The sequence below is a fragment of the Candidatus Poribacteria bacterium genome (assembly GCA_009839745.1).
GTDB lineage: Bacteria > Poribacteria > WGA-4E > WGA-4E > WGA-3G > WGA-3G.
The window spans coordinates 1-41,265 of sequence record VXPE01000009.1; the positions used below are offsets into that span (position 1 = coordinate 1).

The window sequence follows — 41,265 nt, forward strand, 5'->3', positions numbered from 1 at the left end:
ACGACACATGCTAACACAACTTCAAAAAAATAGCACTTACTTTTTACATGAGCCGGTTATACTTAGGAATTGTCTTTAGGTTCGCTGAAGACCTCCATTCCAGCGGAACCCTCTGCAATCCGTCGAATCTGCTTCTCAAAACCGGGGGGTGAGAGCGTCCATGTAATCCAGAGCGGTTCATCGCCTGTGTTGACAAAACGGTGTTCAACATTCGGTGGGAGATAGATGACTGTCCCGGGTTTCAGATCAGCAACTTCATCACCGACATACGCTTTTCCCTGTCCGCCGTAGACAAAAATAATTTCTTCGGATTCGCTGTGTGAGTGGAGGGGAATTTCGCTATTCGGATCGACCTCTTCCAATCCCATAGAGAAATGTTCAGTGCCAACGGTGTTTGGCTCGACGAGTGTGTATAGTGTTCGGGGTGCCTCGCCTTCAATTCGGACGACTTCGGCATCCTCTTTGTGATAGATATGTTTCACCTTTTTCCTCCAAGATTAAATTTTACATCCGATTTTTATATGTGAACATGAAAACTTTCAAAACGTATACACCAGGGCGGAAATGCCTTTGATATTCAAAGCAATCGTCCCTGTTTCTGTGCGATAAGCCTTCTGATACCGTGTTTTGAGAGGCGACACATTGAAGTGATACGTCTCTGTTACCCACGCCTCGCAGCTCTCTCCGTTAGCGTCATGGGCGAGAACCGCCTGGAGTTGGACGGGATTCGACTCCAGAAACCCACCCGATGTGATAAGGGTGAAATTGTGCGCCTCGCATCCGCCGCTGTAGGAGACACTCAGCGTCAACACATCGCCGGTGATAGAGGGTGGATCGTTGACGACATACGTATCAGTGCCCCAGGCGTTGCGTGTTGGGTCTGCGACTGTTACTTTGCCCCAGAGTTGTTTGTCATCGGGCAGCGCATCGGTAGATGAAACGAAGACCTTGCTGCTATCTATATCGGGGTCTGTGGCACAGCCGAGAAACACCAATAGGCAGAACAGGGCAAAACAGACAGTGTAAAATTGCGTCATCCAGAACTCCTGCATGAAAGTTGTGTCTTTAAGCAAACCAATAGGAATACAGACTTGCGTTCCTGAGTTGAAACTGGAGTCGGACCTCTTTTCCTTTAAGTGTTTCCAACGAACGATTAAATTTAACTTTTGCACCCAATTGATCTCCGACAATCTGCTGAGAGGTGTAATTTTCCAGAGAGGCACCGGTATCATCCGTGACGGAGACGATAACATAACCTCCACTTGCATCGACGTTGAGGTGTAATTCTCCACTATTGAGCGTCAACGGTTTTGTCAGCATGGATCCCTCGGTTTCACCTGCATCCAGTGAGACGAATCCGTCACGTCGCAACGTCGCCAAGCCGAGCATGGATGTGTGCTTCCGTTCAACCTGCTTGAATTTCCTGCCGGTGTGAGGACCGTTCACGCCACCGTAGTAGAAATAGATGTGATCGCCATGTATGACGAAATTCTGGCTAATCCTCACCATCCCATCCTCCCAACTGCCCATTTCCCCAAGCGATAGGAATGTTTGGCGATCCAAGACGCGTTGCCAGTTGACACCATCGCGACTCATCGCGAGCGACGTGTCAATCGTGCCGTCAACGCCTTCACGATAGATCCAGATCATACCGAGATAAATGCCTTCGTAGATGTTGATGGGCATGCCGTAAATCTGGGTGCCTTCCTCATCAACCGCGTCGCATTCAAACACGCGTTGCGGATCGCTGAAGTGAACGGCATCGGGACTCTCGGCGCGAGCGGTTTTGCGTCCACCTGCTCCGAACCGTCCAAAGACGACGTATTTCTGTATTGTGGGATCCCACACCAAGGATTGGGTTGTATCACTACCCAGCGGAATAACGGGATTGGCTTCACAGTTTGTCCAGTGAACGCCGTCCGGTGAAAAAGACATCCACATGCCGTCCCTGTCCCCCTGTCCCCAGATTGTGCGTCCCTCGTGCTGGATGAAGGTGTCGATCCCACCGTGCTCCCAATAAAAGCCTTTGTAACGGCGGGCAGGATCCGTTTCGCCTTCGTCGTAGAGGACAGCCATGCCTTCACAGTTTGTGCGTCCGACATCTACAAGATTATTGGCAGTGCTTCCTTCAAAATCGACTTGGTTCAAGATCGGCTTCTCCCACTGCACGCCGTCGGTTGAGGTGGCATAAGCGAGGAGCGTCACATTACCGAGTGCGTTCCGTTGACGGATTTTCACCATTCCGTCGACGTAAGGTCCTGTGAGATACCACATTTTGAAGCGCGAGTCCTGCGGGTCGTAGAGGACTGTGCCGTAGAGGGATGCGACGCTCTCCCATGGGTGCTCACCACGCAAGATAGGGTTATCGGGATGTCGTTGCGGTTGGTGCATTCGACGGTAAAGTCTTTCGATTCGGGTGACGTGGTGTAGGTCGAGGAAAAGATAGCGATGTTCCATGCGGAGGCTCCTTAGAAATTTCGTATCTTTTGTGGAGATATGTTATCACGGATGTGAAGGCAGGTCAATCATAAGGGACGTATTTCGAGGAGTGTGTAAATATCTTGTCAATTGTCTGTCTGAATCGCGGATTATCGCGGATGACACGGATTTCGCGGATTTTTGGAGACTCCCCCTGTCAAGCCTATGAAGCCATCAGATTAAGAACCTATTCACACGATGGAAGATTTACACGAATAGGAATAGGAGTGCCTTGTGGTGGCTCCCCGACTAATGGATTAAGTTCATTGTGGAGATACATCTCTACACCCATTCTATGGACCCAGGGGACTTCTACCCATGCGACATACAATGGCTTTGCTTTTGAATAGTATAGAACTTACACACAAAACAGAATAATTTCACAGTTTTCATAGCAAAACCGAAAATCATTGGGTTTGGCGAAAGGCGATAAACCCATACCCCGCTTGGGTTTTGGACGGTTTTCGTCTCCTGTCGCTATGAAGGCTGCTATGAAACTTGGGTGAGTCCAGCTTACGCCGAGATTTCATAAAACGCCAGGTCGAGAACACCCCGATTTCTACCAATATTGCGTAAGTTCCACCATAAAAGATATTACTGTCGGTATGCATATCTAACATTCTCTAGTTTTTTCCTTTTTTATCTTGCTATTCGCCAACGCATATGCTATACTCTTATAACCAGTTTTGGGTGGCACTACAAAGCATACCGCGCGGTAGGTCTGCCCCCTCCCACCTTCGTAGAGGGATAAGAGGAACTGAAATCCACCATAAATTGGTAATTTATGGCAAGGTAAGGAAGGATTATCATGAGTATTCATGGCACCTATCATAATTTCGGGCCTATGGAGAACCGTAATAAGCTGCAGCCAATTGTTTCTCAAGTATCTGATCCTATCGTAATGGCGCGTGATGACGCTGAGTTTTACAACTCAAGAGGGATTCAGAAAGCACGACTTGGAGAATATGAATCTGCTATTACCGATTTTGATACGGCACTCCGCATTCAACCTGACGCTGCGCTGGTTTACTATAATCGCGGACTTGCGAGATATAGTATAGGTCAATATGAATCTGCTATTACCGATTTTGATACGGCACTCCGCATTCAACCTGATTTAGTTTTTGCTTACCACAGTCGAGGTGATGTGAAAGCTGAATTAGGTAAATTGGAAGAAGCGATTGCCGATTTTGACAAAGCGATCGGAATTGATCCACGTGATATTGAGACCCTCAACAATCGAGGGAATGCAAAGATGGCGTTGAATCAATTAGAAGAAGCGATTGCTGATTTTGACAAAGCGATCAACCTGAATTCCGATTTTGAGGCAGCCTATAACAATAGAGGATTGGCGAAAATTAGACTCAATAAGTTAGAGGAAGCCATCGCTGATTTCGACGCAGTCCTCCGGGTACGTCCAGATTTCATGGCTGCTTACAATAATCGGGCTAATGTCAAAGCCAGACTTGGTAGGTTAGAGGAAGCCATCGCTGATTATAACATAGCACTTCGTATGGACCCGAATCTCGCGGAAACCTACACTAACCGCGGTAATGTTTATGCTGATTTGGATGAGTTGGAGAAAGCTATGTTAGACTATGACAAAGCTATCCAACTTAATCCATCTGATGTAATGGCTTACATCAATCGAGGTAACACTAAGGCTATGATAGGTGAGTTAGAGGAAGCCATCGCTGATTATAACATAGCACTTCGTATGGACCCGAATCTCGCGGGTGTTTACAACAATCAAGGAATAGCAAAAAGTAGACTAGAACGTCATGATGAAGCCATCGCTGATTTTGATCTTGCAATTAGTAAAAATCCTAATAATCCAGCATACTACACTAATCGCGGGATAGCGAAAATGCTGTCAGGTAGATCTGAAGAAGGAAGACTTGATTTGCTCGAAGCCTTAAAACTATCGAAAAACGATGAACAGTTTCGCGCCAAGGTTGAAGAGCTTCTGAAACGGTTGGAGAATAGTTAGGAGGATAAACAGGTGCGAATTGAAGCGTCGGATTTTCAAGAAGAGCCGAGCAGTTTCAGAGATCTGGGTCCCGAATTTATAGAAAATAGGGCGACTGTTCGAGAACAAATCAAAACTATTCAGTCAACTCTTATAGAGTACAATGAAAGAATAACCCGGATTGAAGAAGCATTGAAACCAATAGTGCATATCGAAACTATTCAGCACCAGCTTACACGCCACGACAGTAGGATGATTCGGATTGAAGATGACTGGAAGTCTCTTATTAAGTGGTGGGTATTAGCAACAGGAAGTATATCTGGTGCTATTATCGGTGCTGCTAAACTTTTATCTGGGTAGTGAGTTCGGGAAGTTACGCATCAGCATTTTTCAATTGTATCACCACAAACACCCGCACTCGACGTAAGGAAAACATTTGACACCTATTAGAGGCACTTGATAAACACGAGAGGTAACTTTGAAGCTTTCTCCATCAGTTTTGTAGTTGCACAGAAGTCCGTGAATTTCTTATACTTTCGCTCTGGTGTGCCGGGGCAAGCAGAATCCTGCCCCGTTTTCGTGAATATACAAAAACGCCCATTTCATCTGCGTTTGATAGCGCGTGTCCGATAACAATGAGAATGCATTCTGGACAGGCTGTGTTTGTGTCCTTTGCAATCGCTAACTGCTGCCTGTCATCCCTTTGACTTGGGAGGGGCGCGGCATCTGGATGGCTGTGCCATTCGCCGACGTAATGACGTTTACCCCTGAAAGTCTGTCGGAGCTTTATAAAGAACTCTCGCAAACCGGCGATGCCTCTATAAAACGAAATCCGCGAACCTTTTGAATCTGAACTCAAAGGAGCAAGATCGATAACAAAGGCTTCAAAGCCATCATCGGAATAACATCCAATCAAAGAGGTTCCTACTTCCTTTGGAGCATGTGCTTGTGCCATTTCCATCATTTTCAAAAAACAAGCATTTGAGAGCCTGACGGTGTATTTCTGGCAGTCTGACTGCCACCTAAGTGAAGTGCTATCTGTCAATATTCCTTTCCCCATACTTTTTCGACAAGCACACCAAGTTGGTCACTATTTTGTGCTATGAGATTTTTCCTTTTGACAATTGCTGCAATTCCTGTTTCTTGTTTGGTAGTTATAGAATGGCTGATAATATCTACAGCGTGTGCAGCGAGAATTTGAATATGTGCATTGAGTGCGGGAAAGGTCGGATGCCAACAACCTGCACCTTCTATAATTTGTTCGTCTTTTGAGGGCTGATAGAAGTACACATCGGGATCAAGCGGTGTGTACTTCTCTTGAACGGCGTAATTGAGATCCTTAAAGATTTCGAGGCATGACCTGCCCTCACCGGATATACATAAAGTGAGCAATTCTGCGTGGAAATTGAAAAATAAGGAAATCAATCGTTTTCCGTTTTCAACTGCGTATTGATTCAACCACTGAAAAGCGGCTTCACTTGTGGTACAATCAACAAATACTTCGGCAGCTGTAAGTACCTGGCGAATTGCCTTATCCGAGCGTGAATCTAAGGGGACCCTGTCGGAATACCCTTTTATCCTTGAAAGGGGATTCGCTAGCGACAAGGTTTCGGCAAGGGCTTGCGCTTTATTTCTACCGATAGAAGAACCGTCCAGGGTATGACGACAAAGATTGCCAAACTTTATCGTGTCTGGGTCAACGAGACTCATTTGGTGTACGCCGCCGCGTGTAAGTAATTCTGCGATGGAACTCCCCAAAGCCCCACAGCCGAAAACGGCAATAGGGGTTGCTTGAACCTTTGATGGATACGCACCTCTGGTATATAACCGATCACGTGCGACGTTTTCAACCTGTCCCCATGGTAACTGTTGAGAGGGTGAGAAACATCCATTTTCTTTCAATCTTTGCCAGATTTGTCTGGGTTTACGAGCAGGACCTTTTAAGCGAGGCTTTCGTTTTTGGGATCTGAATCCGTTGAGATTTTGAAAAAGAAGGGGTTGCCAATGGATTTCGGTGAACGGTGATCCAACTTTTTCTGGAATCGGAAAACCGATGAGGAGAATTCCGAACTTATACGAATTTTTAAGGTTCCAAACTTCTTTGAGAAGTGTATAGAAGTCCAAACTATTCCTTGAACACAACGTATCCATCTCCTCATAGGTTTGAGGTGGCCGATGTCTTTCGTAACGGATGTCGCGTACGATCAGCCATTTTCCTTTGATTTTGCTGTTTGTTTCCAACGCATCCTGTGCGAATTCTGACTCTCTAACCAATGAACCGTCCTTCTGGTAAAATTTAACAGCGAAGATCGCTGGAATACCCTTGCCCCAATAGCATTCGACGTCACCGGATGCGCCGAGGAAGGGTTCCCATTTTCCATAGCGTTTTGGAGACTCCTCAAAGATAAAAGGGACATTTGCTGGCAACGGCGACTCCAAAAATTTACGGCTAAAGTCTGGTAATTCATACGGTTCGCCAGTTTGTAGAAGTCTACCATTTGCTGCGTCTTCGAGCCATTCGATGGCCCATTTGACGTAGCAAACAAGCCGGGATGCATTGAGAGGTGCGAGTGCTTCTTCGGGTAAGCACAATTTCCCAGATTCAGCATCTTGGTGTGGGAACGCGTTGACATTTCCGGGATAAAAGTCCACGGGTTCCCTCGGGAATGTTTCAGGTATCACGACGCGTAAAGTGATTTCCCCCGGCAACTTCTCAGCGTTCGGATAGGGGGCTTTAGCAACACACTCAAACTCCCATCCTGTTTCTCCTTCTCTTAGATTCTCGCGAAGCGGCAGGGTAATTTCAACGAGACGTTGTCGACACAGAAGGTCATATGCTTCTATAATAGCATCGGAGGATTCACACGACGGTCTATCCATATCTGGTCTATCCATATTTGCGTGGTGTTAAATCACCTGTCTGTTCTCTCAGTGGTGCGACAAAGGGACCTTTTGAACTGTTCCCGCTATTCCCATTATCATCAGAATCATCGGAATCGGGAAACTTGTTACCGAACAATTCTCTCCATTTCTCAATGGACTTTTCTTTTGTCTCAGCATCAAGAGCTTCACGTGCTATTTCAGCAGCTGTCTCGGCATGTTCATAAAACTCGGCAAACTCCTCACCAGACACCCTATCTAAAACATTGTGTCCAGGTACACCGTGGTCTGGTAGATAGGGGACAAGTTCGCATTCTGCATACGCACCATAATTCGCAACGATGTTTTCCAGCGTGAGGGTCACCCCTTCGGCAACAGATGTTATGTCATCAGGACAACAGACTCCGATGAGATGTTCAAGCGGATAGCCTTTGGGTCTGTCGTCGGGGTGGTGGACTCTTTGCCACCATTTTATGGGTTTGACGATATTCACGTAATGCTTATTACATCTGGCGTTCTTTCCCCAGGTCCATTTGATCTGCTCTAATGGATGGGTCTCCTCCCAGTCACCAGCATCGCGATTGGGTATCCATAGCGGTTCGGTTTTCCATTCTTGTTCTTGACGGATCGCTTCAAAAAAAGCGGTTTGACTGCTCCTTTTCTCCGGCGGAACCCAAGATTTTTTTAAGAACCAATCATCAATATCCTCCGGGGTTAGGAATGTTCGGGCAGCTTGACTTTTGTAAGCTTCCTCTTCTGCTTCAGACGGTGCCGAGGTGATAACGAGGTCGAGATTCACGTACGATAATTCAATTCCAAATGAACGTCCTTGTCTTTGATATTTACCCTCGTAGTACTCATCCAAAAAGGGAACGAAGATATCCATAGCATCATCGGGATTTGGATAGTTCTCTCGCTTCAGGCGCGTGACGGTGATGATATCAACATCTAATTTTGCCTCACCTTTTGGACGAACAGCAGTCGCTCGCCGGTAACTCCCTTGTAGAAAAGTGCTAACAAGAATCTGTTTTAAATCCTCGTAATTCTCAAGTCGCTTGCGTAACGTCTGATGTCCTGTTTGGCAGTCATCTTTTTGATTCTTCGTGGGACGGATGCCTTGGAGAAACTTTGTAAAATAGGTTGGTAATTCCATGGAATTGTCCTCCTAATTGTTGAATGTTAATAGGTAATACGTAGACTCGGATAATATGTCCGGCCGCCGCGTTGCCCTTCAAAGTCGTATTCATAGAGTTGAATATGTGGGGTGATATAACGTAATGTATGTCCAAAGACATAAGCCAATGCAACGGGACCTGCAAAAAAGAGGTGGACCGTCTGGCACGTCTCAGGGAGTATCTCGCGAAGTTGTTCCGCTAGCTGATACCCGAGCTGCCATGCGTGAGTGCCTCCCGATACCGCAGTGGGTCCGATTTCTCCTGTAGGAGCAACTCGAATTTGCGGTAGTTCGCTGTATCCTTCAGCAGATAGGTAAACTTGCATCTGTTTCTGGATGCAATGCGTCACAGAAATTTCCACGATGACTTCCTCATCAATTTTTCCAAAGGTTTGGAACCTCCACAGGTTTGTGTCGGGATCTGGCTCACACTGTTTCCAAAGTTCGTAGTCGCTTCCGTTCTTTTGTGTGGGTATGATTTGAATCCGATGTTTAGGACTCACCAGATGCCCGGCAAAGAACGCGATACTGAGATGACAATCAAAGAAGATATGGATGGGTTGTGGTACATCCATTAATTTGGGGTCCAACATGAATGCTGAAATTTTCTCAGGTATCTCCTTTTTCCAATGTGTATCCATGATAGGAAAACGTTCATCAAACAACGAGAGTAAATCGAGACGTGCGACTTGAAGGTCGCTGGGTCGCCGTGCGAATTGCCCAAAACTTTGGATGGAGATTTCGCTATGCTTTGTGGCGGGGAGTGCCATTAATTTTTCTTCACGAATCATCTGGTTAAAAGCCACTTCATCAAACAAATTCCGCCCCTGTGCAAAAAGTTCCCAAGCGAGGCTATCATAAGGGATATGAGTTACTGTTTGGTCAATAGGTTGTAGTCCTGCTAATTTCAGGCGAGGTTCCATCTCCCTTTCGAGATCCACAAGGTTCTTTCCGAGCGTAAACCGAACGGTATTCAGAAAAGTACGAAGTTCTTCTTCGGATATAGAGAGATGTGCTGCGAGTTTAGAACGCACTTGCCCCGCTGCGGATCTCGGGCCATTCTCATAAAAGGTCGGACGAATCATTTCCTCATGTAAATGCTTGGCGAGTGTATCGTGATTCGCCCAATGCCAGTTGGAGAAGATGTACAACCTGTACGCGTCAGGATGAAGTTTTTCTGACAGTTCTACATACGCGTCGTATAGGCGTTTCAGCATTGAATTTTGATTGCTGATAAACCTTGGATCTATGAGATTTTCATGAGTGAATGCGCCATGTTGTGTCATGTGGTACTTACATTGAAAGAATTCATAAACGACTTCTCGTTTCCCTGTTACTCGATCTTTTATGGGTTCACTGTAGGAGACGACGACATCATCGACAAAAGAGACGCGATCGCTTTCCAAAGTGACAGATTTGACATAATCGTTGGTTCTGAGCTCAAGCAACTTCAGCCAAAAGACTCTGGCTTGGTACTCATCCCCGTTTCTTCGCGCTGCAATCGCCTTTGCCATTATGAAAAGTGCTCCTTGCGTTACTTGAGACTTCGTAAAATACCTTTATCTCATTCATCGGAAAGATGATGTATGAACGTTATAACAACAATCCATTTGTTTACCTTAACGAACAATATTATACCATATAGCAAACCCTTTGTCAAGAAAAAGTTTGTAATAATGAACAAATTCGTATAAAATAGCAACATAATTACCAAAATTAGGAGGCATTTCACATGAAACTGGGGCAAAAAATCAGGCAACTCCGGGAAGAAAAGGGGCTTTCACTTAATGGGCTGGCTGAAGAAGCAAGTGTCTCTAAGGCTTATTTATCGCAGCTCGAAAACGATGTGAGTAAGCAACCTTCGGCTGAGATATTGCTCAAAATTGCTTCAGCACTTGGTGTAACTATTGCAGATCTCCTTGACCAGCCTGTCCGCGTTTATGCGGAAGACTTTGAAGATGAAGATGTTCCGCATGTTTTACGTGAATTTATCGATGAACGAGGAGAAGCCCTGGATATTCAAAAAGAGGATGTCCGAATGCTGATGAATATTCGGTATAGAGGGAACCAACCCAAGGCTATTGAAGAATGGGAGCACATTCTGCAAACGATCCGGTATGTGATGAGGAAACGATGAAACAAAGATATATTAAAGTTGGCAATAAGTATTATTTTCATGACTCAGTCATACGACTCATAGACCGTTATTCAGAAATATCTCAAGATCCAGAGGAGATTATTCGGAGTTTAGTTCAGGACAAACTCAATGTAGCGCGACAATCCAGACATTTCCGATGGGATCGTCCGCCTTTCAATCCCGAGGTTCTCGCATCTATATTGGGGATCCGGTGCGAGGAATCTGTTGAATTAACACATAGTGAGGACGCTGAACTCCATCCCGCAGAAAATGGGCGAGTGGTCATCAGATACAACCCTGATAAACCTAAAGCACGGCAAAATTTCTCAATAGCTCATGAAATTGTTCATACTTTTTTTCCTGGATATCAGGACAAGTGTCATGCGCGCTACCAAAGTGGTAAATTCGATCCTCAAAATGAAGTAGAGTTTTTGTGTGATCTCGGAGCAAGTGAGATTGTCATGCCTACACCTGAATTTGATTTGGATGTTAAAAGTATGGGGGTTTCACTAAAATCTCTGCAGAAACTTTCCAAGTTGTATGAGGTTTCTTTAGAAGCGGCCGCGATTCGTATGATTACAACGGATTTCTATCCGTGTGCTCTGATCGTGTTGGATTACAGCCACAAGCCTGCTGAAAAGGACGAAATTGAAGCATCAAAGTATCAACAAAGCTTATTCGGTGATGATCCTTGGGAGTCCCCTCCCATGAGTTTACGGGTGCAATATTTCGTTCGGGGAACGCATTTTTCTCCTTACATACCGAGGCATAAATCAATTGAGGAGTCTTCTCCTTTGTATGAAGTGTCGGTAACTGGAAAACCATTTCAAGGGAGGACTGTCCTTAAATTGAAAAAAAACACCCTGAATACGTATGTTGAAGCAATGGTTTTACCTAAAACGCATAGCACCCATCTTGGTTCTCGTGTCATAGCCATTTTATCCAACACTCGTAAGAACTTATAAATTATACGGCTTGTGCTAATTAACGCATTGTTTTTGTTATTTTCACAGATATTGATATTATCCCATAAACATACCGTCCCTACGGGACTCAAAACGGATGTTAATGCCGCATTTCTATAAACATATCGTCCCTACGGGACTCAAATCATATCCATATATCAGAATTACAGACAAACCGTTATACTTATGTAAATCAATATCTTACAAATAGTTATTTAGCACAACTCGTAAATTATGTATGTGTCAATTTAGTGTGTGCCTCACCTATCTGAATCACACATTATAGTGGATTTATCGAATTTCGCGGATTGTGGGTCTCTATATGATGGCGTTTGCCTCTAATTTTGAATCCGGAAGAAAACGTATCCACTTTGTAGGAGTATCCCTTGTGGTTTCCCTTTGATGAACGTTGTTTAAAATTCGCGAAACCTGCATGATCCGCGCCAATCCGAGATTCAGGCAAACATCAATCCCTTTCAGTTATCTCAGAAGGCAGTCCCTCAATGATTTTGGTGGATTCGACGCTGACGTAGACGATGCGCTCTATCGCCGTGACGAGATCGCGGGGATTCTCAAACCAACCATTTGCATCGTTGAGAATGCCGTTATTCTTTTCAGGTGGGGTGATTTTGTAGCGGTTGATAAACCATTCCAGTGGTGTTCTACCATTAACAACATAACCATGTGCTTCTGTGGGTATACCAGATAATTGGATGTGCTCGTTGATAATGAGTGTATCTTTTGTGTTTTTATCAGCGAACCGCATCGCCCGCGTGCCCAGTAGGAAATCCTCGGGTTTTTCTTCCCAAAACAGGGCTTGTTTGCGAGGTTCAACCTTAAGGTTGGTATATCGACTGCACGTCTCATAATTGAGGTGGAGGTCTGCAAGTGCTTTTCCCGCCTCCGCGAAAGCTCGAAAGTTTGGGGCATATGGAATATGTGGTAACATTTTTGAAAAGTCGTTTGCGAATTGCTCCCGATAACTCGGTGCGTGCAGAATACCATAAACGTAGTCAAAGATAGTATCCTTGGTAATTGTGTCGTTGTCATAGTATTCACGGAAGGTGCGCAGTGCTGTATCTGAAATGTTGTCAATACGATTTGGTGGACTATCAATACCTTGAAACATATTTGTTGTATCTGATGAATCGGTCTGTTCCAGATATTGATACCGTGGAAAGCATTGTGCTCCTGCTTCATTAAGGTTAATATCCGGCATTGTGTCGGTTATAAGCACAGAAAATTGTTTTTTTCGCCCCTCGTTTTTCGCTCCCTTGCCTGGAACACATATCACTCGATTTTCACTTGAAGCATCTGGAAAGATTTTATCCATCTGGTACTTTCTCTGTATGAAGATGTAGTCGGCGTAGCAATTTGTCAAAATGAATGGACGATACAAAATCTGTCGGATGTACCTATCCGCAAATTTTGTTTTCTGCCTTCTTTTCAACTTCTTTTCAAGATCTTCATCCCATTTGATATTAGTGTTGTGTCTGTCCATTACCTCGTTAAGTACCTGTTCAATCTCCGGATTTTTCTCCAGCTCAGAAATAGCATCAAGATACTCCTCTGTCATTCGTTTTGCGTGCTTAGCGCAAGTATCGCGAGAAAAGTTGCAGAGGTATGGATCTCTACCAGTCTTACAGCCGCTGCTAAACAGTTTAAAGATTGCATCATCAGCCTTGCCATCTCTTGCGTCATCTGATCCAAGTGGATAGAATTGAGCAAATGTCTCACTACGATGTTCAATCCAATCGTGCTCCTTGTTAGGTGTAATTATCTCCCAATCACTAAATCCCGAAAATGACCCTGCTTCGCGTAGTGCTGTAAACTTCTCTTCGCGTTTGAGAGCATCACCAATTTCTCGGTAATGGATGAGGCAACCCTCGTGTGTAGCCCCTGGATTCTTAACGAGAATCACAATAGCAACAGGAGACTGTGTAGCATTACGGAAAACCCCTTCTCCTTCACGGAGTGATGCTTTTGCTTTTCCTCGGAGGTTCAGAAAGTAGACAGAACTAAATTCCTCTGGTAAACATGCACGAATTCCGGCATCAACAATACCGTCAATCCATGTAGCACTTGTAACAAAGCCTATAATTCCGTGCTCTCCAATTCTGTCAGAGGCCCATCGGATTGCCATCTTATAAGAGTCGTAGAGTGTGTTCTTATTCCTTGTTTTTACTCTCGCTGCGTATGTTTCTCTGACGCGCTGCCTAAGTTCTGGGTACTTCACATTTGGAGAATCTTCAGCAGCGTTTTTTCGCTTCGCTTTCCATGGTGGGTTCCCTACGATGACGCGGATCGGAAGTTTCTGTTGATGCTCGGCGCGCTCGTTGTTTTCTACCATTCTCTCCTTCGGGAAAAGCGTTGGTTTTTCGGATTTATTCAGGTTGAAGGTGTCGGTCAAGATAATACCGTGGAACGGTTCATATCCATTGTCTTCTTTGTGCTGTCCTCGGAACGCTTCTTCAATGTTGACAGATGCGATGTAGTAAGCGAGTAGGAGAATCTCGTTTGCGTGGAGTTCTTTGCGATACTTCCGCTCAAGATCTTCGTGCTGGATAAGTCCAGATTGTAGGAGCTGCACAATGAATGTACCGGTGCCGGTGAACGGATCAAGCATATGGACACCTTTGTCACTGATGGTTTTTCCAAACTCCTCCTGTAATATGTCATTAACGCTATGCAAGACGAAGTCCACAAGCGGTATTGGTGTATAGGCGATGCCGAGTCGGTCTGCTTCTTTTTTCAGTGCTTTTTTGAAGAACTGCTCGTAGAGATCTGATAGCACCTCTTGTCGTCCTTGGCTACTCTTGACACCGCTGGCGCGCGTCTGGACACTGTCATAGAACCCCCGCAAATCCCGCGTCTCGTTCTCAAGTCCGAATTCCGCAAAGTCCTTTTGTAGGTTATCGAGTGCTGTTGCTACAGGGTTACCAGATGAAAAGTCGTAGTCTTCAAAAAGCGCGTCAAAGACAGGACTGGTCAAAATGTGCTGCGCCATCATATCTATTGCATTGTCGCGGGTGATAGACGTGTTAATCGTCTTTTTCAACTCGCTGTGGAAATTTTCAAACCGTTCGCTCAATGTAGCGTTTTCGGGATTATCCAGTAGATTTTGAATGCGGATAACGAGTCGCTCAAAAATATCAGCGACATCCTTTGCCCAGTTTTCCCAGTATGGTTTATCGCCACACTTCTGGACGATTTTTGAGAGTATCGCTTCGACGGGAATTTCAACTGGCAACAGTGAAAGTTGTTCAGGTGCCCAATCGGAACCCCCACCAATGACAATAGAATCGGGGAGCTCTCTATTGAGGTCAATACTATTGATTTGACCATCGAACCTGTCATCGTGTGAACGGAGTGCGTTGAGAACGCTCCAGACATTAGAGAACCGTTCATTGTCATTTAGAGCTGCAGCAGGGTCTTGATCGTCGGGGATAGCAACGGGCAATATGACATAACCGAATTGCTTCCCCGGTGCCTTCCGCATGACGCGACCCACTGCTTGGACAACATCAATGTGGGATTTGCGAGGTTTATAGAAGATCACGGCATCGAGGGCAGGGACATCAATACCTTCGGAAAGGCATCTGGCATTCGAGAGGATACGGCAAACGTCATCGTCTTCGCCATCGTTATAGTTCTCGTTTTTTAACCAATCGAGGCGTGTTTTTCGGTTCAGGGCGTGGACGGTGCCGTCAACGTGCTCGGTTTCGCATAAAAAGTTGGTAGGTTGTTCATCCTCTGGCAGTTTTTCGAGGGCATCCTCAATAATATCGTTCCAATAGCGCGCCAGTGCCTTTGACTCGTTAATTCTGTTTGTGAATGCGATAACGCGTTTCAGGGGTCTGAGCGTTTCGTCGTCTTTCCCCTTATTTTCAGGGTTTTGTAGTGCGCGCCAGCAGCCGATGATTCGGGTTGCATCGTTGATGTTGATTTCGCTACCGTATTTACCGGTATTGCCTGCAAGTTTCGCATTAACTTCATGTTCCGATATACCAAAAATAGCGACTTTGTAGTCGGACAGTTCGCCGAGTTCAACGGCTCTGGAGAAAGGGAGTCGGTGAAACTGTGGACCGTATTTCTCTTCGTCGTCCATAGAGAACACTTCAACGTTATAGTTTGCGGCTTGTCTCCTTGCGTTTTCCGTATAAAGTTTAGGAGTGGCGGTCATATAGAGACGTTTATCGGCGCGAATCCGAGCGGCATCGTGGACAAGAACAAATGGCGAGGTCTTATCTTCAGACTTATCAACACCGGTGGTTCTGTGTGCCTCATCGCAGAAAATAATGTCAAATGGAGGTGCGCCGTGGTTCTGAACTTCTTCAATGAGTGGTAGTGACTGATATGTGCAGAAAACGACCGTCATTTTGCTGCTGTCGGGGTTCTGCAATGTAGGTAAGATTAATGAAGGGTCTGTAGTTACGTCAATCTTGAGTTCTTGAATAGAGGCATCCTCGCTTGTCCTGCCTGCGCTGGTATCCGAGCAGATGCCGATATAACTGTGTGGTATACCCCGTTGGTCTGACCATTCCCGCATCGCCTGTGAAAGCAAACCGATAGATGGCACGAGATACAGCACTCTGCCATCGGTTCCGGCTATTTCCTCAGCGATTTTCAGTGCTGTAAAGGTTTTACCTGTGCCGCACGCCATAATAAGCTTGCCACGGTCGTATTCTTTGAAACCTTTGATAACATCATCAAACGCCTCTTTTTGATGATCCTTCAAGCTGAATGGTCTTTGTTTATAGGTGAGTTGTTCAGGTTCCTGTAGGCTCAGGTCGGGCCATTCAAACGGGCTGTTTTCAAGATCACTGAAGCGGATGACTCGGAATTTATCTCCTAACGGCGTTATAGTCCTGAGAGCGTTCTCTCCAATTTCACCGCCAGTATTTACAAGAATTCGTGAGGTAAAGATTTCACTTGCTGAGGCAGAGATGAATGAGTCTATATCTGGCTTTGAAACCCGTGTGTCTTCTGCATAACACTTGCACTGGATGGCACAGTATCCACCATCTTGCTTTTGTGCAACGAGATCGACACCTATATCGCGTCCGTCGAATTCCGTTCGGGTTGCTGCCCACTGTTTATAAAGATAGACTTCAGAGAATTGTTCTTTATAGTCGGGATCCTCACTGAAATATGTGAGCATCAACCGCTCGAAAAGTTCGCCTTTGCCGTATTCAGATGTGGATTTCTCGCGGATGTAGTCGAGCGTGCTTTGGAAGCCAGGATTGGTTTGTCTACTACTTTCGCTTTCCAATTCTAAATAACTTTGTGTTGTCTCTGTCATAGTTGTTGTTGTCATATCTATTTCCTGCACCTACGTAACCATAAATTTATATCCTTCATTCCATCAATCCAATGATAATTTGATTATACGTCCATAGGCATTTTCTGTCAATACCCCCGATACCCTCACTCAGGGCCATTCAATGACCGATAAGACTTCACAGATGTAAAGGCAAATGATTCTATACTGTCTTTACCCAGACGGGTAAATTCCAAGAACGGAAACCTGAATTATTCAAAGATTAGATTACAGCATACGCAACTCTTCAAATAGAGCCAACTGTTGCGGGTAATCCGTCGAGAGTGATCGGATCTCTTGATACCCCTCAAAGAAAACTGCGTTTTCATCCTCACTGAGATGACGTGAAATCGTTAAAATATCGGAGAGATAATAACCGAACCCAAATTCACGCACGTCAATTGGGCAAGGTTGTCCGTCGGAGATAATGATATTATGGGGTGCCAGATCCGAGTGAATCAACCCAAAAACATCCCGTCCTTCCCTCTGTTCTGCGACAAATCGTGAGAAGCGCGAAGAAAGCGAGAGCAGTTTCGTGCGATCCTCTGGCGAAGCGTCTATCTCATCACTTTTAAGTGCCTCTTCAATTTTCGAGATAAACCAGTTTGCATCGTATCGGGGACGGGTAAACCATTGGGGGAGTTCCAAGATTTCGGATACACGGTGCATGCGTCCCACTATGATACCGAGCCGCCGAATCAATTCTGGTGTTCTTTCTGATGCCGGGAGTGTATTAAGCGTCTCGCCAGGAATCCAATCGTATAGAGTCGCATAGCGTGAGGGTTGGTCGGTTGGGGAGATACATTGAACCATTTCACCATCACGTCCAGGCACAGGTGAAAGGGTCTTGATGTGTCCGTTGTTCCATAAAGCCTTTAACCAATAGATTTCGGATCGAATTTTATGGACAGGCGTTCCAGCTCGATAGAGTCTCAGTGTGAATCGTGCGTCCGCAGCGTATACGAAAAACAACATATTCGCGGTATCAAATCCAGCACCACTAATTCGGAACGAAACGTTCCTCAACGCATATAATGTAATAGCGGCTTTTGCATACTGCCAATCCGTGGCAAGGTATTGTAAAATCTTTTCGTTATAAACGATCAAAACGCCGTTATCACAAGCATGTCATGTTGATTCGGAGATAAAGGTTCGTTGTTCATCATGGAGCGAGTCTAAGAAGGTGAGGATAGTGGGATCAATTTGTGGATGGGGGTCAGAAATTGCTTCGAGCCAATACCGTCTACAGTTGTCATGGCAGTCGATTCGGTAGACAGGTAAAGAAGGATCGCGATACCACTCAGGAGAACTTTCGACAGCGACTTCGACGGGGGTGCCGCAAAATGGGCACGACATTTTCTCTGCCATGCGGGTGTTCCTTTCCTCAAGTCCCTTGGTTGAAGCGCGGTTCCTCCAATCTGAAGGTCAGCACGAATCCACAAGCAACAAGTACCGAACAGGTGATAAAAACGGGTTCAAAGGCGAATTCCTCGATTAATGTCCCAATCAAGGGTGAAACAAACAAGGGGATCGCCTGAAAAAGACTCATCACGCCGAGATATTGAGGGTGTTTCTCCTGCGGTGCGATCTCAAGCGTATAGTTCGTGACGATACGGGCCGACACGGGTGTAAATCCGATAAGGGCGAAGATAATCCAGTAAAGCTGTGCCCCGGAAGGCATGCGACTAATGACGACCGCCAGTAACGGTGTAAACGCACTGATTAATATCAGAAGACGCAGGACGAATCGGTTACCTGAGCGGTCTGCGATGTTGCCCATGACACCAGCACCAAGCGCATTGGAAGCATTTTGTGCCACTATTAACGTGACAAAACCGGAAGAGGCGAGTCCTAAGGTCCGTTTTCCGAAAACCGCATAGTGTGGAAAAAGGGGCCAGATGGAATAAAACAGGAGGATAACGAGCGCAAATCGACGAAAATTTCTATCATGTCGCAGTAAGAGGAGGGCATCACCGAGAAATTTGAAAAAAGGTGCCGTGCCTTCGGGCTGTGATGGGAGTTCCCTAAACCAAAAACTGATTACGGCGGCGATACCGAAGGCTCCCGCCGTTACACCAAAGATGGTTGCATAGCGCGGGTTAGTTTCAGAAAGCCAGCGGGGCATGAGGTAAATGGCAACCCCGATCGAAAGTGAACACCCGATGACATTGGAATAGGCGAGGAGCCTGCCCCGTTTTTGGGGGCTGATGAGTTTTCCCTGTAACGTTCCGTTCGCCAGATGATTGCAACCGACCATGAGCCAATGGATGGTACACAGCAGAAGAAAAATAGCGACAATGACGTTTGCTGACCAACTCGTTAAGCCCAATATTAGAGACAATATGCACCACGGAACAGTAAAACCGAACCCTGTGAGAATAAAGAATCCCTGTTTTTTGGGCATCCTTGCGACCCGTTGCGCGACGAGAAATTGGGGGAGACTTTGTCCGATCCGAAGAATGAGGGGTAGCAATCCGCGGATGGTTCCAGACGAGGTATAGATATCGATAAACGCCGGAATGACCACAGACTCGGCTTTGAACATCCAGCCGAGCCGCATCAGAATTTGGTTTAGCGCGAAGACAAATAGATTGCGTTTTTCATGCGGATAAGACTCTTCCGAAGCGGAATTTGTCTGATCTGATGCGCTTTTATCCATTGAAAGTCCTATCCGTTGTTACCACGTTGACTCGTTCACGTATTTCAGTATCGGCGTTAAGTCAGTGCGCCTTCTTTAAGCCGCTGCGCCCCATACCTTTCCAAATCTGCTCTCGCCTCCGAGGCTAAGGTCTCTTGCTCGGAGAGTGCTTCTGCGATCCGATGAAATCGCTCAACGTCCCTTAATCCCATGATCGTTAGATTTACACTCTTATGACTGAGCACATAGCGATAGAATTGTTCTGGAGATGGAGCGTCTGCGTCCCCAAAAAGTCTGTCATTCCGCGAGGCGTTCATGATAACGACCCCCGTATTGTGTTTGTCAGCAGCAGGGAAAACGGTAGTCTCTGGCGTTTTCATCGCACAATTATACCAACAGAGGACGGTATCGAAAAACCCCGTGTCAACGGCGTGCTGGATCTCAACCCAATCGTGTCCGGTAACACCGATGAAGCGGATGAGTCCTTCATCTCGTGCCTTCTGTGCCATCTCTAATGCGCCGCCGGGTGCCAAGGCTTGGTCGCGTTCGGCTTTCGTGTTCAGATGATGGAGTTGGTAAATATCGATGTAATCAACGCCAAGCAGCCGTAACGATGTTTCGAGATCTATCCGTGCGTTTTTTGCATCGCGCTTATTGGTTTTCGTCGCGAGAATCAGCCGATCGCGCTGCCCTTTTATGGCGGTTCCAATGACTTTTTCGTCCTCGCCATCCCTGTATGCGCGTGCCGTATCCATATAATTGACACCGGCATCAAGTGCCTTGCGGTAACCGTCAGCGGATTCGCAGTACGCGCCGCCGGTACCGAGTCGGGTAACCGTCAATCCCGTGCGACCTAAGACTGTTTTCGGAATCTCATACGCCATGATGTTCACCTCTAAATCTTTACTCCCCTTCTTAGGAAGAGTATATGCCATTTCACGGCAAAAGTCAACCTTCCCTCAAAATGCGGGGGCCATCTCCCATGCCTGAACGGATTGGAAGCGTGCCTGTCCACCACGACTCACCAACCGCACACCGGTGCTATCGGCTCGCGTCGGATAGACCCGCTGTGTAATGCACTGCCTACCGTTAGCGAACACCTCAATGACAGATTTATCGACATAAACGCGGAGCTGAAGCGTTTCGTTGCCCTTCAACGTGAAGGGTGCACGCTGTGCGTCCACAAACTGTTCTGACTCCGGCAATCTCGCAGTGCCACCCGCGTCCCTGTAGTGCGGATACCGGATGGCTTCGTTTAAGGTGGAACGACTGATGTCGATTTTTAACGTTCCCTCTGCCGGCACATATAGAATCCCGGTTTGTTCAGACTGATCGGGTGCGCAGAGCACTTGAACGCCGATCTCAGTTGCATCGCCTGGGTCAATTTCGACCTCCAACTCAAGGCAACTCCCTTGGACATCTTCCAAGTCCAACGTATCAGCGTTCAACGTGATATTTTCACGGACTGTCGGGTTCATCCGTAGACATTCCAGTTCTGGGACCGGCTCAATCTGCAAACTCCCATCGGTTGCGAGGGAAAGGATACGCGGGAGTGTCATAACGCCTGACCAACCGGCGGCGCGTTCCTGTTTGATGCCCTGGATTTCGCGAATCCAATCGAAAAAGATACGGCGTCCTTGGGCGTCTAACAGTGAACGGGGTCCACCGAGCAGCCCACCCGCCCAACTCATGCGTCCGTAGTTTTCAGCATAATACCGCTCGTTTTCAAATCTGCCGAGGTAATACTGTGTGCCTTGCCAATGGCTACAAAACAGCAACATGTGCTTATCGCCTAACGGATAAAAATCGGGGACCGCACAGTCCTCCTCTGGGTCTGTCCATTCGCGCCGCGACTGATAAAAGGAGCGTACAAATTCCCACGCCGCGAGGTCAGACGACTTAAACAGCGCAGTTCCGTCCCCAGTTTGTCCCGGTATCCTGTTACCGATGAGTGCGTAATAGGTATCACCTTCCAACCAAGCACACGGGTCAAATACAATATAGTCGCCGTGTCCTTTTTCACCGGACGCGGGGACTGGAATCACTGGATTGGCTGGATGTTTGTCCCATGTGATGAGTAAATCATCATCACTCGTTGCGATACAGGTTCCGTCGGGGACCCCATGATAGATGAACGTTGGCGTTCCCTCTCGACTCACGAGGGCACCCCCGCTAAAGCATCCGTCTCGATCGGGTCCGTCGAGGTCGGGCGTTAAAGCGATGGGGTGATGCACCCAATGGACCAGATCCACACTCGATGCATGTCCCCATTGCATCCATTTCCAATAGCCACCTTCGGGATTGTGCTGATAGAAGATGTGGTATCGTCCCTTCCAAAAGATTGAACCGTTGACATCGTTCATCCAACCGAATGGCGGGGTGAAGTGGTAACGCGGGCGGTAAGGGTCGTCCGTATACATCGCATCCAATACGCGTGTGGAATGGATGAGTGCTTCCGTTTTCTGGATGGTTGTGTTCATATCTATATCCAGCCTTCCTCAATCATCAACGTTAGGGGTGATTCCATCTCTTCGAGAGGCAGATGAATCCGTCGCCGTTTCCGTGACGACTCATAAATCGCCATCAGGAGTTCGTGCGTCGCATATCCCTGATAACCGCTGGAGCGATGCTCTCGATCCTCTTCAATCGCTGCAATCATGTCCCGCACAGGGTTACCCTCCGGAGGGAGTTCAGGGGATACCCAAACACCCCCCGATTCTGAAGTGCGGAAACGGAGCGGTAGTCCACGAGGGGCAGCGAGTTCGAGCTCGCCTTCCGTTCCGTAGCAGTAGATATGGTGGTACCCAGGGGCAGTGTCGCTGCCCGATTCAATGATGCCGCGAACGTTGTCTTCAAACTTGAAGTAACCGATCGCGAAATCCTCGGAGTGCAGATCGTATTTCTTGGGGGTGTCAATACGTTCAATCTGGCCAATGACCCAAGTGACAGGACGATCACCGTAGATAAATCGCATGAGATCGACGGTATGCGTGGCGTTGTCCTTCAGGTCCCCACCGCCACAGATGGCGTGAATGCGAAAGAGATCACCGATAGTGCCGTCTGCAATCAGCTGCTTTGCACAGACATACGGGGCGTTAAACCGTAACTGGTGGTCGATTGCCAATTTCACACCGTGCTGTGCACAGGTTTCAAGCATCTCTCGCGCCTGTCCGAGATTCTCTGCCATCGGTTTTTCTGAAAGAATCCCTTGTACACCGTGTTTTGCGGTTTCAATCACGACCGGCGCATGCAATTTCGGGCGGGTGCACACGGAGACCAGATCGATCTCCTCCGTTTCGAGCATCTCAATGTAATCGGTATACTGCTTTTCGATACCATACTGTTCACCGTAGGCTTTCAGTCCCTCTGCGTTAATGTCGGCAATCGCAATCAGAGAAGTCCTCGGTTCATTCACATACCATCCGGCGTGCATGTGAGAAATTCCACCGCACCCAATTATTGCGACATTGTAGCTCTTGTCCATTGTAGGCACCCCTTGCTTCCATCTTTGAATTATTTGTAAACGCCTGTGTCCTGTCTATCCAGGTATCCGATGACCGCCACCCACATAGAACAACTGCCCTGTGAGCCAACGTGCTTGTTCGGAGCAGAGGAAAACCGTGACATCCGCTACATCTTCAGGTCTGCCAACCCTACCTAACGGTGTAGATTCTGCGATTGCTTTTTCATCCTCAGGTAGAATGTAGCCCGTCTGAATCGGTCCAGGTGCGATGACGTTCACTGTAATGCCGTATTTTCCCATCTCACACGCAGCGGAGTGACTATAGGATTCAATTGCGTATTTGCTTGCGGCATAACTGACATTTAGGGGATGGCAGCGTGCGGCATCCGTACTCGTATTTACAATGCGTCCCCAGTTGAGCCCATTTCTAAGATATTGCTTCAAATACGCTTGCATCATCAATGCATACGCTCGGGAATTCGCAACAAAATGGGCATCAATGTTTGCAGCGGTTGTGAGAAAAATACCGCTCTCGTCTGTTGAAGTTTGCTCAGGATCAAATGTCTCCAAAACACAATGCGTGTGATTGTTAATCAAGATGTCAACAGGCCCCAGTTCCTTCTCACATACATCAAAAAGTTTAGAGATGTTTCTTTCATCAGCAAGGTCTGCTTCTAAGACAGATATTGCCATGCCCGCTTCTTCAAACCAGTTGACCAGATGCGCAATAGGCTTTTGCTGCATGGCTCGGTAGAGGATATCTCCGCCCAATCCAGTCTCTTCGGCACGCTTTAATTCTGCTTCGCTGTATTGGCACGGAGGACGAAAAAATGAAGCGAAAACTTTCACGCCTTGGTTGCCTAACGCTAAAGCAGTTGCCTCGCCAATACCGTGATTGGCACCTGTAATCAGCGCAACTTTTCCCCTTAATTTCGGATCAATCATTACATCCCTCTACGTCGCGAGAAAGGCATTAAAGCGCGAGATCTTTTTAAACTACAAGCAGGATAAAACATCATGTAGATTTGAGATTGAATAGTCAGGTCGTTCTTCTGATGTTTCCGGTATAAGTCCATCTAATTTTCGGTCAATGAAGACGCTGGTCATGCCCGCGCGGTTGGCACCAACGATGTCGTTTTTAAGGGTATCGCCGACGAACAGAGCCTCTTTCGGTGAAACATCAGCACGCTCACAAGCCACTTGAAAGATTTCGACCCTCGGTTTTCTGACTCCGATTTCACCGGAAATTGTAAGCGATTGGATCCGTTGGCTGAGTCCAAGGTGTCGGACTTTAGAAAGCTGACTGTCGGTATGGTTATCGTGTGCTCCGTTTGTAATGATACCGACATGATATGCGCCTAATTCCGCAAGGACGGTGACATCGTCGTAAAGCCGTAAACTTGTGAGATAGCGCGAACAGAAAAAGTCGCTTACTTCTTCCATACCCCTATCTATGGGTAGATCCAATTCTTTGAACAAACATTGGAAACGCGAGTCTCTCACGTCTGCCATAGCGCATTTTCCGGCGTTGAGTTGCTTGAAGAGTTCCTGATGGACGGTTCTCCATGCTGCTGTAAGAGCCTCTTCCGAAACATTCGGATACTGCTCGCATAAAAGCTGAAACATTTCGCTTTGCGCGATGCTCCATGCTGTGTCGGAGTCGCAGAGTGTGCCATCAAGGTCAAAGAAGACTGCTTTAATCATTTTTTCCCCAGGCAAACAGCGTGCCTACCTAAATACCCAGAATATGTAAACCAATCCAAGTACTGCCCAAATGCCTGCAGTTATTTTCATCACACGGCTTGTCCACCCTGCTTTTGTGAAGTGAAAAGCAATATGATTGAACAGTAACATCAATGCAACCACCAGATTGACGTTGAGGTAATCATTAGAGCCTCTCCACCTGAGGAGTTGAAACACGTTGAAGGCAAGCAAGCAGAGGATAATCCCAAGCATACCATACTTCCAGAAATAGTTTAGCCCAAACTTACGGACAACCCCCGTTTCTGCTAACGCTGCTTCTAAAGTTTCCGGTAGGTCGGAATTCGTTTCCCGAAGTCCCTGCTGGCGTTCTTGCTCATCTTTAATTTTTCCTGCAAGTTGCTGTTTCTCAGCGTCGGTTAACTGTCTCATAAAAATTACCGCTCTGTCGATGATTTAAGAGGCATGACAAACGCTAAACACTTTTCATCGCGTTCCATCGGTTCTATAGCGAACCCCATCACGAGTTTGAGATGATGGTTTTCAGGATGATTTTCACCGCTGACGGATCGGACTTGATAGCAGTCAAACAACTTGGCTTGTTTGATGGTGTATTCTTGAAGCGCGGTGCCGATGCCTTGCCGTCGGTATCCTTCCTTCACGCCAAACGCGAGGATTTTCGCCTCTTTTAGCGGTTTTCCATGTATCTCAATAGGTGGATGGTCGCGGTCGTGGGGACCGATGTCCCACACCACAAACATGAGGAATCCGACAATAGCACCGTCCTGTTTCGCCGCTAAAAAATAGCGTGAAAACTGCTCAAAATACGGATTAAATGCCCAACCCTCTTGGTTTAAGTCCTCAACGAGCGCAACGAATTCCTGCCAATTCGGATGGTCGCGCGTAAGTTCTTCAATGGAAAAGCGCGATTGCCTGTTCATTATGTGTTTCATTCTCTCAGAAAGGCAAGGTCAGATGAAGATTAAGAATTTAACTCGGTAATTTTCTAACAATACCCGGTGTCGCTTCCCAGTAACGGGCGGGGACCCCGGTTAGAAACCACACCTACCGAGCCCGAGGGATACCCCTACTTTGAAACCTTTATTGCGCCCCAAGTGAGTGCCAATTTCTGGGTCGGTTCGACAGCAAGCCCTTCCGCTTCGAGGTTATTTTCGATTTCCGCTTGACTGAGACCGCGGTTGTAGAGACGAAGTTCGTCGAGAAGACCGTGGTAGGGAAGTCCGTCCGATTTTCGGGCACCCATCCAAAAGTTTTCTCCGTTATGTTTCAGGACACCCTCGAATTTTTTCTCGTTATCCACTTCACCATTGATATAAATAATGGCTTCGGAACCGTCGTAGACACCAGCGATGTGATGCCATTTCCCTACATCGGGCTGCCCTACACTGTGAAAGGGCCACGTCTCTAAGGCACCGTTCCAGAGATTAAAATCGACTCGAGTTTGATCTGACCACGCAATCACATAGGAGTTATTTCCTGATCTCGATATACCGGCGAAAATCGCCCAACCCGGTTTCTCAGGTTTTATCCACGCCTCCAATGTAATCTGATCACCAATGTCGGTTAAACTCTTATCCGCTCCACAATCAACATGCCCACCACTAAACTTGAGTGCCTCACCGACTGTACCATCAACGACCTCGACATTCCCATCCATGGTTCCATCGTTTGCACCGACAAGGTCTTTAACCGTTTTCCCTGCAACCGAATCTTTATTGAACGACCAGTAACTCACCAACCCATCGGTAATCGCCTGACGCGCCTGTGCTATGCTTGTCGCCATTAAAACAGTCGCCGTAATGGCTATAATAAACTTATGTCTCGGAGTTCTGTTAATCATTTTGTCCTCCGTTTCGGCGTATTGTGCCCTTCGGCAAGATTAAGTCACCTTTTTATAGACATACTACTCCCATGGGGTAGGAAAATCGACCGACACCTCCCTTTAAATAAACATATAATACTCGTTAGGTAGCAATTTGGGTTTTAATTCACTTAACCATCGTATTCGACGACGACATCATCACCGTCAACCTTGACCGGATACGTCGCTACCCGCAAGGTTTCATCGACGAGACACTGTCCGGTGGCAATGTCAAATGTCCATTGATGCCATGGACAGCGCAATATCTCGCCTAAATTATCGACAGAGAGCGTTGCCCCTTGAATGGAAGGCGGTGCATCGGCGGCGAACCTACCGCTGAGTTCACCTGTGCAGAGGGGTCCCCGCCTATGCGGACAGATGTTACGGATGGCGTAAAATTTGCCATCAACATTAAAGACCCCAATGCCCGCCTTCCCTCGAAACGGGACGATGATCTTGCGGTTCCCAGGTGGAATCTCTGATACTTTTCCAACAACAACACGTGCCATATTTTTAATTATTCCTTGCGGTTCGGTCAAGCGGGTTGGGCATTGGAAGTACCTTTGCGTATATCCGCCTGCGTGTTTTTGCAATGTAATACCATTTCTGATTGAAATTATAGCATAAACTTTTGTCTTGTGCTTTCTTGTAGCATAGACTGTTAGTCTGTGCAGGAAGGTGCGGTTAATGCGATATAAACTTTTAGAAATGGTATAATACATTGTCCCGCAAGTCCACACGCGACTTGCGTATGGATTGAGTCTATTCCCAGACTAAATCCGGTATTTTTGCGTTTCGGTTAATTTGCCACTGGATTCGCGGATCCGTTGGTTTCTTCGACATCCAACCGCAGCATATCAAGGGCGTTTTGGGCGAAGATCCGATGGTGTAAGTCCTCTGGAAGCTTCGGGAAAACCGTTACCGGATCGTTCCAGTCGAAATGCGGGAAGTCTGAGCAGAATATTAGCGTTTCATCTGCGTGCAGCATTTCCAACATCTGGTACATCTGTTCCGGCTTCTCAGGTTCGTGCATCGGCTGCGATCCGACTCGGATGTGCTCACGGAAATACTCACTCGGTAACCGTTTCAGCCACGGTGTCTGGTCGCGTATTGCTCTCCAGTCGGTATCCAGATGCCACATCACCGGCACCGCCCACATCTGCTGTGCTTCAATGAGTGCGAACTTGAAGTTCGGAAATTTTTCAAAGACCCCTTCGCAGATCAGCGATGTCGCGTGTGTGCTGGCGACATACGGACGGCTCATCCGGCTTTCTATGTAGTAGGTCGGATGTCCGACCGGGGTGGGTACGTTTCGGGTCGCACCGCCACCACCGCCGATGTGCGAAATGACAGACAATCCGTGTTCCGCACACGCTTCCCAGATGGGATGATAGAAGCGGTTCCCAAACGGACGACTCGTTCCCATCGGCACCATAACGGCGACAGTGTCCTTGCGGTGTGCGAGTCTGTTAATCTCCTCCACGGCTTGGGGTGGATCGGAAGGCGAGACGAGAATGGCGTTAACAACACGCTCATCCTTCTCAAGCCAATGTTCGATTGTCCAGTCATTAAAAGCCCGGCAAAGAGCAGCTCCCCAATCGGGATCAGGAACGCCGGAATACCCATAGAAGACAGGGGGTCCCGTCAGGACGGCAATATCAATATTCCAGACATCAAGGTGCTCATCTTGGAGGAATTCCAATGTGAAATTGAAATCTCTGGGGTCGCCGCCGGAGTTTTTGGGGGTCGATTCGGTGGCTTCTTCAATCCGTCCCCTGAGGTCTACACGATTGCTTCGAATCGGGATATTCGGATATCCGCCGAGATGTAACCCTTGGTCGAGGAGATGTTCCTGATAGAATTTAGACAGGTAGGGCAACAGCTGCGTAGGATGGCGGAAATTGTGGTGGACATCACAATCGACGATAGCGATCCCATCTTTCGGTTTCGCAGTCCAACCGGGTGCGGTAACAGGAGTTGATCCAATCTGACGCATGTAAACGCCTCCTTATTTTAGAGTTATCGGTTGTCAGTTATGAGTTGTCAGTTATGAGGTTTCTGGTAACAATCGACACATCTTTGGAATATTCCAAGTTTGCGGAGGTTATTACGAAATATCTCTTTTAATCGCTCTCACTGTGAGGCATGTTAACTGTTAATTGACAACCCTTCAACCGTCTTAATGACGATAGGTCTCACCGATTAAATTATTGGCAGCGCGAACGGGACGGAAAAGGGTCTGCCGTTTGGCAGGCATTTCGGCTAACAACTTCGGGTGCGGATCCCAATCGTGCCACTTGCTATTGACCGTATTGTAGCAACTGAAAATAGCGAGACGATCGTTTTCTTCGTTTGTCCACGTGTGCGTGCTATGGGTCAACGCCTCAGTGAAAAAAAGGAGGGACCCAGCAGGGCACTCATACGTATCCCAAATCAGGGAGTCTTGGCTTCGGATTGTGTCGGGTGCTGTGTAGACGGCTTTATGGCTCGCAGTAATAAAGAGGGTGCCTCCCTGCCGATATTTGACGGGATTCAGTTCCCAGACGATGCGTGTTAAGCCGCTATAGCCTCTGCCGGGGATACACCGATAGAGATGCGAATCGCCCGGGAAACGGAGCATCCCGTTTCCGTTGTGGGGTCCAAAGTTTCCATCCCCTACCGTTCGATAGAACAAACTACACGATTCCATACGGAAGCCGTAGCATTCTTGGCTTGACAGCGCTGGATGTGCGAGAAACTCGTTGAGAAAACCGATGACATTCGGATGGTCGGCAAGACGTTGCATGGGACCCCCGAGCGGAGAGCGTTCATGCTCTGGAATCGACTCCGGTTCGTGGCGGAGTTTATATCCGAACTCCTGCATCTCGGCGAGTTCATCACCTGACAGCACATCCGGAACCAGAAGCCATCCACGCATGTCAAAGAGATATTTCTGTTCTTGCGTCGGTGCGACAACAGGGGTCCCATCGGCGGTTGTTTCGGTGAGTTGTGCGTTATCAATGTCGAGTGCTGTTCCGAGATTTTTATCAACAATAAACGGTTTGGTGTGATCGGTAACTTGTGCCATTTTTTTAACTATTGCTCCTGGGCTGCCCGCCACTTCGTTTCGGGCAAGTTTTCGGTGAAGTTTCGGTGTTTCCGAGGAATTGTGACCGGCTTACAGAAAGCGTAATTCACATTCCTGATCCTTACGATCCTTCAGCGATCTTGTTCTTACTATGCCGCTTTGGCGCGTTTGAGAGCATCCTCAGAGACACTCAGGGTCTTCGCGACATCTTCATCGGTATGCGACATGGACATGAACCAGATATGCCCTTCAGGCAGATATAAACCACCCTCCAAGGTTGCCTCGTAGAAGGTCTCATGGAACCGTTTTTGGCGTTCGTCATCGCTGTTGGTACTTAAGCCGAAGTAGGGCATGGGGCCGATGCCACCGATACGGGCATTCTCAATACCGAGACGCACCGTCATTTCTCTGTAGCCATCCAGCAACTTCTGCCCCTGTTTCCACATGAAGGCGACACCATCCTGCGCCTCAAGTTCCTCAATTGTGGCGATTGCGGCGGCAACAAGCGATACCTCGCCGTGGAAGGTTGCGGCTACCCAGACATCACTCACCTCATCCATAATCTCTTTTTTCCCGACAACGACAGCCGTCGCAAACCCGTTGGCGAGTGCCTTTCCGAAAACGGACATATCCGGGGTGACCCCGAAATATTCCTGTGCACCGCCCAACGAATAGCGAAATCCCGTTTTGACTTCGTCAAAAATCATCAAGGCACCGTTGGCATTGACGAGCGCCTTTGCCTCTTCAAGATAACCGTCTTTGGGCAGATCCTGTCCGGAAGGTTCCATAATCAAACAAGCGATTTCGTCAGGGTGTGCTTTAAAGAGGTCAGCAAGTCCTTCAAGATCGTTGAAATCGACGCTAAGTGTAGCGGCGGCAGCTCCCGATAGGTGTCCACGCGCGTGGCTACACCAATCATGCCAGCCGTGATACCCGGATCGAATCACTTTTTCTCTACCGGTATATGCGCGAGCGAACTTAATCGCGCCGGTTGTTGCATCCGACCCGCCCACAAAGTAAGCAACCCGGTCCGCCGATGGGATAATCTGAACCAACTTTTCGGCGAGTTCTACCTCAAGGGTATGTCCGAAATTATAAACATTCCCCCGTTCAACGAGATACTTTGTGACCGTATCAATCACAGTTGGATAGGCGTGTCCAAGGATCATAGGTCCAAATCCCATCAGATAATCGATATAGTCATTTCCATCGGCATCCCAAAAATGCGCGCCCTTCGCGCCTGCAATCATAACAGGTCTGGGAGGGCTGCTCTGTTTATGGGGTTGCCCACCCCCGACCAATGCGGCTTTGGCTCGCTTCTGCCATGCGAGTGATTTGTCAAAACTGCGTCCCATGCTGAAACCTCCAACGTTGGTATATTGTGCGTCAAGATCCGCTTTAATTTTACCTAAAAACCTAACATTCATTTTCTAATATTGCTCAAACGTGCTAACGCCTCTTGGAGCCGGACAACCTCGGCTTCTGCTTTCTGCCGAGCATCGGCTTCTTGATTGGCGCGTTCTTCTGCGTCCTCAGCGCGTTCAGCAGACGTTTTTAGCCATGCTTCTGCCTCAGGATCGTAAATTCCTAAACTCTCATCAAGCAGATGGAACTCTAAACCCAGCCTCACAGATGGAAGACCACCCCTGGCGAGGGATGCTATTTCAACATAAGCGTCTCCGATGAGACGAAACCCGAGCAAAGGGGACGGTAAATAACGCCTATCCACATCGTAGATGAAGTATTCAGGAATCCCGATCTCCGCATAAAGCTGCACCTTTCGCGTCAGGTCAGTGCGATAGGTCCCTTTGCTACGTTGTGTTTACATTCCATCATCAAAATCGTCCGGAAGTCAGTGCCTATCAGAATTTACGTCTATAGATCAAATGGATATTGCAGAACTATGGAAGCCTTGCCATGACTGGATCCGGAGCCACAATGTAAACACTACCTAGCGAACTCTAAGACGAAGTCCGGGGGTTTGCCCTCCTCCCATATCTTATAGATACGCCGTTCTTTCTTACCGATACCGAAAGCAACGAAAATATCAGGCGAGATAGATTTACGGGGGTCCCCCTCTTCATAATACATCATCATATCCCCGAGGACATAGACATCTGGGAGGTGAGCGAAATGATTTTCGATGCGATTAAAATTCTTGAGGAGCTCTCTAAAATGGCGTTCCGTTTCAGCCATAGGTTTTCCATCCGATTCCGGGTAGAGTTCCGCCGTTTCTGTAGGTGCGTAAGGAAGTGGGAGAGGATGTGCGGGTGCCATAAGGTGTCTCCTTTTCCGTTGGTCGTTTGCGTCGTAGGTTTACCGGATCTTTAGGCATAGGATAGCATAAAATGGCTTGGCATGCAACAAAAAAGAGACAGGCGGCACAAATTGACCTCCTGTCGTTACGCTATCTCTGATAAACAGTTCTTATACCATTTTTAAGAGTTTATATTCCATACCAACAATGCCTTTGAAAATTTTTCGCTTGTGAAGTATAATCGTTTTAAAGGGTCGATGCAAGAAGAAAATGTAGGAACTATGAAGAGAGCCTCAGGAAGCGATTAGCAGATTCTACGTATGCAAAGGCGTATCTCGCCGTAGCACTCGAGGAATATGAGGAAGATGGTAACAGTGAAGCATTTTTGCTTGCTGTCAAAGATGTAGGAGACATCCAAGGTGATTTATCAAAGTTAGTAGCGAACATCCAACTGAGCGACGAGAGCCTTTATGATTGGTGCTTGCACTTTGTTGGGGCTGGTATTTTAGGCGAAGATGCCGACACTCGCTCGCGCAATGAGCGTCTGTTGGGTGAGCCTGAAAGGAGAAGCGATGACTGAAAAAGAATTCCAATCGAGTGTGCTAAAAGTTGCGCGTCGTCAGGGTCATTGAATTGTTAAATTGTCTGAATCGCGGATGACACGGATGACGCGGATTGCGCGGATTTTTAAGTTGTCGCTCTCCAGACCCCCTTATGAAATTTGGGGAATTTCACGGAAAATTGAATGGTCCAGGCGCGTCGTTTTACCTTGTTGTGGTATCATACTTATGATTGAGGAATATAACGAGAAGAATAGAGGGAATATCTCATGAGAAAGTTTTGTTTCGTTATGAGTTTATTGTTTTTTTCCTCCTTAGCCTATGCGCAAGATCCATTTGAGGTGATTTATCTTATCCCCTCGGATCAGCGAGCAGATGAGAGTAAACTCAATGTTTTTAATAGAATAGTTAAGGATGTTCAGACGTTTTATGCCGACGAGATGGAACGGCACGGTTTTGGGCGTAAGACCTTTAGGTATAACGACAATATAAGAGTTCAGAAAGGTAATCATACTTTGAGAGATTATTTGGGTAAAGGGCATAAATTGTGGTTTGAGTTTTGGTATGGGCAAATAGCAAATGACAATACTGGAGATATTGTTTTTTTGGCGGGTACCGACAGATTAGGTGGAAATGTAGTTGGAAGATATAATTATTTGACTTGGGGGCGAGACGGTAAACCTGGAGGGACTGAGTTTGGATACCGTTTAATGTTGTTGCCTGCACTAAGACCAGGATATTTGCGTTGGGCCCTCGCACATGAACTTGGACATGCTTTTGGATTGGATCATGTAGATGTTCTTTTTCATGAAGGTAAACGCCGGGTGATGGGCAAAAATGATATGATCACATCAGTGGATGATCTTGTTTTTACTTTAGATGAAGCGATAATTTTAGATAAATCGCGGCTCCTTTCTGTTCTGTCTACACCGCGTCCGCCTATACTCGCGAGTGGAGAAATAGATGCAGATGTTAATGATGACGGTTACGTTGATTTATCTGATGTCTTGATTGTGCGGAGTGCCATAGAGAATAAAAATACTTATGACACAGATGTAAACGGCGATGATAAAACTGACGAAGTAGATGTGTTGATTGTTAAACAGAAAGCGATGGAAGCTATCGTTGCCGCTGCCCCCAGTCTACAACGCAAACGAATCCTGACTGGGACGTGGGGGGCGTTGAAAAGGAGGGATACGCATTGAAAAGCAGAGAGAAACGGGACAAAAAGAGAGCGTCAAACAGAAGTGAACCGCTCATGCAGGTAGAAACGATACAAATCCACAAGTCCGAAAAACAGGAAAATACATTGTATATTGCTGGGGCGAAATGGATCGACCTTAAGGGCAAAGTTCGTAGAAGAAAAATAAAGAGTTTTTGGGATTGAACTTAACGTAATAAGTGAAAAAAGCACAAGCTAAAGTTTATGCTACAAGTTCAATCAGAAATGGTATAAGTTTTAGAAAAGGAGGAAAGATGGCAGTACACCTCTTAAGTGACGCGCAGATGCGGCATTTCATTGTGAACGGTTATGTGACCGTCACTACGACATTGCCTGCGCAATTCCACGATGCAATCTACGAAAAGACGGTAACGGTTTTTGACAAGGAAGGCAATCCCGGTAATAATATGATACCGCGGATCCCAGAGATCCAGCAAATTCTTGACGATCCGAACGTGAGTGGAGCCCTGACAAGCCTACTTGGCGCGGACCACTACAAGCAACCGCACCGTCATCCGCACTACAACCCTCCCGGTAGCAATGGACAAGGGATGCACCAAGATGGAGGGAAACGCTGGTCTCATCATACCCGCAGGCTGCTGGTTTTCTATTACCCACAAGATACTCCCCTCGAACTCGGTCCAACGGGTGTGGTCCCGATGAGCCATTATTATAGCACGCGTGAAGGCGCGGAGGTCTCGCCGGAACAACCGATCATGGGAAAAGCGGGAACGGTTGCTTTCGCAAACTACGACCTCTGGCACCGTGCAATGCCTAACAGCAGTGAGAAGAAACGCTACATGATGAAATTCCTCTATGCCCGGATGTCAGAGCCGCAGGAACCTACTTGGGCAAACAAGGAAACAGAGTGGGCAAACGGCACATCTGTGGGACCCTCTGAACATCAGGAGATGTTCCAGCACCTTTGGAACTGGCATCGGGGCCAGGAATTCGGGGTTGAAAATCCCTCCCACAACAAAACATCGAACGGCGCATCACTGTCGGGTTTAATCAGTTCTCTCAACAGCACATCGGAATCGACAGGATTGCAGGCGGCTTATGAAATGCCCCGATTTGGCGAGAAGGCAGTGCCTGCATTGGTGCGGTGTTTGCAAGATGAATCGGAGATGACGCGCCGAAATGCGTGTTATGCGCTCAATGCGGTTGGAACGCCTGCCGTCGATGCCTTGCAGGCGGCGTTGAAAGACTCTTGTGAACATGTGCGGGATAACGCGGCGGAAGCACTCGGCGATTTGGGAAATAAGGCAGAATCTGCGGTGCCTGCGTTGGTGGAAATGTTAGCGGATGCGTCAGGTTCCGTGCGGTCGCATACGATAGAGGCGTTAGGAACAACGAGTCAATCGAGTTCCATTGCTGTTCCCGGTCTTGTGAAGGCATTAACGGATCCGCACGATGGTGCCCGACGCAATGCGGTCTTCGCGCTGGCACGGATTGGTCGGAATGCGGCTGAGGCGGTTGAGAGTTTACACAACGTGCTGTTCGATGAAAACCGTTATGTCCGCGGGGATGCGGTTCACGCGCTGCATCGTATCGGGACACGAGAGGCGAAGGCTATGCTCCTTCGTTATCTTGAGACGACGCGCTGGTGTCCGTTGACCTCAAAAGAGAGCACGTTTTAGGTTCGTAGAAATTTAAGGCGCGCTGTATCAGTGCGCCTTCCGTGATCTGATGGAAAAATCTACGTAAAGAATTCCTCGTTATGGGGACGGACATCCACCTCAAAAGTCCACGCGCTCCGATCCTGCTGCACCAAAGCCCAATAGGTATCGGCAATGGCATCGGGTTCAAGGAGCGGCTCATTCTCCGAGAGTGTATAGCGTTGCCTGACGCCCGGCGTATCAATGACCCCGTCAATGATGACATGGGCGACATGGATACCGTGCGGACCGACTTCGCGAGCGAGTGCCGAGGCTAAACCGCGCGTCGCATATTTGGCACTGCTAAACGCCAACGCGCCCGCCCTCCCACGGACAGCAGAGGTTGCTCCTGTAAAGAGAATACTTCCGCCACCTTTCTTGAGCATCCCCGGAACGACCTGCTTTGAACAGAGAAACCCACCGAGGGTACAGACGCGCCACGCGCCCTCAAACGCTTCAGGTGTGAGGTCTGCGAAACTCCCCCACGCGGCGTTTGCGGCATGATTTACCAAGATATCGGGAGCACCGAGTTCCTCTCGAATGCGATCAAAACTCCCTGATACCTGCTCCGCATCAGCAATATCTGTGGGAATAGGGATAACTGTGCGTCCGGATTCTCCCAATCTCGTGGAGAGGTTTTTAATGTAGGCGGATGAGCGAGACAGTAATGCTACATTACAGCCTTCGTTTACAAATTTACGGGCAAGCGCAGCCCCTAAACCGGGACCTACACCTGCAATAACTGCTATCTTTTCCATGTTTTAATTTTTCCTTGCATTATTCGTGCCTGAGTGCATCAATTGGATGAAGTTTTGCGGCTTTCCATGCCGGATACGCCCCGAAAAAGATGCCTACCAACGCGCTAACAACAAAAGAAACCATTCCGTACATCGGCGAGACCAGGGTTCGCCACTCCCAGAAGGATGTCACCAGTTCCGCGCCGGCTATACCGACCCCAATACCAATGACCCCGCCTACGAGGGCGAGGCTTGTGGACTCCACGAGGAACTGAGCGAGGATATCGGAACGCTGTGCGCCAACGGCTTTACGAAGCCCAATTTCTTTCGTCCGCTCCGTTACAGAGACGAGCATAATGTTCATGATGCCGATACCGCCGACAACGAGAGAAACGACAGCAATCCCCAAAATCAGGTTCGTAAAGGTCTGGTTTGATTCTTCCAAGGTTTCCATGAATTCTGCCTGGTTCCGGACGTGAAAGTCAAGTTCTTTATTTGGGGCGATTTTGTGTTGCTTTCGGAGCAACTCTGTTACCTCGGTTTCCGCTGCCTCAAGGAGTTTACCGTCATTCGCTTGTATACTGATGCTGGAGAGATAATCCTCTCCGAAAACACGCTTCATAGCGGTGGAATAGGGGATGAAAACTTGGTCGTCCGGGTTTCGCCATCCGCTCGCGCCTTTCTCCTTCATAACGCCTACGACGTGGAAACCGACATTCTTAATTTTAACGGTCTGACCGACGGGTTCCACTTCCCCAAAGAGATTGTCAACAACGGTTTTGCCGAGGACACATACGCGTTGACGGTACCGGATTTCAGAGTCTGTAAAAAATCTGCCCTTCTCAACGGTAAAATTCGCCGTGACGAGGTATTCTGGGGACGTTCCAACGATGGTTGTGTTCGCATTTTTATTTAGGTACTTCACCTGTGCGCGGCTGCTCACCTCCGGCGTGACATATCCAAAAGTCTGCCCACGTGCCTCCAACGCCTCCATATCCGCAACAGTGAGACTTTTACGGGCATCCGCAGAACCGCGCCCGCGGAACCTGCTTTGACCTGGGCGAACAGCGAGAATGTTCGCACCCAGCGTCTGAATTCGTTCGGTGACATCGGCTTTCGCGCCTTCACCAATTGAGGTCGTGGTTATAATTGCACCGACACCGATGATCACCCCTAACATCGTTAACATAGATCGGAGTTTATTTGCCAGCAAGGCACTCAATGCGTTTGTAAGACTCTCCAAGATACTCATAATCTTCCCTCTCGATGCCATTTATGGTAAAACTTAGAATTAATTAGACATTCTAAAGAGGCGAAGATACAATCCTCGCCTACCAGGTCGGCGGAAAATGTCTGTTTATTTTTCTGGTTTACCATAGTCTTCAATTAATTCTACAGAATGTGTCGGGAATCGGAGTTCCCTTCTACCAGCCAAGTGATAGTATTTACCGTCCGCGTCCGCCACCGCCAGTCATTCTGCGCATTGTGGAGGCTGGGTTCTGCATCATGCGTCGCCGCCAATCCTCACCGCCCCCAGCACCCCCGCGTTGCATGCCGCCGATCGCGACGATATCTCCTTCAGTGAGTCCAGAGACAATTTCGATCTTGTCAAAACTGCTCACACCAGCGACAATCGGTTGTGGACGCCCGGGTTGACCATTTTCACCAACAATTCTGACCATCTTCCTACCTCGCATGTCGAGCACTGCTTCAGGGGGAAGGGTGAGAATGTCGGTTTTGTTAACAGCCGAAATCTGGACGGTGGCGTTCATTCCGGGTTTGAGGTAGGGTATCTTTGCCTCATCAGTCTCTGCCGGTTCGGCTTGTGCGGGTGCTTCTTCAGGAGGGGCTTCCGCAAAGAAACCGCCGAAAAGTCCGCCCCAATCGTCTCCTCCATCAGCCTCTTCGGCGCTTGCAACGGGTTGCTCCTGTGTCGGTTGCGCGGGTGCTTCTGCTTCTTGCGGGGTTGGTCTTGATCTTTCACCTGGCCCCCCGCCTTCTGCCTGCCGTTGTTGACGCATCGCACGGAAACGTTCGCGCTGCTCATCGGTCATATTCGCCATATCGGGACGGGTCCCGCCGCCCCACCTTCCGGCACCAGCCCGCATCCCTTGCCGTGTGCTTGTAGCTTCCACATTTTTCAACTCAGAGGTTACCTCAAAGGTCGTCACATTCTGAATGGATTGTCCCTGGGGCGCGATCTTCAAGACTTCCCCCTGAAATGGCGTATCGGGATAGGCTTCGACGGTAATCGTCACGGGTTGTCCTATCTCCACCTTACCGATGTCGGTCTCATCTACCTCTGTTACGACATAGACGGTGTCAAGGTCTGCCATGGTGACAAGCGTCTGTCCTTCTTCCGAGGCGAGTGAGGAGAGGCGTGAGGTAATTACCTGCCCTTGCTCCACTTTCTTTTCCAAGATTGTTCCAGCGATGGGTGCTTTGATGATGGTATCGTCATATTCAATCTGACGGAGTTCCAGTTGCGTTTCACTGCGTTTGACTGATGAGCGTGCGGTCTCCAGATCGCGTTGTTTACGCTCAATCTGTTTCTGGTTCGCCTTTGTAAGTTTCAAAGCCTCTTCCGCTTGGACGATCCGTTGCTGCTGCAGTTCGATATCCATGTCTCGTGTGGTTTCAGCCACCACTCGCTCCCTGGCAACTTCAAGGTTAAATTCCGCCTTTTTAATATCGGCTGCTCCCAATTCGAGTTCGGCTTCAGTCGCGGGTTTCTCAACCAATTTCAGATTTTCTTCAGCAGACTGATAGCGTGCCTGTGCGGACTTAAGTTGTGCCTGTGAAGATTCTAACGATGCTTGTGAAATGAGTTCTTTCGCGTAAAGTGTTTGATTTCTTTTATGTTCTGCTGTTACCAATTCCAAGTTCGCCTCTTCCTGATCCAACGAATTTTTCGCGCGGCGTCTATTTTCCTCCCGCACCTCACCAGAGGTTAGCAACTTATACCGAATTTTGGCAATATTGAGGCTATTTTCTGCGTCCATTACACCGCGGGCATTTGCTATCTTTTCAAGGCGGATCTCCTCCTTCAACTGGACGAGTCGCTGCTGGGCTTCAATCAGAGATTCCTCCGCCTGACGAATCTGGATTGCCGACTGCTCTTTCTGGAGTTCAAAGTCAATTTCTGCCTGTTGTAGGCGCGCTTGCGCGGATCTCAAATCGGCTTCAGCCTGCTCCAAACTAATTTGGACGTAGGTGGTTTCAATGACGGCGATGATCTCATCTTTCTCAACGTAATCGCCTGCATCAACCCTGAGCTCGAGAATCTTCCCGCTCGCTTTGGAACTAACTTCAACAATATTCAACGGCTTGATGGTCCCGGTCGCGTCAATTGTTACAGCGATGTCACCGCGTTCAACCATGGCGGTCTTTATTTCTGGCGTTTCAGCACCGTCTGTTCCGTCTGAGTTTGTAAAGACGATACGCCCCACGGCGACAGCGGCTACTATCAAGACGACTGCCCCGACAATTGCAATAATTTTCCATCTTCCTAATCCTAACATGGAGACTCCCTCCTGACATCAATCAGCGTGAAAGGGTATAATACGTTCTTCCGTGCCACTTTCATTCGTTAAAAAGTGTTCACTGTTTAAGTTAGTCAAATCCGCAAGAGAAAAGTTCGGCTTTCCGCTGCATTTGTCATCTACAACCGAGGCATATCAACGGCGCTATCCCTGCGTTCATGCATATTTTTTTCCATCGCTTCAGGATAGCGGTCAGGCAGATGTGAGACCGCATTGAGTTTTTGGAGTGCGTCCGCTTCAAGTTTCCATCCGGCTGCACCGAGATTATCGCGCAGGTGTCCGGTATGCCTCGCCCCGACGATCACCGAAGTCATCGCTCGTTGATCAAGGACCCACCGTAATGCCACCTGTGCAGGACTCCGTCCAAGCTCATCAGAAACGTCAAGAAGCACCTGTAACGTTTCATCGGCGTTTTCTGCGAAATAGCGTTCCGGGTATGCCCACCCCTCCGCGGATCGCGTTCCGCCTTGCGTTCGCTCGCCCGGTTTGTATTTACCAGAGAGAAACCCACCGGCTAATGGACTCCACACAACAACACCGAGTCCTTTGAGTTCACAAAGCGGCACAATCTCCTGTTCTATATCCCGAACAACGAGACTGTATTGCGGTTGATAGCACGCAAAGCGGACCCAATTGTTTACATCGCTGAGCCATAACGCTTCGGATAACCGCCACGCTTGGTAGTTACTACATGCTGTATAACGCACCTTCCCTTGCTGAACGAGATCATCTAAGGCGCGGAGCATCTCCTCTAATGGGGTTTGCGAATCAACGTGGTGTATATAATAGATGTCCACATAATCCATCTGGAGGCGTTTGAGGCTGTCGTCAATCGCCTGCATGATATGTGCACGGGACATCCCGGAATCGTTGGGACCGGTGCCCATGGGATTAAAAAACTTCGTCGCGACGACGGCATCGCGTCGCCTATCCTTGAGTGCTTTGCCAAGGAGGACTTCGGATTCACCTTCGGCATAAGAGTTCGCCGTGTCAAAAAAGTTGACACCGGCATCCAGGGCGAGGTCTACCATACGGTTTGTTTCCGCCTCGTCGGCTCCATGACCAAAGGTCATCGTTCCCAAACAGATTTCGGATACCTTAATTCCGCTTTTTCCCAGTCTTCTATATTCCACGTTTTTCCTCCATCTTATAGATTATGGGTTACTACTCAACGGCACTGCTTTATTGGCAACCTCTAAAATAGCATCAAGCACTTCGGTGACCTCAGGGTCAATCTGCTCCGCTGGCAGATATTGAACCAAAGTGTGATAATTCGTTTTTCTCATGAGATTTGTCATTTCCAATTTTTCAAAGAAAGCTTCAAAAAGTCGATCTAGAAAATCGTCAGTCACTTTGATATCTGCTGACCAAGGTGATCCTCTACCGAGAGTTATTAGGGCACTTTCAATCTCTGTAATAGTTTCTTCAATTGTAGCCCCCCATAATGACGCGAACACTGGCCCCTCGGTTTGTTCATCTCCTTCAGCAAGTGCCCAGTTAAGTAGTACCTGTTTGTCGGATACAATATAATTTTCAATCTCGCGTCGTTTCCATGCATATTCTAACGTGAGTTTGAAAAAAGTTTAGTCTTTAGAAAAGCACGGGTAAATCGGTG

General features: G+C 47.8%; 35 protein-coding genes and 1 pseudogene. 7 read left to right on the top strand and 29 right to left on the bottom strand.

Going from position 1 to position 41,265, the window contains the following annotated elements; translation table 11 throughout:
- Positions 1-62: 62 nt before the first annotated feature.
- Genes F4X88_01605 through F4X88_01615 form a run of 3 tightly spaced genes read right to left on the bottom strand, consistent with a single transcriptional unit; the run spans position 63 to position 2,457 of the window.
- The gene (locus tag F4X88_01605) at positions 63-482 is read right to left on the bottom strand and encodes a cupin domain-containing protein (GenBank protein MYA54967.1); all 420 of its coding nucleotides are present in this window, start codon (positions 480-482) and stop codon (positions 63-65) included.
- A gap of 57 nt (positions 483-539) precedes the next feature.
- Positions 540-1,037, bottom strand: a complete 498-nt coding sequence (locus tag F4X88_01610; GenBank protein ID MYA54968.1) for a hypothetical protein — start codon at positions 1,035-1,037, stop codon at positions 540-542.
- A gap of 28 nt (positions 1,038-1,065) precedes the next feature.
- The gene (locus tag F4X88_01615) at positions 1,066-2,457 is read right to left on the bottom strand and encodes a hypothetical protein (GenBank protein MYA54969.1); all 1,392 of its coding nucleotides are present in this window, start codon (positions 2,455-2,457) and stop codon (positions 1,066-1,068) included.
- 829 nt (positions 2,458-3,286) lie between these two features.
- Between F4X88_01615 and F4X88_01620 the strand changes: the two genes are divergently transcribed.
- Together F4X88_01620 and F4X88_01625 are read left to right on the top strand one after the other, a co-directional pair.
- Positions 3,287-4,468 carry a tetratricopeptide repeat protein gene (locus F4X88_01620; GenBank protein ID MYA54970.1) on the top strand — a complete coding sequence of 394 codons (1,182 nt, stop codon included), beginning with the start codon at positions 3,287-3,289 and terminating at the stop codon, positions 4,466-4,468.
- Between the two features lie 12 nt (positions 4,469-4,480).
- Positions 4,481-4,807: a hypothetical protein gene (locus F4X88_01625; protein ID MYA54971.1), complete on the top strand. Its 327-nt coding sequence runs from the start codon at positions 4,481-4,483 to the stop codon at positions 4,805-4,807.
- A 133-nt stretch (positions 4,808-4,940) separates the two neighbouring features.
- Here the strand turns inward: F4X88_01625 and F4X88_01630 are convergent, their stop codons facing one another.
- Genes F4X88_01630 through F4X88_01645 form a run of 4 tightly spaced genes read right to left on the bottom strand, consistent with a single transcriptional unit; the run spans position 4,941 to position 10,015 of the window.
- On the bottom strand, positions 4,941-5,507 hold the full coding sequence (locus F4X88_01630) for a hypothetical protein (protein MYA54972.1): 567 nt from the start codon (positions 5,505-5,507) through the stop codon (positions 4,941-4,943).
- Entirely contained in the window at positions 5,489-7,342 is a 1,854-nt protein-coding gene (locus tag F4X88_01635; protein ID MYA54973.1) for a hypothetical protein, read from the bottom strand. The genes F4X88_01630 and F4X88_01635 overlap by 19 nt, the downstream gene beginning before the upstream one ends.
- A complete protein-coding gene (locus F4X88_01640) occupies positions 7,335-8,480 on the bottom strand; it encodes a nucleotidyltransferase (protein MYA54974.1) in 1,146 nt (381 codons plus the stop codon). Before F4X88_01640 ends, F4X88_01635 begins: the two co-directional genes overlap by 8 nt.
- A 26-nt stretch (positions 8,481-8,506) precedes the next feature.
- Positions 8,507-10,015, bottom strand: coding sequence for an SAVED domain-containing protein (locus F4X88_01645; protein MYA54975.1), 1,509 nt, complete (start codon positions 10,013-10,015; stop codon positions 8,507-8,509).
- 218 nt (positions 10,016-10,233) lie between these two features.
- Between F4X88_01645 and F4X88_01650 the strand changes: the two genes are divergently transcribed.
- Together F4X88_01650 and F4X88_01655 are read left to right on the top strand one after the other, a co-directional pair.
- Positions 10,234-10,638 carry a helix-turn-helix transcriptional regulator gene (locus tag F4X88_01650; GenBank protein MYA54976.1) on the top strand — a complete coding sequence of 135 codons (405 nt, stop codon included), beginning with the start codon at positions 10,234-10,236 and terminating at the stop codon, positions 10,636-10,638.
- A complete protein-coding gene (locus F4X88_01655) occupies positions 10,590-11,603 on the top strand; it encodes an ImmA/IrrE family metallo-endopeptidase (GenBank protein MYA54977.1) in 1,014 nt (337 codons plus the stop codon). The genes F4X88_01650 and F4X88_01655 overlap by 49 nt, the downstream gene beginning before the upstream one ends.
- Before the next feature lie 466 nt (positions 11,604-12,069).
- On the opposite strand, the gene F4X88_01660 is transcribed toward F4X88_01655, so the two are convergent.
- The 18 genes from F4X88_01660 to F4X88_01745 all read right to left on the bottom strand — a co-directional run bounded on the left by F4X88_01660 (position 12,070) and on the right by F4X88_01745 (position 31,951).
- Positions 12,070-16,920, bottom strand: coding sequence for a DEAD/DEAH box helicase (locus tag F4X88_01660; protein ID MYA54978.1), 4,851 nt, complete (start codon positions 16,918-16,920; stop codon positions 12,070-12,072).
- A gap of 231 nt (positions 16,921-17,151) precedes the next feature.
- Positions 17,152-18,030 carry a phosphotransferase gene (locus F4X88_01665; protein MYA54979.1) on the bottom strand — a complete coding sequence of 293 codons (879 nt, stop codon included), beginning with the start codon at positions 18,028-18,030 and terminating at the stop codon, positions 17,152-17,154.
- A gap of 21 nt (positions 18,031-18,051) precedes the next feature.
- Positions 18,052-18,291, bottom strand: coding sequence for a hypothetical protein (locus F4X88_01670; GenBank protein ID MYA54980.1), 240 nt, complete (start codon positions 18,289-18,291; stop codon positions 18,052-18,054).
- A gap of 16 nt (positions 18,292-18,307) precedes the next feature.
- Positions 18,308-19,582: an MFS transporter gene (locus F4X88_01675; protein ID MYA54981.1), complete on the bottom strand. Its 1,275-nt coding sequence runs from the start codon at positions 19,580-19,582 to the stop codon at positions 18,308-18,310.
- A 56-nt stretch (positions 19,583-19,638) separates the two neighbouring features.
- Positions 19,639-20,496: an aldo/keto reductase gene (locus F4X88_01680; protein ID MYA54982.1), complete on the bottom strand. Its 858-nt coding sequence runs from the start codon at positions 20,494-20,496 to the stop codon at positions 19,639-19,641.
- A 24-nt stretch (positions 20,497-20,520) separates the two neighbouring features.
- Positions 20,521-21,981 carry a glycoside hydrolase family 32 protein gene (locus tag F4X88_01685; GenBank protein ID MYA54983.1) on the bottom strand — a complete coding sequence of 487 codons (1,461 nt, stop codon included), beginning with the start codon at positions 21,979-21,981 and terminating at the stop codon, positions 20,521-20,523.
- Positions 21,982-22,043: 62 nt separating this feature from the next.
- Positions 22,044-23,045: a Gfo/Idh/MocA family oxidoreductase gene (locus tag F4X88_01690; GenBank protein ID MYA54984.1), complete on the bottom strand. Its 1,002-nt coding sequence runs from the start codon at positions 23,043-23,045 to the stop codon at positions 22,044-22,046.
- Between the two features lie 54 nt (positions 23,046-23,099).
- Positions 23,100-23,969 (bottom strand): SDR family oxidoreductase, encoded by an 870-nt coding sequence (locus F4X88_01695; protein ID MYA54985.1) that lies wholly within the window; start codon positions 23,967-23,969, stop codon positions 23,100-23,102.
- 51 nt (positions 23,970-24,020) lie between these two features.
- Positions 24,021-24,728: an HAD family hydrolase gene (locus tag F4X88_01700; GenBank protein MYA54986.1), complete on the bottom strand. Its 708-nt coding sequence runs from the start codon at positions 24,726-24,728 to the stop codon at positions 24,021-24,023.
- A 24-nt stretch (positions 24,729-24,752) separates the two neighbouring features.
- The gene (locus F4X88_01705; GenBank protein ID MYA54987.1) at positions 24,753-25,157 is read right to left on the bottom strand and encodes a hypothetical protein; all 405 of its coding nucleotides are present in this window, start codon (positions 25,155-25,157) and stop codon (positions 24,753-24,755) included.
- Positions 25,158-25,162: 5 nt separating this feature from the next.
- Positions 25,163-25,678: a GNAT family N-acetyltransferase gene (locus F4X88_01710; GenBank protein MYA54988.1), complete on the bottom strand. Its 516-nt coding sequence runs from the start codon at positions 25,676-25,678 to the stop codon at positions 25,163-25,165.
- 134 nt (positions 25,679-25,812) lie between these two features.
- Positions 25,813-26,586 carry a LamG domain-containing protein gene (locus F4X88_01715; GenBank protein ID MYA54989.1) on the bottom strand — a complete coding sequence of 258 codons (774 nt, stop codon included), beginning with the start codon at positions 26,584-26,586 and terminating at the stop codon, positions 25,813-25,815.
- Positions 26,587-26,738: 152 nt separating this feature from the next.
- Positions 26,739-27,116, bottom strand: a complete 378-nt coding sequence (locus F4X88_01720; GenBank protein MYA54990.1) for a Rieske (2Fe-2S) protein — start codon at positions 27,114-27,116, stop codon at positions 26,739-26,741.
- Between the two features lie 290 nt (positions 27,117-27,406).
- Positions 27,407-28,603, bottom strand: a complete 1,197-nt coding sequence (locus tag F4X88_01725; GenBank protein ID MYA54991.1) for an amidohydrolase family protein — start codon at positions 28,601-28,603, stop codon at positions 27,407-27,409.
- A gap of 183 nt (positions 28,604-28,786) precedes the next feature.
- Positions 28,787-29,674 (bottom strand): hypothetical protein, encoded by an 888-nt coding sequence (locus F4X88_01730; protein ID MYA54992.1) that lies wholly within the window; start codon positions 29,672-29,674, stop codon positions 28,787-28,789.
- A gap of 149 nt (positions 29,675-29,823) precedes the next feature.
- Entirely contained in the window at positions 29,824-31,101 is a 1,278-nt protein-coding gene (locus F4X88_01735; GenBank protein MYA54993.1) for an aminotransferase class III-fold pyridoxal phosphate-dependent enzyme, read from the bottom strand.
- Entirely contained in the window at positions 31,098-31,463 is a 366-nt protein-coding gene (locus tag F4X88_01740) for a hypothetical protein (GenBank protein ID MYA54994.1), read from the bottom strand. The genes F4X88_01735 and F4X88_01740 overlap by 4 nt, the downstream gene beginning before the upstream one ends.
- A gap of 158 nt (positions 31,464-31,621) precedes the next feature.
- Complete coding sequence (locus F4X88_01745; protein MYA54995.1) at positions 31,622-31,951, bottom strand: hypothetical protein; 330 nt, start codon at positions 31,949-31,951, stop codon at positions 31,622-31,624.
- Positions 31,952-32,205: 254 nt separating this feature from the next.
- Here F4X88_01745 and F4X88_01750 point away from each other — a divergent pair.
- From F4X88_01750 to F4X88_01760, 3 genes and pseudogenes are all read left to right on the top strand, one after another.
- A pseudogene (locus tag F4X88_01750) lies at positions 32,206-32,343 on the top strand (transcriptional regulator).
- 417 nt (positions 32,344-32,760) lie between these two features.
- A complete protein-coding gene (locus F4X88_01755; GenBank protein ID MYA54996.1) occupies positions 32,761-33,696 on the top strand; it encodes a hypothetical protein in 936 nt (311 codons plus the stop codon).
- A gap of 271 nt (positions 33,697-33,967) precedes the next feature.
- Complete coding sequence (locus F4X88_01760; protein MYA54997.1) at positions 33,968-35,353, top strand: phytanoyl-CoA dioxygenase; 1,386 nt, start codon at positions 33,968-33,970, stop codon at positions 35,351-35,353.
- Positions 35,354-35,412: 59 nt separating this feature from the next.
- Here F4X88_01760 and F4X88_01765 read toward each other — a convergent pair whose 3' ends face one another.
- The 4 genes from F4X88_01765 to F4X88_01780 form a co-directional block, all read right to left on the bottom strand.
- A complete protein-coding gene (locus tag F4X88_01765) occupies positions 35,413-36,129 on the bottom strand; it encodes an SDR family NAD(P)-dependent oxidoreductase (GenBank protein MYA54998.1) in 717 nt (238 codons plus the stop codon).
- A 19-nt stretch (positions 36,130-36,148) separates the two neighbouring features.
- On the bottom strand, positions 36,149-37,360 hold the full coding sequence (locus tag F4X88_01770; protein MYA54999.1) for an FtsX-like permease family protein: 1,212 nt from the start codon (positions 37,358-37,360) through the stop codon (positions 36,149-36,151).
- 193 nt (positions 37,361-37,553) lie between these two features.
- On the bottom strand, positions 37,554-39,629 hold the full coding sequence (locus tag F4X88_01775) for an HlyD family efflux transporter periplasmic adaptor subunit (protein ID MYA55000.1): 2,076 nt from the start codon (positions 39,627-39,629) through the stop codon (positions 37,554-37,556).
- A gap of 140 nt (positions 39,630-39,769) precedes the next feature.
- The gene (locus F4X88_01780; protein ID MYA55001.1) at positions 39,770-40,783 is read right to left on the bottom strand and encodes an aldo/keto reductase; all 1,014 of its coding nucleotides are present in this window, start codon (positions 40,781-40,783) and stop codon (positions 39,770-39,772) included.
- Positions 40,784-41,265 lie beyond the last annotated feature (482 nt).

Bases quoted from the DNA above. Each gene is read 5' to 3' on its own strand.
- F4X88_01610 (MYA54968.1), bottom strand. From the start codon at position 1,037: ATGACGCAATTTTACACTGTCTGTTTTGCCCTGTTCTGCCTATTGGTG.
- F4X88_01615 (MYA54969.1), bottom strand. From the start codon at position 2,457: ATGGAACATCGCTATCTTTTCCTCGACCTACACCACGTCACCCGAATC.
- F4X88_01620 (MYA54970.1), top strand. From the start codon at position 3,287: ATGAGTATTCATGGCACCTATCATAATTTCGGGCCTATGGAGAACCGT.
- F4X88_01630 (MYA54972.1), bottom strand. From the start codon at position 5,507: ATGGGGAAAGGAATATTGACAGATAGCACTTCACTTAGGTGGCAGTCA.
- F4X88_01635 (MYA54973.1), bottom strand. From the start codon at position 7,342: ATGGATAGACCAGATATGGATAGACCGTCGTGTGAATCCTCCGATGCT.
- F4X88_01640 (MYA54974.1), bottom strand. From the start codon at position 8,480: ATGGAATTACCAACCTATTTTACAAAGTTTCTCCAAGGCATCCGTCCC.
- F4X88_01645 (MYA54975.1), bottom strand. From the start codon at position 10,015: ATGGCAAAGGCGATTGCAGCGCGAAGAAACGGGGATGAGTACCAAGCC.
- F4X88_01650 (MYA54976.1), top strand. From the start codon at position 10,234: ATGAAACTGGGGCAAAAAATCAGGCAACTCCGGGAAGAAAAGGGGCTT.
- F4X88_01655 (MYA54977.1), top strand. From the start codon at position 10,590: ATGGGAGCACATTCTGCAAACGATCCGGTATGTGATGAGGAAACGATG.
- F4X88_01660 (MYA54978.1), bottom strand. From the start codon at position 16,920: ATGACAACAACAACTATGACAGAGACAACACAAAGTTATTTAGAATTG.
- F4X88_01670 (MYA54980.1), bottom strand. From the start codon at position 18,291: ATGGCAGAGAAAATGTCGTGCCCATTTTGCGGCACCCCCGTCGAAGTC.
- F4X88_01675 (MYA54981.1), bottom strand. From the start codon at position 19,582: ATGGATAAAAGCGCATCAGATCAGACAAATTCCGCTTCGGAAGAGTCT.
- F4X88_01680 (MYA54982.1), bottom strand. From the start codon at position 20,496: ATGGCATATACTCTTCCTAAGAAGGGGAGTAAAGATTTAGAGGTGAAC.
- F4X88_01685 (MYA54983.1), bottom strand. From the start codon at position 21,981: ATGTATACGGACGACCCTTACCGCCCGCGTTACCACTTCACCCCGCCA.
- F4X88_01690 (MYA54984.1), bottom strand. From the start codon at position 23,045: ATGGACAAGAGCTACAATGTCGCAATAATTGGGTGCGGTGGAATTTCT.
- F4X88_01695 (MYA54985.1), bottom strand. From the start codon at position 23,969: ATGATTGATCCGAAATTAAGGGGAAAAGTTGCGCTGATTACAGGTGCC.
- F4X88_01700 (MYA54986.1), bottom strand. From the start codon at position 24,728: ATGATTAAAGCAGTCTTCTTTGACCTTGATGGCACACTCTGCGACTCC.
- F4X88_01705 (MYA54987.1), bottom strand. From the start codon at position 25,157: ATGAGACAGTTAACCGACGCTGAGAAACAGCAACTTGCAGGAAAAATT.
- F4X88_01710 (MYA54988.1), bottom strand. From the start codon at position 25,678: ATGAAACACATAATGAACAGGCAATCGCGCTTTTCCATTGAAGAACTT.
- F4X88_01715 (MYA54989.1), bottom strand. From the start codon at position 26,586: ATGATTAACAGAACTCCGAGACATAAGTTTATTATAGCCATTACGGCG.
- F4X88_01720 (MYA54990.1), bottom strand. From the start codon at position 27,116: ATGGCACGTGTTGTTGTTGGAAAAGTATCAGAGATTCCACCTGGGAAC.
- F4X88_01725 (MYA54991.1), bottom strand. From the start codon at position 28,603: ATGCGTCAGATTGGATCAACTCCTGTTACCGCACCCGGTTGGACTGCG.
- F4X88_01730 (MYA54992.1), bottom strand. From the start codon at position 29,674: ATGGCACAAGTTACCGATCACACCAAACCGTTTATTGTTGATAAAAAT.
- F4X88_01735 (MYA54993.1), bottom strand. From the start codon at position 31,101: ATGAATGTTAGGTTTTTAGGTAAAATTAAAGCGGATCTTGACGCACAA.
- F4X88_01745 (MYA54995.1), bottom strand. From the start codon at position 31,951: ATGGCACCCGCACATCCTCTCCCACTTCCTTACGCACCTACAGAAACG.
- F4X88_01755 (MYA54996.1), top strand. From the start codon at position 32,761: ATGAGAAAGTTTTGTTTCGTTATGAGTTTATTGTTTTTTTCCTCCTTA.
- F4X88_01760 (MYA54997.1), top strand. From the start codon at position 33,968: ATGGCAGTACACCTCTTAAGTGACGCGCAGATGCGGCATTTCATTGTG.
- F4X88_01765 (MYA54998.1), bottom strand. From the start codon at position 36,129: ATGGAAAAGATAGCAGTTATTGCAGGTGTAGGTCCCGGTTTAGGGGCT.
- F4X88_01770 (MYA54999.1), bottom strand. From the start codon at position 37,360: ATGAGTATCTTGGAGAGTCTTACAAACGCATTGAGTGCCTTGCTGGCA.
- F4X88_01775 (MYA55000.1), bottom strand. From the start codon at position 39,629: ATGTTAGGATTAGGAAGATGGAAAATTATTGCAATTGTCGGGGCAGTC.